This window comes from Streptomyces olivochromogenes (genome assembly GCF_001514115.1).
GTDB lineage: Bacteria > Actinomycetota > Actinomycetes > Streptomycetales > Streptomycetaceae > Streptomyces > Streptomyces olivochromogenes.
Map to the genome: position 1 here is coordinate 1 of NZ_KQ948489.1, position 55,855 is coordinate 55,855.

The 55,855-nt window shown below is 70.9% G+C and carries 52 protein-coding genes and 2 pseudogenes (1 of these 54 cut by a window edge); 42 read left to right on the forward strand and 12 right to left on the reverse strand.

Going from position 1 to position 55,855, the window contains the following annotated elements; genetic code table 11:
- From AQJ27_RS48285 to AQJ27_RS54115, 14 genes are all read left to right on the forward strand, one after another.
- Positions 1-938: biotin/lipoyl-containing protein (locus AQJ27_RS48285; RefSeq protein ID WP_079065874.1), on the forward strand; the 938-nt coding region annotated here is incomplete at its 5' end.
- 174 nt (positions 939-1,112) lie between these two features.
- Complete coding sequence (locus tag AQJ27_RS48290) at positions 1,113-1,442, forward strand: TcmI family type II polyketide cyclase (protein ID WP_054237209.1); 330 nt, start codon at positions 1,113-1,115, stop codon at positions 1,440-1,442.
- Positions 1,439-2,710, forward strand: a complete 1,272-nt coding sequence (locus AQJ27_RS48295; protein WP_067384735.1) for a beta-ketoacyl-[acyl-carrier-protein] synthase family protein — start codon at positions 1,439-1,441, stop codon at positions 2,708-2,710. Before AQJ27_RS48290 ends, AQJ27_RS48295 begins: the two co-directional genes overlap by 4 nt.
- Positions 2,707-3,921, forward strand: coding sequence for a ketosynthase chain-length factor (locus tag AQJ27_RS48300; RefSeq protein WP_067384739.1), 1,215 nt, complete (start codon positions 2,707-2,709; stop codon positions 3,919-3,921). The genes AQJ27_RS48295 and AQJ27_RS48300 overlap by 4 nt, the downstream gene beginning before the upstream one ends.
- Positions 3,922-4,002: 81 nt before the next feature.
- The gene (locus AQJ27_RS48305) at positions 4,003-4,278 is read left to right on the forward strand and encodes an acyl carrier protein (protein ID WP_054237212.1); all 276 of its coding nucleotides are present in this window, start codon (positions 4,003-4,005) and stop codon (positions 4,276-4,278) included.
- A gap of 188 nt (positions 4,279-4,466) precedes the next feature.
- A complete protein-coding gene (gene fabG / locus AQJ27_RS48310; RefSeq protein WP_067384741.1) occupies positions 4,467-5,252 on the forward strand; it encodes a 3-oxoacyl-ACP reductase FabG in 786 nt (261 codons plus the stop codon).
- Positions 5,253-5,302: 50 nt separating this feature from the next.
- The gene (locus tag AQJ27_RS48315) at positions 5,303-6,238 is read left to right on the forward strand and encodes an aromatase/cyclase (RefSeq protein WP_067384743.1); all 936 of its coding nucleotides are present in this window, start codon (positions 5,303-5,305) and stop codon (positions 6,236-6,238) included.
- A 2-nt stretch (positions 6,239-6,240) separates the two neighbouring features.
- Positions 6,241-7,761: an FAD-dependent monooxygenase gene (locus AQJ27_RS55300; RefSeq protein WP_067384744.1), complete on the forward strand. Its 1,521-nt coding sequence runs from the start codon at positions 6,241-6,243 to the stop codon at positions 7,759-7,761.
- Positions 7,762-7,954: 193 nt separating this feature from the next.
- Positions 7,955-9,418, forward strand: a complete 1,464-nt coding sequence (locus AQJ27_RS55305; RefSeq protein ID WP_067384826.1) for an FAD-dependent monooxygenase — start codon at positions 7,955-7,957, stop codon at positions 9,416-9,418.
- 123 nt (positions 9,419-9,541) lie between these two features.
- Complete coding sequence (locus AQJ27_RS48330; protein ID WP_201264512.1) at positions 9,542-10,465, forward strand: alpha/beta hydrolase; 924 nt, start codon at positions 9,542-9,544, stop codon at positions 10,463-10,465.
- A 4-nt stretch (positions 10,466-10,469) separates the two neighbouring features.
- Positions 10,470-11,834: an MFS transporter gene (locus AQJ27_RS48335; RefSeq protein ID WP_079065876.1), complete on the forward strand. Its 1,365-nt coding sequence runs from the start codon at positions 10,470-10,472 to the stop codon at positions 11,832-11,834.
- Positions 11,818-12,132, forward strand: a complete 315-nt coding sequence (locus tag AQJ27_RS48340; protein ID WP_067384746.1) for an acyl carrier protein — start codon at positions 11,818-11,820, stop codon at positions 12,130-12,132. The genes AQJ27_RS48335 and AQJ27_RS48340 overlap by 17 nt, the downstream gene beginning before the upstream one ends.
- Before the next feature lie 45 nt (positions 12,133-12,177).
- Entirely contained in the window at positions 12,178-13,746 is a 1,569-nt protein-coding gene (locus AQJ27_RS48345; protein WP_067384835.1) for an acyl-CoA carboxylase subunit beta, read from the forward strand.
- A 14-nt stretch (positions 13,747-13,760) separates the two neighbouring features.
- Positions 13,761-14,069: an acyl-CoA carboxylase subunit epsilon gene (locus tag AQJ27_RS54115; RefSeq protein ID WP_079065877.1), complete on the forward strand. Its 309-nt coding sequence runs from the start codon at positions 13,761-13,763 to the stop codon at positions 14,067-14,069.
- 155 nt (positions 14,070-14,224) lie between these two features.
- Here the strand turns inward: AQJ27_RS54115 and AQJ27_RS48355 are convergent, their stop codons facing one another.
- The 3 genes from AQJ27_RS48355 to AQJ27_RS48365 form a co-directional block, all read right to left on the reverse strand.
- Positions 14,225-15,031 carry a 4'-phosphopantetheinyl transferase family protein gene (locus tag AQJ27_RS48355; protein WP_079065878.1) on the reverse strand — a complete coding sequence of 269 codons (807 nt, stop codon included), beginning with the start codon at positions 15,029-15,031 and terminating at the stop codon, positions 14,225-14,227.
- A complete protein-coding gene (locus AQJ27_RS48360; RefSeq protein ID WP_067384751.1) occupies positions 15,028-15,981 on the reverse strand; it encodes an aromatase/cyclase in 954 nt (317 codons plus the stop codon). The genes AQJ27_RS48355 and AQJ27_RS48360 overlap by 4 nt, the downstream gene beginning before the upstream one ends.
- A gap of 319 nt (positions 15,982-16,300) precedes the next feature.
- Positions 16,301-16,996, reverse strand: a complete 696-nt coding sequence (locus tag AQJ27_RS48365) for an antibiotic biosynthesis monooxygenase family protein (RefSeq protein ID WP_067384753.1) — start codon at positions 16,994-16,996, stop codon at positions 16,301-16,303.
- A gap of 248 nt (positions 16,997-17,244) precedes the next feature.
- Here AQJ27_RS48365 and AQJ27_RS48370 point away from each other — a divergent pair, with 248 nt between their 5' ends.
- From AQJ27_RS48370 to AQJ27_RS48380, 3 genes are all read left to right on the forward strand, one after another.
- Positions 17,245-17,691, forward strand: a complete 447-nt coding sequence (locus AQJ27_RS48370; protein WP_067384755.1) for a nuclear transport factor 2 family protein — start codon at positions 17,245-17,247, stop codon at positions 17,689-17,691.
- Positions 17,688-18,998 (forward strand): cation:proton antiporter, encoded by a 1,311-nt coding sequence (locus tag AQJ27_RS48375; protein WP_067384758.1) that lies wholly within the window; start codon positions 17,688-17,690, stop codon positions 18,996-18,998. Before AQJ27_RS48370 ends, AQJ27_RS48375 begins: the two co-directional genes overlap by 4 nt.
- 147 nt (positions 18,999-19,145) lie before the next feature.
- Positions 19,146-19,670 (forward strand): flavin reductase family protein, encoded by a 525-nt coding sequence (locus AQJ27_RS48380; protein ID WP_235613982.1) that lies wholly within the window; start codon positions 19,146-19,148, stop codon positions 19,668-19,670.
- 14 nt (positions 19,671-19,684) lie between these two features.
- Here the strand turns inward: AQJ27_RS48380 and AQJ27_RS48385 are convergent, their stop codons facing one another.
- Positions 19,685-20,098: a winged helix-turn-helix transcriptional regulator gene (locus AQJ27_RS48385; protein ID WP_067384845.1), complete on the reverse strand. Its 414-nt coding sequence runs from the start codon at positions 20,096-20,098 to the stop codon at positions 19,685-19,687.
- Between the two features lie 197 nt (positions 20,099-20,295).
- Here AQJ27_RS48385 and AQJ27_RS48390 point away from each other — a divergent pair, with 197 nt between their 5' ends.
- The 5 genes from AQJ27_RS48390 (at position 20,296) to AQJ27_RS48410 (ending at position 27,511) form a co-directional block, all read left to right on the forward strand.
- Positions 20,296-21,789: an MFS transporter gene (locus tag AQJ27_RS48390; protein ID WP_067384759.1), complete on the forward strand. Its 1,494-nt coding sequence runs from the start codon at positions 20,296-20,298 to the stop codon at positions 21,787-21,789.
- Between the two features lie 47 nt (positions 21,790-21,836).
- A complete protein-coding gene (locus tag AQJ27_RS48395) occupies positions 21,837-22,232 on the forward strand; it encodes a pyridoxamine 5'-phosphate oxidase family protein (protein ID WP_054237224.1) in 396 nt (131 codons plus the stop codon).
- Positions 22,233-22,468: 236 nt separating this feature from the next.
- Positions 22,469-23,944, forward strand: coding sequence for an FAD-dependent monooxygenase (locus AQJ27_RS48400; RefSeq protein WP_067384760.1), 1,476 nt, complete (start codon positions 22,469-22,471; stop codon positions 23,942-23,944).
- 110 nt (positions 23,945-24,054) lie between these two features.
- Positions 24,055-25,755, forward strand: coding sequence for an NAD(P)/FAD-dependent oxidoreductase (locus AQJ27_RS48405; protein WP_060900219.1), 1,701 nt, complete (start codon positions 24,055-24,057; stop codon positions 25,753-25,755).
- A 244-nt stretch (positions 25,756-25,999) separates the two neighbouring features.
- Entirely contained in the window at positions 26,000-27,511 is a 1,512-nt protein-coding gene (locus AQJ27_RS48410) for an FAD-binding oxidoreductase (RefSeq protein ID WP_067384762.1), read from the forward strand.
- A gap of 118 nt (positions 27,512-27,629) precedes the next feature.
- Here the strand turns inward: AQJ27_RS48410 and AQJ27_RS48415 are convergent, their stop codons facing one another.
- Positions 27,630-28,244 carry a TIGR03086 family metal-binding protein gene (locus AQJ27_RS48415; RefSeq protein WP_244313889.1) on the reverse strand — a complete coding sequence of 205 codons (615 nt, stop codon included), beginning with the start codon at positions 28,242-28,244 and terminating at the stop codon, positions 27,630-27,632.
- Positions 28,245-28,365: 121 nt separating this feature from the next.
- Between AQJ27_RS48415 and AQJ27_RS48420 the strand changes: the two genes are divergently transcribed.
- On the forward strand, positions 28,366-29,400 hold the full coding sequence (locus AQJ27_RS48420; protein WP_079065879.1) for a helix-turn-helix transcriptional regulator: 1,035 nt from the start codon (positions 28,366-28,368) through the stop codon (positions 29,398-29,400).
- 146 nt (positions 29,401-29,546) lie between these two features.
- Positions 29,547-30,389 carry an SDR family oxidoreductase gene (locus AQJ27_RS48425; RefSeq protein WP_067384763.1) on the forward strand — a complete coding sequence of 281 codons (843 nt, stop codon included), beginning with the start codon at positions 29,547-29,549 and terminating at the stop codon, positions 30,387-30,389.
- Positions 30,390-30,578: 189 nt separating this feature from the next.
- Here AQJ27_RS48425 and AQJ27_RS48430 read toward each other — a convergent pair whose 3' ends face one another.
- A complete protein-coding gene (locus AQJ27_RS48430) occupies positions 30,579-31,232 on the reverse strand; it encodes an FMN-dependent NADH-azoreductase (RefSeq protein ID WP_067384765.1) in 654 nt (217 codons plus the stop codon).
- Between the two features lie 104 nt (positions 31,233-31,336).
- On the opposite strand from AQJ27_RS48430, the gene AQJ27_RS48435 reads away from it, so the two are divergent.
- From AQJ27_RS48435 to AQJ27_RS48450, 4 genes are all read left to right on the forward strand, one after another.
- Positions 31,337-31,708 (forward strand): winged helix-turn-helix transcriptional regulator, encoded by a 372-nt coding sequence (locus AQJ27_RS48435; RefSeq protein WP_067384768.1) that lies wholly within the window; start codon positions 31,337-31,339, stop codon positions 31,706-31,708.
- Positions 31,709-31,855: 147 nt separating this feature from the next.
- A complete protein-coding gene (locus AQJ27_RS48440) occupies positions 31,856-33,403 on the forward strand; it encodes a DUF2252 domain-containing protein (RefSeq protein WP_079065880.1) in 1,548 nt (515 codons plus the stop codon).
- A gap of 112 nt (positions 33,404-33,515) precedes the next feature.
- Complete coding sequence (locus AQJ27_RS48445; protein WP_067384773.1) at positions 33,516-34,415, forward strand: J domain-containing protein; 900 nt, start codon at positions 33,516-33,518, stop codon at positions 34,413-34,415.
- A 72-nt stretch (positions 34,416-34,487) separates the two neighbouring features.
- Entirely contained in the window at positions 34,488-34,817 is a 330-nt protein-coding gene (locus tag AQJ27_RS48450) for a rhodanese-like domain-containing protein (protein WP_054237233.1), read from the forward strand.
- A 183-nt stretch (positions 34,818-35,000) separates the two neighbouring features.
- On the opposite strand, the gene AQJ27_RS48455 is transcribed toward AQJ27_RS48450, so the two are convergent.
- Positions 35,001-36,134, reverse strand: coding sequence for an acyl-CoA dehydrogenase family protein (locus tag AQJ27_RS48455; RefSeq protein WP_067384776.1), 1,134 nt, complete (start codon positions 36,132-36,134; stop codon positions 35,001-35,003).
- 333 nt (positions 36,135-36,467) lie between these two features.
- Between AQJ27_RS48455 and AQJ27_RS48460 the strand changes: the two genes are divergently transcribed.
- Genes AQJ27_RS48460 through AQJ27_RS48470 form a run of 3 tightly spaced genes read left to right on the forward strand, consistent with a single transcriptional unit; the run spans position 36,468 to position 39,384 of the window.
- Positions 36,468-37,355 (forward strand): DUF5819 family protein, encoded by an 888-nt coding sequence (locus tag AQJ27_RS48460; RefSeq protein ID WP_067384779.1) that lies wholly within the window; start codon positions 36,468-36,470, stop codon positions 37,353-37,355.
- A complete protein-coding gene (locus AQJ27_RS48465) occupies positions 37,352-38,581 on the forward strand; it encodes an HTTM domain-containing protein (RefSeq protein WP_067384782.1) in 1,230 nt (409 codons plus the stop codon). Before AQJ27_RS48460 ends, AQJ27_RS48465 begins: the two co-directional genes overlap by 4 nt.
- Positions 38,578-39,384, forward strand: coding sequence for a TrmH family RNA methyltransferase (locus AQJ27_RS48470; RefSeq protein WP_079065881.1), 807 nt, complete (start codon positions 38,578-38,580; stop codon positions 39,382-39,384). Before AQJ27_RS48465 ends, AQJ27_RS48470 begins: the two co-directional genes overlap by 4 nt.
- Before the next feature lie 60 nt (positions 39,385-39,444).
- Here AQJ27_RS48470 and paaN read toward each other — a convergent pair whose 3' ends face one another.
- Positions 39,445-41,145: a phenylacetic acid degradation protein PaaN gene (gene paaN / locus AQJ27_RS48475; protein ID WP_067384785.1), complete on the reverse strand. Its 1,701-nt coding sequence runs from the start codon at positions 41,143-41,145 to the stop codon at positions 39,445-39,447.
- Between the two features lie 148 nt (positions 41,146-41,293).
- On the opposite strand from paaN, the gene AQJ27_RS48480 reads away from it, so the two are divergent.
- Positions 41,294-42,808, forward strand: a complete 1,515-nt coding sequence (locus AQJ27_RS48480; RefSeq protein WP_067384788.1) for a 3-hydroxyacyl-CoA dehydrogenase — start codon at positions 41,294-41,296, stop codon at positions 42,806-42,808.
- Positions 42,805-43,395, forward strand: a complete 591-nt coding sequence (locus tag AQJ27_RS48485; RefSeq protein ID WP_067384791.1) for a TetR/AcrR family transcriptional regulator — start codon at positions 42,805-42,807, stop codon at positions 43,393-43,395. Before AQJ27_RS48480 ends, AQJ27_RS48485 begins: the two co-directional genes overlap by 4 nt.
- A gap of 43 nt (positions 43,396-43,438) precedes the next feature.
- Here AQJ27_RS48485 and AQJ27_RS48490 read toward each other — a convergent pair whose 3' ends face one another.
- A complete protein-coding gene (locus tag AQJ27_RS48490; protein WP_373558965.1) occupies positions 43,439-43,939 on the reverse strand; it encodes an Lrp/AsnC family transcriptional regulator in 501 nt (166 codons plus the stop codon).
- Between the two features lie 173 nt (positions 43,940-44,112).
- Here AQJ27_RS48490 and pdhA point away from each other — a divergent pair, with 173 nt between their 5' ends.
- The 6 genes and pseudogenes from pdhA to AQJ27_RS54120 form a co-directional block, all read left to right on the forward strand.
- Entirely contained in the window at positions 44,113-45,255 is a 1,143-nt protein-coding gene (pdhA, locus tag AQJ27_RS48495) for a pyruvate dehydrogenase (acetyl-transferring) E1 component subunit alpha (RefSeq protein WP_067384794.1), read from the forward strand.
- Positions 45,252-46,256 carry an alpha-ketoacid dehydrogenase subunit beta gene (locus AQJ27_RS48500; protein WP_054234200.1) on the forward strand — a complete coding sequence of 335 codons (1,005 nt, stop codon included), beginning with the start codon at positions 45,252-45,254 and terminating at the stop codon, positions 46,254-46,256. The genes pdhA and AQJ27_RS48500 overlap by 4 nt, the downstream gene beginning before the upstream one ends.
- Positions 46,256-47,641 (forward strand): dihydrolipoamide acetyltransferase family protein, encoded by a 1,386-nt coding sequence (locus AQJ27_RS48505; RefSeq protein ID WP_067384854.1) that lies wholly within the window; start codon positions 46,256-46,258, stop codon positions 47,639-47,641. Before AQJ27_RS48500 ends, AQJ27_RS48505 begins: the two co-directional genes overlap by 1 nt.
- Positions 47,642-47,666: 25 nt before the next feature.
- On the forward strand, positions 47,667-48,620 hold the full coding sequence (locus AQJ27_RS48510; protein WP_067384797.1) for an NTP transferase domain-containing protein: 954 nt from the start codon (positions 47,667-47,669) through the stop codon (positions 48,618-48,620).
- Positions 48,617-50,008 carry a molybdopterin molybdotransferase MoeA gene (locus tag AQJ27_RS48515; protein ID WP_067384800.1) on the forward strand — a complete coding sequence of 464 codons (1,392 nt, stop codon included), beginning with the start codon at positions 48,617-48,619 and terminating at the stop codon, positions 50,006-50,008. The genes AQJ27_RS48510 and AQJ27_RS48515 overlap by 4 nt, the downstream gene beginning before the upstream one ends.
- Positions 50,009-50,070: 62 nt before the next feature.
- Positions 50,071-50,244 (forward strand): annotated as a pseudogene (locus tag AQJ27_RS54120) (ion channel); the annotation flags it as partial.
- Between the two features lie 621 nt (positions 50,245-50,865).
- Here the strand turns inward: AQJ27_RS54120 and AQJ27_RS48520 are convergent.
- Positions 50,866-51,975: a potassium channel family protein gene (locus AQJ27_RS48520; RefSeq protein ID WP_067384803.1), complete on the reverse strand. Its 1,110-nt coding sequence runs from the start codon at positions 51,973-51,975 to the stop codon at positions 50,866-50,868.
- 139 nt (positions 51,976-52,114) lie between these two features.
- Positions 52,115-52,603: a GNAT family N-acetyltransferase gene (locus tag AQJ27_RS48525; RefSeq protein WP_067384857.1), complete on the reverse strand. Its 489-nt coding sequence runs from the start codon at positions 52,601-52,603 to the stop codon at positions 52,115-52,117.
- Between the two features lie 262 nt (positions 52,604-52,865).
- Between AQJ27_RS48525 and AQJ27_RS48530 the strand changes: the two are divergent.
- Together AQJ27_RS48530 and AQJ27_RS48535 are read left to right on the forward strand one after the other, a co-directional pair.
- A pseudogene (locus AQJ27_RS48530) lies at positions 52,866-53,558 on the forward strand (potassium channel family protein); the annotation flags it as partial.
- Positions 53,559-53,671: 113 nt separating this feature from the next.
- Complete coding sequence (locus AQJ27_RS48535) at positions 53,672-54,661, forward strand: NAD(P)H-quinone oxidoreductase (protein WP_067384806.1); 990 nt, start codon at positions 53,672-53,674, stop codon at positions 54,659-54,661.
- A 34-nt stretch (positions 54,662-54,695) separates the two neighbouring features.
- On the opposite strand, the gene AQJ27_RS48540 is transcribed toward AQJ27_RS48535, so the two are convergent.
- Entirely contained in the window at positions 54,696-55,169 is a 474-nt protein-coding gene (locus AQJ27_RS48540; protein WP_067384809.1) for a hypothetical protein, read from the reverse strand.
- A gap of 156 nt (positions 55,170-55,325) precedes the next feature.
- Here AQJ27_RS48540 and AQJ27_RS48545 point away from each other — a divergent pair, with 156 nt between their 5' ends.
- On the forward strand, positions 55,326-55,855 hold the 5' portion of the coding sequence (locus AQJ27_RS48545; protein ID WP_054234194.1) for a bacterial proteasome activator family protein. It continues 13 nt past the right edge of the window; 530 of the gene's 543 nt are visible here — the first part of the coding sequence; its start codon is at positions 55,326-55,328; the stop codon falls past the right edge of the window.

Genomic DNA, 55,855 nt, shown 5'->3' on the forward strand with positions numbered 1-55,855 from the left:
TGGACGGCACGATCTCCTTCCTGGAGGTCAACACCCGCCTCCAGGTCGAACACCCGGTCACCGAGGAGGTCGCCGGCATCGACCTCGTCCGCGAGATGTTCCGCATCGCCGACGGCGAGGAACTCGGCTACGGCGACCCCGCCCTGCGCGGCCACTCCTTCGAGTTCCGCATCAACGGCGAAGACCCGGGACGCAACTTCCTGCCCGCCCCCGGCACGGTGACGCTGTTCGCCCCGCCCTCCGGTCCGGGCGTCCGCCTGGACGCGGGTGTGCAGTGCGGCAGCGTGATCGGGCCGGCCTGGGACTCCCTGCTCGCCAAGCTGATCGTCACCGGCGCCACCCGCGAGCAGGCGCTCCAGCGCGCCGCCCGCGCCCTGGAGGAGTTCGAGATCGGCGGGATGGCCACCGCGCTGCCCTTCCACCGCGCGGTCGTCAAGGACCCGGCCTTCGCCCCCGAACTGACCGGCTCCGCCGACCCGTTCACGGTCCACACCCGCTGGATCGAGACCGAGTTCGCCAATGACATCCCGGCCTTCACCAACCCCGCCGAGGCGGCGGCGGAGGACGAGCCGGGCCGCGAGTCCGTTGTCGTCGAGGTCGGCGGCAAGCGGCTGGAGGTCTCGCTGCCGTCCTCGCTGGGCATGTCCCTGGCCCGCACCGGCCTCGCCGCCGGCGCCAAGCCGAAGCGCCGCGCGGCCAGAAGGTCGGGCCCGGTGGCCTCCGGGGACACGCTCGCCTCGCCGATGCAGGGCACGATCGTCAAGGTCGCGGTCGAGGAGGGCCAGGAGGTCAAGGAGGGCGACCTCGTCGTCGTCCTGGAGGCCATGAAGATGGAACAGCCCCTCAACGCCCACCGCTCGGGGATCGTCAAGAGCCTCACCGCCGAAGTGGGCGCGTCCGTCGCCTCGGGCGCCGCCATGTGCGAAATCACCAGCTGAATTCCCCGGCAGTCCCAGTACTCTCCGGCATTCTCCGGCATTCTCCAGCGCAATTCTGAACCGGTCTGACAATTCCCTGACACGGGGAATATTGAAACCGCTCGTACCGCCCAAGATACTGAATATGAGCTTTCGTCAACTGTTGTGTGGTGGGCCCCGAGGAGAGGGAAACGTATGTACAGCACGCTGATTGTGGCTCGGATGGACCCCGGGTCGAGCGTCGACGTCGCGAAGATCTTCGGTGATTTCGACGACACGGAAATGCCGCACCGCATGGGCACGCGCCGGCGCCAGCTCTTCCAGTACCGGGGTCTGTACTTCCACCTCCAGGACTTCGACGCGGACAACGGCGGCGAGCTGATCCAGCACGCCCGGCACGACCCCCGCTTCATACAGATCAGCGAGGACCTGAAGCCGTTCATCGAGGCGTACGACCCGGCCACCTGGCGCTCCCCGGCCGACGCGATGGCCACACGCTTCTACAACTGGGAGGCGTCCGCGTGACCGGCCGACGAGTTGTCATCACCGGCATAGAGGTGCTCGCCCCCGGTGGTGTCGGGGCGAAGAACTTCTGGAACCTGCTGAGCGAGGGCCGTACGGCCACCCGCCGCATCACGTTCTTCGACCCCAGCCCGTTCCGTTCCCGGGTCGCCGCCGAGATCGACTTCGATCCCGCGGAGCACGGACTGCGCCCGCAGGAGATACGCAGGATGGACCGCGCCGCGCAGTTCGCGGTGGTCGCGGCCCGTGGCGCGGTCGCCGACAGCGGTATCGACATCGAGGCCTACGACCCGTACCGCGTCGGCGTCACCATCGGCAGCGCGGTCGGCGCGACCATGGGTCTGGACGAGGAGTACAACGTCGTCAGCGACGGCGGCCGGCTCCACCTGGTCGACCACGCCTACACGGTCCCGCACCTGTACAACTACCTGGTCCCCAGCTCCTTCGCGGCCGAGGTCGCGTGGGCCGTGGGCGCGCAGGGCCCCAACACGGTGGTCTCCACGGGTTGTACGTCCGGCATCGACTCGGTCGGGCACGCCGTGGAGCTGCTCCGCGAGGGCTCGGCGGACGTCATGATCACGGGTTCGTCCGACGCCCCGATCTCGCCGATCACGATGGCGTGCTTCGACGCGATCAAGGCGACGACACCCCGGGACGACGTGCCCGAGCGCGCCTCGCGCCCCTTCGACGGGACCCGCAACGGGTTCGTCCTCGGGGAGGGTGCCGCCGTGTTCGTCCTGGAGGAGCTGGAGAGCGCCAAGCGGCGCGGCGCGCACATCTACGCCGAGATCGCGGGCTATGCGACGCGCTCGAACGCGTACCACATGACGGGTCTGCGGCCGGACGGCGCGGAGATGGCCGAGGCCATCACGGTCGCACTCGACGAGGCCAGGATGAACGCGACCGAGATCGACTACATCAACGCGCACGGCTCGGGCACCAAGCAGAACGACCGCCACGAGACCGAGGCGTTCAAGCGGAGCCTGGGCGACCACGCCTACCGGACCCCGGTCAGCTCGATCAAGTCGATGGTCGGGCACTCGCTCGGCGCGATCGGCTCCATCGAGATCGCCGCGTCCGCGCTGGCGATGGAGAACCACGTGGTGCCGCCCACGGCCAACCTCACCACCCCCGACCCCAAGTGCGACCTCGACTACGTGCCGCTGGTCGCCCGTGAGCAGCTCACCGACGCGGTGCTCACGGTCGGCAGCGGCTTCGGGGGATTCCAGAGCGCCATGGTGCTGGCGCGTCCCGAGAGGAGCGTGGCATGACCACCACGGTGGTAGTGACCGGTCTGGGCATCGCCGCCCCCAACGGACTGGGCACACAGGACTACTGGGCCGCCACCCGGACCGGCAAGAACGGCATCGGGCGGGTCACCCGCTTCGACCCGTCCTCCTACCCGTCGACCCTGGCGGGCGAGGTGCCCGGTTTCGTCGCCGCGGACGTGCTGCCGAGCCGGTTGCTGCCGCAGACCGACCACATGACCCGGATGGCGCTGGTCGCCGCCGAGTGGGCGCTCGCGGACGCGGGCATCGACCCCGAGGAACTGCCCGAGTACGACATGGGCGTCGTCACGGCCAGTTCCTCGGGCGGCTTCGAGTTCGGACAGGGCGAGCTGGAGAAGCTGTGGAGCCAGGGCAGCCAGTACGTGTCCGCGTACCAGTCCTTCGCCTGGTTCTACGCCGTCAACAGCGGCCAGATATCCATCCGCAACGGGCTCAAGGGCCCCAGTGGCGTCATCGTCAGTGACGAGGCCGGCGGTCTCGACGCGGTGGCGCACGGCCGGCGGCTCATCCGCAAGGGCACCCCGATGATCGTCTCCGGGGGCGTCGACGCGTCGATCTGCCCCTGGGGCTGGGTGGCGCAGATGGCCGGCGACCGGCTGAGCACCAGCGACGAGCCGACCCGTGCCTATCTGCCCTTCGACGCCGACGCGGCCGGTTACGTACCGGGCGAGGGCGGCGCCATTCTGATCATGGAGTCGGCCGAGTCGGCGTGCGAGCGCGGCGCCAAGATCTACGGCGAGATCGCGGGCTACGGCTCGACGTTCGACCCGCGGCCCGGCAGCGACCGCGAGCCCGCCCTGCGCAAGGCGATCGAACTCGCCCTCGCCGACGCGGGCACCGCCCCCGAGGACGTCGACGTGGTCTTCGCGGACGCGGCGGGCGTGCCGGAGCTGGACCGGGTCGAGGCCGACGCGATCTCGGCGGTCTTCGGGGTCCGGGGTGTCCCGGTCACCGCGCCCAAGACGATGACGGGCCGGTTGTACTCCGGCGCGGCCCCGCTCGACGTCGCCACCGCGCTGCTGGCCATCGAGGAGGGCCTCATCCCTCCGACGGTCCACATCAACCCCGACGAGGAGTACGGCCTCGACCTGGTCCTCAACCAGTCGCGCACCGCCCAGGTGCGCACCGCCCTGGTCCTGGCCCGCGGGTACGGCGGCTTCAACTCGGCCGTCGTGGTCCGCGCCGTCGACTGACCGGCACCCCCTGCCCCAACGCCCCCAACGCCCCCAAGACCCCCGACTGAACGATCCATTTCGACCTGGGAAGGAACCCACGTGTCCACTTCGGAATTCACCCTGGACGACCTGCGCCGCATCCTCCAGGAGGGCGCCGGTGTCGACGAGGGCGTCGACCTCGACGGCGACATCCTCGACGAGCCGTTCGAAGTCCTCGGCTACGAGTCGCTGGCGCTCCTGGAGACCGGCAGCCGTATCGAGCGCGAGTACGGGATCGTCCTCGACGAGGACCTGCTGACCGACGCCGACACCCCGCGCGCCCTCATCGAGGCCGTGAACCAGCAGTTCGGCGCCGACGAGCCCGCCGCCGCCTGACGCCCGACGGCGTTCCCGGACCGGGCGAAACCTTTCACCTGACCTCGTGACCTCGTGACCTCGTGACCTCGTGACCTCGTGACCTCGTGACCTCGTCCGGTCCGGCTCCGCCGCAGCCCCGCAGAAGCAAGCGCCATCCCGCAGAACAAGCAAGCGCCATCCCGCAGAACAAGAGGGAGAGGAAGCACATGTCAACGCTGGAAAAGCGGGTCGCTCTCATATCGGGGGCCACCAGCGGCATCGGCCTCGCGTCCGCGCGGGCGCTCGCCGCGGGCGGCCACCGCGTGTTCATCGGCGCCCGCAGCGCGGACAACGTCGCCGAGACCGTCAAGATCCTCCAGGAGGAGGGCATCGATGCCGACGGCACGGTCCTCGACGTCCGCGACCCCGCCTCGGTCGGCGCCTTCGTGCAGGCCGCGGTCGACCGCTTCGGCACCGTCGACGTCCTGGTCAACAACGCCGGCCGGTCCGGTGGCGGCGTCACCGCCGACATCGAGGACGAGCTGTGGACCGATGTCATCGACACCAACCTCAACAGCGTGTTCCGGCTGACGCGGGAGGTGCTCAACACCGGCGGCATGCGCCACAAGAGCCGTGGCCGCATCATCAACATCGCCTCCACGGCCGGCAAGCAGGGCGTGGTCCTGGGAGCCCCCTACTCCGCCTCGAAGCACGGCGTGGTCGGTTTCACCAAGGCCCTCGGCAATGAGCTGGCCCCCACCGGCATCACCGTGAACGCCGTCTGCCCGGGCTATGTCGAGACGCCGATGGCCCAGCGCGTGCGCGCCGGATACGCGGCCGCCTACGACACCTCCGAGGACGCCATCCTCGAGAAGTTCCAGGCCAAGATCCCGCTCGGCCGCTACTCCACCCCCGAGGAGGTCGCCGGCATGGTCGCCTACCTCGCCTCCGACACGGCCGCCTCGGTCACCGCGCAGGCCATCAACGTCTGCGGCGGACTCGGCAACTTCTGAGCACCCCCACCGACCGGCAGCCCGTACCCAGCCATGGAGAAGAAAGCGTCATGACGACCCGTGAGGTAGAGCACGAGATCACGATCGCCGCGCCCGCACCGGCCGTGTACCGGCTGCTGGCGGAGGTCACCCACTGGCCCCGGATCTTCCCGCCCACCATCCACGTGGACCGCGTGGAGCACGACGGCTCCCAGGAGCGGATACGGATCTGGGCCACCGCCAACGGCGAGGCCAAGAACTGGACCTCGCGCCGCGAACTGGACCCCGAGGCCCTGCGCATCACCTTCCGCCAGGAGGTGACCGCCCCGCCGGTCGCCGCGATGGGCGGCACCTGGATCATCGAGCCGCTCGGCGAGAACGAGTCCCGGGTACGGCTGCTGCACGACTACCGCGCCGTCGACGACGACCCGCACGACCTCCTGTGGATCGACGAGGCCGTCGACAAGAACAGCCGCTCCGAGCTGGCCGCGCTGAAGAAGAACGTCGAGTTCGCGCACGCGGCGGAGGAGGTGACGTTCTCCTTCGAGGACACCGTCTACGTCGACGGGTCCGCCAAGGACGTGTACGCCTTCATCAACGAGGCGAACCTGTGGTCGGAGCGGCTGCCGCACGTGGCGACGGTCCGTCTGGAAGAGGACACCGTGGGACTCCAGACCCTGGAGATGGACACCCGGGCCAAGGACGGTTCCGTCCACACCACCAAGTCCTACCGCGTGACCTTCCCGCACCAGCGCATCGCGTACAAGCAGGTCACGCTCCCCGCGCTGATGACCCTGCACACCGGCCACTGGACCTTCCAGGACACCGACCAGGGCGTCGCGGCGACCTCCCAGCACACAGTCACCCTCAACACGGACAACATCGAGAGCATCCTCGGCTGCGGGGCCACCGTCGCCGACGCCCGCGAGTACGTCCACACCGCCCTGTCCACCAACAGCCGGGCCACCCTCACCCACGCCAAGGCCTTCGCAGAGAACAGGCGTTGACGATGACGACGGACCATCAGGACACCGACACGACCATCCTGGACACCGACGTCCTCGTGGTCGGAGCGGGCCCCGCCGGGCTGATGCTCGCCACCGAGCTGAGGCTGGGCGGCGCCGAGGTGGTCGTCGTCGACCAGCGCCCCGGCCCGACCACCGAATCCCGGGCCTCCACCCTGCACGCCCGCACGATGGAGATCCTCGACTCCCGCGGGCTGCTGGACGAGCTCGGTACGCCGCCGTGCGAGCCGCGCGGTCACTTCGGCGGCGTACCGCTGGACCTGACGCTGCCCAGCCCGCACCCCGGGCAGTGGAAGGTCGCGCAGACCCGCACCGAGGAGCTGTTGCAGCGGCGGGCCGCCGTGCTGGGCGCCGATCTCCGGCGCCGGCACCAACTGCTGTCCCTCACGGCGGAGGACGGGGTGGAGGCCGAGGCCATCGGACCCTACGGTCCCGTCCGCATCCGGGCCCGCTACCTGGTCGGCTGCGACGGCGAGGACAGCACCGTACGGCGCCTGGTCCGGGCCCCCTTCCCGGGCAAGGACGCCGCGCGCGAACTGCTGCGCGCCGACGTCTCCGGCGTCGAGGTCGCCGACCGGCGCTTCCAGCGCCTGGAGCACGGGCTCGCCATCGCCGCCACCCGCGAGGGGGTGACCCGGGTGATGGTCCACGAGTTCGGGCGCCCCGCGGCCGAACGCGGCGGCGCCGAACCGGACTTCGCGGAGGTCACCGACGTCTGGAAGCGCGTCACCGGCGAGGACATCAGCCAGGGCACCCCTCTGTGGGTCAACGCGTTCGGCGACGCCAACCGGCAGCTCGCCCACTACCGGCACGGTCGTGTCCTGTTCGCCGGGGACGCGGCGCACCGGCAGATGCCGAGCGGCGGACAGGCCCTCAACCTGGGCGTCCAGGACGCCTTCAACCTCGGCTGGAAGCTCGCCGCCGTCGTCCGCGGCAGTGCGGGCGAGGACCTCCTCGACTCCTACCACTCCGAGCGCCACACCGTGGGCCGCCAGGTCCTCGCCAACATCCGGGCCCAGGTCGAGCTGCTGCTCGGCGGCCCGGAGGTCGAACCCGCCCGCGCCCTGCTCACCGAACTCGTCGCCCTGGACGGCGTACGGCAGCACCTCGCCGGGATGATCAGCGGCCTCGGCATCCGGTACGACGTCGAGGGCCCCGAGATCGACTCCGGCGCACACCCGCTGCTCGGGCGGCGGTTGCCGGACGCGTGGCTGGAGCCCGCGGAGCGTGGCGCGCGGCGCCGTACGACCGAGCTGTTGCGCACCGGTCGCGGGTTGCTGCTGTCCCTGGACGGGGACGGCGCCCCGGCGCTGCGCGCGACGGCGGCCCCCTGGTCGGACCGGGTCGCCTTCGTCGCCGACCGCCCCGCGGCCGGCGGCCCGCTGCCGACCGGGCAGGCCCTGCTGGTCCGCCCCGACGGCTACGTGGCCTGGGCCGGTTCCGGTCCGGCCGGTCTGGCGCGGGCGCTGACCCGCTGGTTCGGCACCCTGGCCGCCGACGACTGAGTACGACCGCCCGGTCCGTCAGGGACAAGTTCACGCACGCGCACGGACAAGCACACGGACAAGCTCACGCGCACGCACGGACAAGCACACGGACACGCACGGACAAGCCACGGACAGCTGAGGCACCGCACGTCACCCACCGATGCGACGCGCGCCAGGGGCGCGCGAGGAGAGGACACCCATGGACGCGCAGATGGACGCGGACGTCATCGTCGTCGGCGCCGGCCCGGCCGGGCTGATGCTGGCCGGGGAACTGCGGCTGGGCGGGGTGAGCGTCATCGTCGCCGAGCGGCTGGCGCGGCCCACCGGACAGTCGCGCGGGCTCGGGTTCACCGCCCGCGCCATGGAGTCCTTCGACCAGCGCGGTCTCGTCCCGCGCTTCGGCGGGCTGGAGAAGAGCCCGATGGGCCACTTCGGCGGGGTGCAGTTCGACTACACCGTGCTGGAGGACGCCCACTTCGGGGCCCGCGGCGTCCCCCAGTCCCAGACGGAGGCGGTTCTGGAGGAGTGGGCGGGCGAGCTCGGCGCCGACATCCGGCGGGGCTGGGAGTTCCTGGCGCTGGAGCAGGACGGGACCGGGGTCACCGTCACCGTGGCCACGCCCGACGGCGAGCGCACGCTGCGCGCCGCGTACCTGGTGGGCGCCGACGGCGGGCACAGCCCGGTGCGCAAGGCCGCGGGCTTCGACTTCCCCGGTACGCCCGCCACCCGTGGCATGTACCTCGCGGATGTCGTCGGCTGCGAGATCCCGCCGCGCTTCCTGGGCGAGCGGCTGCCCGGCGGCATGGTGATGGCCGCGCCGCTGAAGGAGGGCGTGGACCGGATCATCGTGTGCGAGCACGGCACTCCGCCGGCCGACCGCAGTGAGACCCCGGAGTTCGCCGAAGTGGCGGCGGCCTGGGAACGGTTGACGGGTGAGGACATCTCCGGCGGCGGCGCGGACTGGGTCAGCTCCTTCACGGATGCCACCCGCCAGGTCACCGAGTACCGGCGCGGGCGGGTGCTGCTCGTCGGCGACGCCGCGCACATCCACCTGCCGGCCGGCGGCCAGGGACTGAGCACCGGTGTCCAGGACGCGGTCAACCTCGGCTGGAAGCTCGCGGCGACCGTCCAGGGCCGGGCACCCGAGGGACTGCTCGACACCTACCACGACGAGCGTCACGCGGTCGGCGCGCGGCTGCTGATGAACACCAAGGCGCAGGGCACGGTCTTCCTCGGCGGCCCCGAGTCCCAGCCGCTGCGCGATCTGTTCGCCGAGCTCATCGGCCTCGATTCGGTCAAGCGGCACCTCGCCGGGGTGGTCAGCCACCTCGACGTCCGCTACGACCTCGGGGGCGCCGGGGACTCGCTGGTCGGGCGCCGGCTGCCACCGCGGGCGCTGAACACTGCCGCCGGCGAGGTGCGTACGCCCGAACTCCTCCACGCCGCCCAGGGCGTGCTGCTCGACCTCGCCGACGACTCCGTACTGCGTGAGGCGGCTGCCCGCTGGAAGGACCGCGTCACCGTCGTCACCGGCACCCCGCAGGACCCGGCCGCGTTCGGCGGCGCCGCCGCGGTGCTGGTCCGCCCCGACGGCTATGTGGCCTGGGCGGACACCGGTTCGGCTGAGCTGTGCGCGACGCTGCACCGCTGGTTCGGCGCACCCGAAGCCCGCTGAGAACCACCACCGGCGACCGATCCGCACGCGAGCACCAGGACGAGAGCACCCACACGAAAGCACGAACACGAAAGCACGACCACGAGAGGAAGTACCCCAGTGAGCGTTCCCACGGTCGAGACCATGCCCTCGTCCGTACCCGGTTCGGCCATGCCCTCGATGTCCCCGGGTGTGCGCCCCGTCGCCCTGGCGGCCGGTGACGTCACGCTCTCCGCGCTGATCGCCCAGCCGTCCGGGCCACCGCGGGCCACGGTCGTCGCGGTGCACGGGGGAGGAATGAGCGCCGGGTACTTCGACGGGCAGGCCCACCCCGATGTCTCCCTGCTCGCCCTCGGCGCCCGGCTCGGCTACACCATGGTCGCCGTCGACCGGCCCGGCTACGGGCTGTCCGCCGCGGACGCCCCGAGCGGTCAGACCCTGGCCGAGCAGTCCGCGGCGCTGCACGCGGCGCTGCGGCACCTGGCCGGCCGCGCCGAGACGGGCGCCGGGGTGTTCCTGCTCGCGCACTCCTTCGGCGGCAAGCTCGCCCTGACGTACGCCGCCTGCCAGGCCGGCGATCCGGATCCGGCCGTACCGCCGCTGCTCGGGCTCGACATCTCCGGGCTCGGCCGGGACTACGCGATCGACCCGGAAAACGGCCCCGACCCGCACCAGCACCGGCACTGGAAGCGGAACTGGGGCGCCCTGCGCTTCTACCCGCCGAACACCTTCCGCGAGGCCGAGGGCCTGGTCGCCCCCATGCCCCCGCGTGAGCAGGCCGAGGCACTCCAGTGGCCGCGGCGGTTCCCGGTCGCGGCGGCGGCCGTGCAGGTCCCGGTGCGGCTGACGTTCGCCGAGCAGGAACTGTGGTGGCACCACGACGAGGACACCGTCGCCGACCTCGCCGCGCACTTCGCCTCGGCGCCGTCCGCCGCCGTAGACCGTCAGCCCGGTGCCGGGCACAACATCAGCCTCGGCTGGGCCGCCCGCACCTACCACCTGCGCGCGTTCGCGTTCTTCGAGGAATGCCTCGCGCGCCGGTCCGCGGGCGCGTCCGTGACGCCCTGATGCCATGACGACCACACGGCCCGACGCCAGGGACACGACGAAGAGGACGAGGCGGGGAAGGAGGGGCAGGTGGGCCGCGGGCGTCGGCAGCCGTCGTACGCCCTTCCGGTCCCTGACCGTGCGCAACTTCCGGCTCTTCGCGGCCGGCCAGGTCGTCTCGGTCGCGGGCACCTGGATGATGGTCACCGCTCAGGACTGGCTGGTGCTCTCCCTGACGGGGGACTCCGGCACGGCCCTGGGCACCGTGACCGCGCTCCAGTTCACCCCACTGCTGCTGTTCACGCTGTACGGCGGCAGGCTCGCCGACCGCCACGACAAGCGGCTGCTGCTCACCGTCGCCAACCTCGTCTCCGGCGCCCTCGCGCTGGCACTCGCCGTACTCGTCCTGGCGGGCTCCGCCCAGCTGTGGCAGCTGTATCTGTTCGCGCTGGGCCTCGGCACCGTCAACGCGGTCGAGGTGCCCACCCGGATGGCGTTCGTCAGCGAGATGGTCGGCCCCGAGCTGCTGCCCAACGCCTCGGCGCTCAGCGCCGCCTACTTCAACACCGCCCGCGTGGTGGGTCCCGCCCTCGCCGGACTGCTGATCAGTGCGGTCGGCGTGGGGACGGCCATGCTGATCAACGCGGCCAGCTATCTCGCCACCGTGACCGGGCTGCGCCTGATGCGGCCGGGGGAACTCCTGCGCACGGCCCCGCCGGAGCGCGCGGTCAAGGTGGTCGACGGGCTGCGGCACGTGCGCGGGCACCCCGACCTGTTCGTGCCGCTGGGGCTGGTCGCCGTGCTCGGCCTGTTCGGCTTCAACTTCCAGCTCACCCTGCCGCTGCTCGCCAAGACCGTCTTCCACTCGGGCGCGACCGCGTTCGGGCTGCTGACCACGGCGTTCGCCGCCGGTTCGCTGCTCGCCGCGCTCGCCACCACCGTGCGCAACGCCCGCCCGGCCGCCCTGACCGTCACCGCCTCCGCACTCGCCTTCGGGCTCCTCGAGACGGCGGCAGGCTGGTCGCCCACCTACGCGTGGGCGGCCGTGCTGCTGTTTCTGACCGGCTTCGCCACCCTCTACTTCGCCCAGGCCGCCAACCACCGCATCCAGTTGGGCTGCGACGCCGCCTACCGCGGCCGGGTGATGGCGCTCTACACGCTCATCCTGCAAGGACTCACCCCACTCGGCGCCCTCCTCGTGGGCTGGCTCACCGTCCGTCACGGTGCGCGCTCCGGCCTGTACGTCGGAGGGCTCGCCTCGTCGGCGGCGGCGCTCGCGGTGCTGCTCGCGGGGCGGACACGTCGATTCCTCCCCAGTCACCGGCCGGAACCGGCACTTCTCGGGCCCGGCCCTCTTCCTGAAAGGCAGCCCCATGAGTTCCCTGAGTGACGACACCCCGTGCAGTTGGCTCGACCGGCTCCCGGACCCGGTCCAGCTGCGCGCCATGCCCCCCGACGCACGTGCCCGCACCATCGGCCACTGCCTGCGCCTCGAACTGCATGACCTGCTCGCCGTCCCGCCGGGGCACCGGCTCTCGCCCGGTCTGCCGTTGCGCGGCCAGGGCCTGGACACCCTCGACGCCCTGCACCTGGGGCGCCGGATCCGGCGCGCCCTCGACGCCGAGGTGCCCGCCGAGGTGCTGCGGGAGAGCACCGTCGGCGAGCTGACCGCGTTGCTCGCCCGCTGACCGAACCGTCTTTCCTCTTGATCCACTTGAATGGGAGATCCGTACATGGAGCCCGCGATACCCATCGAACTGGGCGGCCGGCTGATGGAGCTGGCCGAACGCAAGGACATCGCCCGCGCCGGGCAGGACCCGAAGGCGACCGAACGACAGCACGCCAAGGGCAAGCTGACCGCTCACGAGCGCATCGAACTACTGCTGGACAAGGGCAGCTTCCAGGAGGTCGAACCGCTGCGCAGGCACCGGGCGACCGGCTTCGGCCTGGAAGCGAAGAAGCCCTACGGCGACGGTGTGATCACCGGCTGGGGCACGGTCGAGGGCCGTACGGTCTTCGTCTACGCCCATGACTTCCGTGTCTTCGGCGGTGCCCTGGGCGAGGCCCACGCCTGCAAGATCCACAAAATCATGGACATGGCCATCGCCGCCGGGGCGCCGCTGGTGTCGCTCAACGACGGTGCGGGCGCCCGCATTCAGGAGGGTGTCTCCGCGCTCGCCGGGTACGGCGGCATCTTCCAGCGCAACACCCGGGCCTCCGGTGTCATCCCGCAGATCAGCGTGATGCTCGGCCCGTGCGCGGGCGGCGCGGCGTACTCGCCCGCCCTGACCGACTTCATCTTCGCCGTCCGGGACATCTCGCAGATGTTCATCACCGGGCCCGACGTGGTCCGCGCGGTCACCGGCGAGGAGATCAGCCAGAACGGGCTCGGCGGCGCCGATGTGCACGGCGCCGTCTCCGGAGTGGCGCACTTCGTCCACGACGACGAGGAGAGCTGCCTCGCCGAGGTGCGCTATCTGCTGTCGCTGCTGCCGTCCAACAACCGCGAGCTGCCGCCCCGGCACGTCAGCGGCGACCCGGGCGACCGGTCCGGGGACGTGCTGCTCGACCTGGTGCCGCACGACGGCAACCGCTCGTACGACATGCGCGGGGTCGTCGAGGAACTCGTCGACGACGGCGACTACGTGGAGGTGCACGCGGGCTGGGCGCCGAACATCGTCTGCGCGCTGGCCCGGATCGACGGTCACACCGTCGGCATCGTCGCCAACCAGCCGGCCGCCATGGCGGGTGTCCTGGACATCAAGGCGAGCGAGAAGGCCGCGCGGTTCGTGCAGTTCTGCGACTCCTTCAACATCCCGCTGGTCACGCTGGTCGACGTGCCCGGCTTCCTGCCGGGCGTGGACCAGGAGCACGAGGGCATCATCCGGCGGGGCGCCAAGCTGCTCTACGCGTACTGCAACGCGACCGTGCCGCGGGTCTCGGTGGTGCTGCGCAAGGCGTACGGCGGCGCGTACATCGTGATGGACTCCCGCTCCATCGGCGCCGACATCGCGCTGGCCTGGCCGACCAACGAGATCGCGGTCATGGGTGCCGAGGGGGCCGCCAACGTGGTCTTCCGGCGGGAGATCGCGGCCGCGGACGACCCCGACGCGATGCGTCAAGAGAAAATCGACCAGTACAAGGAGGAGCTGGTCCACCCTTACTACGCCGCCGAACGCGGGCTGGTCGACGACGTCATCGACCCGCGCGAGACCCGGGCGGTCCTGGCCCGTTCGCTCGCCATGCTCGCGGCCAAGCACGCCGAGCTGCCGCGCCGCAAGCACGGCAACCCGCCCCAGTGAGCAGGGAGGAAACCATGAGCATCCAGCGCCCCGCCCTTGTCCCCGTTCCCGATCCCGCCCCCGGTCCTGATCCCGATCCCGCCCCCGAACCCGCGGCTGGTCCGGTCTGCGAACCCGCGGCCGGTCCGCTCTTCCGGATCGAGCGCGGCTGCCCCTCCCCGGAGGAGCTGGCCGCGCTGACCGCGGTACTGATGGCCGTCACCGCGGGCCCCGGCGTCGCACCCGACGACACGGCCCGCAAGCACCAGGTCATCGCCCTGTGGCGCCGCCCCGAACGCGTCACGGGCTTCGACGGCCCCCGCACCTGGCGAGCGGCGGCCTGAGCCGGGCCCTCCGGGGGAGAAACAGGACGAAGGGGCCGGAGAGTTCACAGGAACTCTCCGGCCCCTTCGTGGTGCCCCCTCAGGGGCGCGGGGAACTGCGCGACCGGCCCAGGACAACCCGCACCCTGAGGCCGGCCCGCAGTCCCCCCATCTCCTCAGCGCTCCAGATCCCCGTGCTGAGCGGGATCCCGGAGCATCGACCGCAACCCCGGTTCCATCTCCACAAGACGCTCCACCGCGTCCGGGGCGTACAGATAGGCGGTGGGCACGGCGCGAAGGGCGACGGGCCGATCCCCCGCCCCGGCCAGTGCCACCGCCGCGATGTGGGTGGAACACAGGGGCAGGTTGCCCACCACCCAACCCGTCGGCCGCTCGGCCAGCCCCGCCTCACCGAGGTAGTCGAGGTCGGCCCCCCGGGTCAGCCCGGTGCCCAGCCCCTTCAGATACGCCTCCTTCCGTGTCCACAGGCGGCCGAAGGCCATGGTCCGTTCGTGCTCGGGAATCTTCCCGAGCTCCTCACGCTCGGCCGGATGCAGCGCAGGCAGACACGCCTCGGCGGTCTGGGGCGACGGCAGCCGCTGGACGTCGGCGCCCACCCGCGACTCCGCCACCACCACGATCGCCAGGCCGTGGCTGTGCGAGAGCGAGAACTGGGGGGCGCCGCCGGGCACGCCGAGCACCACGGGCCGGCCGTGGCGTTCACCGTTGCCGTTGTACCGCTCGCCGGCGAGGTTGAGCCGGCTCGGTTCGATGCCGGTGTAACCGGCGAGGACCCGGCGCAGTCCCACGTGCGCCGCGGCGTACATCTGGCGGTCGTCGGGGCGACGGTAGGAGTCGGCCCGACCTCTCTCGTACGCGTCGAGCTCGTCGTACGGGACGTCACGCGGCGAGTCGGGCGGTGGCAGCAGCCACACGTCCAACTCCCCTCGCGCTACGGCGAGCCGGCGCACCGTCGGGGTCAACGGCGGCCCTCCGCGTGAGCCTTGGCATGGTTCAGGGTGGCCAGGCTGTTGGTGGACAGGGCGGTGTGGACGTACTCGCGGGCGTCGGCGACGGTGGCGGTGTCACCGAGGATGCGGGCGATGTTGTCCGTGTTGAGACTGACGGTGTGCTGGGAGGTGGCCGCGACGCCCTGGTCGGTGTCCTGGAAGGTCCAGTGGCCGGTGTGCAGGGTCATCAGCGCGGGCAGGGTGACCTGCTTGTACGCGATGCGCTGGTGCGGGAAGGTCACGCGGTAGGACTTGGTGGTGTGGACGGAACCGTCCTTGGCCCGGGTGTCCATCTCCAGGGTCTGGAGCCCCACGGTGTCCTCTTCCAGACGGACCGTCGCCACGTGCGGCAGCCGCTCCGACCACAGGTTCGCCTCGTTGATGAAGGCGTACACGTCCTTCGCCGACCCGTCGACGTAGACGGTGTCCTCGAACGAGAACGTCAACTCGGCGTCGGCGTATTCGCGTTCCGCGTTCTTCTTCAGCGCCGCGAGTTCCGCGACGGCACTGCGGTCGATCTCGGCGCCGATCCGGTCCAGGGCCCCGGGGGCGTCGTCGGCGGCCCGGAACTCGTGCAGCAGCCGTACTCGGGACTCGTTCTGGCCGAGCGGTTCGACGAGCCAGGCGCCGCCGAGGCCGGCGACGGGGGACGCGGTGACCAGGTGCTGGAAGTTGATCCGCAGCTTGGCGGGTTCGACGATCCGGCGCAGCGGGCGGCAGCGCGGTTCGCCCGCCGCGGTCGGTGCGGTCTCCCAGATCGTCAGCCGCTCCTCGCCCTCGGGAGCCTCCTCGTGCTCGACGTGGATGACCGAGGGGAAGATCCGTGGCCAGTTCCCCACCTCGGCGATCAGCCGGTGGACGGTGTCCGCCGGGACCGCGATGTTGATCTCGTGCGCGACTTGGCGCATGCCCGGGTGTTCCATGCGTGCTGTCTCCTCGTCCTGGTGTGGCGCGCGGGGGCGGGACGGGAACGGGAACGTGACGGACAGAAAAGCCGCTGCCGGGTGGGGGATTCCCGGCAGCGGCCAGCCAGTGGGGATGGGAACGCGCCCGTGCGTCCGCGTCCGTGCGCGATCTGTCATACGTGTTGGTGTGGTGCGTGCTTCCGCTGCGGGTGGGTCTGCCGTGCGGGCGGGGCTGCCATGTCTTCAGAGCCGCCGTGCGGGTGTTTCACGTGAAACAACGTGCAGACCCGGTGACGGGCCGGCCGCCGCCCGACCGGTCGGCCCGCCACCGGGTGGCTCACTCGCCCGCGGCGCGGGTGTGGACGACCTGGTAGGTGTTCTCGTCCTGCCAGGTCTGGAGCGCGGCGACGCGGGCGTCGACCTTCTGGCGCTCCGGGGAGCGCTCACCCTGCGGCACGGAGCGGAAGGCGTCGTACGCCTCCTTGCTGTCCCACTGGGAGTAGACGACGACGAACTTGCCCTCGATGCCGCGGGCACGCAGGCCGCGCAGCACCGTGTGGGTGCGGTAGCCGGGGACGTCGACCAGCCACGTCTGGGACTCGCCCAGGGCGTCGATCAGGTCCTCCTGGTTCTCCGGCAGTACGCCGAACAGCTCGATGGCCGTGTAGTCGTCGCGGGACGGGGAGATCTCGGTGACGCCGCCCAGCTCCGGCTTCTGCTGCGTGAAGGCGATCTCGTTCTGGAGCAGACGGATCGAGGTGGTGATCTCACCGAAGAGCGGGAGCGTGCGGTGCTTGAACTCCTCACCGGCGTAACGGCTCTCCAGGTCCTCGGTGCTGCGCCACTGGATGAAGTTGGCCGTTCCCGGCTTGTCCTGCCCGGCGTGGACCGTGCTGGATATCCAGCCCTCGTAGGCCGCCGTGTCGACGATCTGGCGCATCGCGGCGAGCAGCTTGACCTGCTTCTCGGCGGCGTCGGTCGAGAACAGGTTGAGAACGGTCAGGTGCTGACCATCGGCTGCGATCTTCGGCATTCTCTCGTCTCTTCCGTTCGAGGAAATGGGAGTGCGAATGGAGGTGCGAATGAAGGTGCGGGTGGAGCCACGAATGCAGCTACGAATGCAGCATGGCAAGAAGATCTGCCCATGTGAAAGGGTCGGCACTTCAGGATTGGCGGCGCTTTTGTCAATTGTTCGAGGGCGGTGTCAGATCTTTCTCAACTTCTTCAGGGCTGTGAAAAGCGGCCTTGGTTGCCGATTGGCGTGGGCGCCATGCTCGGGTAATGCAGTCAGGCCCGGAAGCATTAGAGATATCCACTCTCCTTGACCGGTACCTCATCGGTCTCGACGACGACGAACTCGACGACGCGTGGGCGCGGGGGCTCTTCACGAAGGACGCCCTGGTCGAGTTCCCGATGAGCCGGCACGAGGGCCTCGACGGACTCGCCGGCTACCACCGTGACGCGCTGGCGGCCTTCGCCGCCACCCAGCACCTCGGCTCGCCCGCGGCCGTCGACCTCGACGACGCCGGTGAGCGGGCCGTGCTGCGCGCCAACCTCGTCTCGACGCATGTGCACCACCCCGACGCGGCGGACGAACCCCTGTTCCAGGTCGGCACCCTCGCGACCGGCGAAGCCCGCCGCGCCGCGGAGGGCTGGCGGCTCTCCTCCCTGACCTTCCGCGTGCTGTGGACCCGCGGCACTCCGCCCCGACCCCGGGAGCCCCAATGACGACGCTGGCGGCGGCCAGTCCCCAGGACATGAAACTCGCGATCATGCTTGCCGACATCGGTGTGGTGCTCGTGGCCGGCGCCGCACTCGGCCGGTTCGCGCAGAAGCTGCGTCAGCCGATGGTGGTCGGCGAGATCACCGCGGGCATCCTGCTCGGCCCGAGCGTCCTCGGCCTGCTGCCGGGGAACCTCACCGAGCGCCTCTTCCCCGCCGACGTGCGGCCGTTGCTGTCCGCGGTCTCCCAGGTCGGTCTGATCCTGTTCATGTTCGTGGTCGGCTGGGAGTTCGAGAAGCGCCTGATCAGGCCGCACGCCCGGCTCGCCGCGGGCGTCTCGCTCTCGTCGATCGCGATGGCCTTCGGCCTGGGTGTGGCGCTGGCCCCGTTCCTGTACGACGAGCACTCCACGGTGGCCGGACACCACATCTCCTTCGTCGCGTTCGCCACCTTCATCGGCACCGCGATGTCGGTGACGGCCTTCCCCGTGCTCGCGCGGATCCTCACCGAGAACAAGCTCCTGGACACCCGGGCCGGTTCGCTCTCGCTGGCCAGCGCCGCCATCGACGACCTGCTCGCCTGGTGCCTGCTGGCCTATGTCTCGGCCCTGGTCACGGCGAACGGGAACTATTCCGACCTCGCCCGCATCGGCCTCTACAGCGTGCTCTACGTGGCCGGGATGCTACTGGTCGTGCGCCCGCTGGTGGCCCGGCTGGTGTGGCGCTGGGCGGCCACCGAGCGCTGGTCGGCGCTGCTCGCGGTGCTGTGCGCGGGCGCCCTGACCTCGGCCTGGCTGACCACCTGGATCGGCATCCACGCCATCTTCGGAGCCTTCCTGTTCGGGTTCGTGATGCCCCGTGAGCCCGCCATGGTCCTCGCGGAACATCTGCGCAAGCCCATGGACCACGTCAGCGTCGTGCTGCTTCCGGTCTTCTTCATCGTCACCGGGCTCGGCGTGGACCTCGGTGCGCTCACCGCCGGCGACTTCGTCGCGCTCGTCGCGATCATCGTCGTGGCCTGCACCGGCAAGCTGGTCGGTGCCATCCTTCCGGCGCGGCTGGCCGGGTTCTCCTGGCGTGAGTCGAAGGACCTGGGGCTGTTGATGAACACCCGGGGTCTGACCGAACTCATCATCCTCAACGCGGCCGTCAGCCTGGGCGTGCTCGACACCCGCATGTTCACGATGCTCGTGATCATGGCGCTGGTCACGACGGCGATGGCGGGTCCGCTGCTGTCCAGGCGTCGTCCGGTGCCGGCTGTCGTGCCCGAGCCGTCCGAGCCGTCCGAGGCCCCGGCTTCACGCGCGGCCTGACCCCCCACTCCGAAACCCCGGACTCCGTAACCCCCGAACCCGGTAACCCCCGAACCCGGTAACCCCCGAACCCGGTAACCCCCGAACCCGGTAACCCCCGTAACCGCGTAACTCCGTAACCCCGTATCCGAGAACGAGAGGGCTGTCGTGATCCCCGTTTCGCAAGCCATCCCCGAGCAGCTCGGTCCGGTCGACGGCCGCGCGCTGCGCACCGTGTGCGGACACTTCGCCACCGGTGTCACGGTCATCACCTCGGGCAGCGGCGACAACGCCACGGGCGCCACGGTGAACTCCTTCACCTCGGTCTCCCTGGACCCGGCGCTGGTGCTCATCTGCCTGCACGACGACTCCCGGCTGCTGCCCGTGGTCCAGGAGTCCGGCGGCTTCGTCGTGAACTTCCTGACGCAGCGACAGGAGCCCGTGGCCTGGGCGTTCGCCGGTCGGCGGACCGCCCGGATCGAGGAGGTGCCGCACCACAGGTCCGTCCTCGACCTGCCGGTGCTCAGCGAGGCGCTCGCGCATCTGGAGTGCCGGCTGGTCACCGAGTACGACGGCGGCGACCACACCATCCTGCTGGGCGAGGTCGTCGGTCTGCGCGCGCCCTCCGAAGCCGAACAGGAGGACCCGCTGATCTTCTTCCAGGGCTCCATGCGGACACCGGCATGGAGCTGAGGGACTTACCAGGTTCAGTGGCGGGCCGCGGCCTGCTCCTCCGCCTCGTCGAACGCCTGCCGCGCCTGCTCCACCAGCGGCAGGTGGCCGGTCGACCAGTCGAAGAGCGAGGCGAACAGGGGGGCCAGGGTCCGTCCCAGATCGCTGATCTCGTACTCCACCCGGGGCGGCACCTCCGGGTAGTACGTGCGGATCACCAGCCCGTCCCGCTCCAGCTGACGCAGCCGCTGCGTCAGCACCTTCGGCGTGATGGTGCCGATGTTGCGGTGCAGTTCCACGAAGCGCTGGGTGCCGAAGGCGTTCAGCGTCCACAGGATCGGCGTGGTCCAGCGGCTGAACACGATGTCGAGGACCGGGGCGATCGGGCACCTCTGCGGGGTGCCGGCGGCGGCCGCGTGCGCGGCTTCGGGGCTGGTCACGACCGGCATGCCGGTCGCGTCGGCGGCGCCGCTCGCGGCCGTGGGGCCCTGAGGGGCTGTGCTCTTCATTCCGACCATCGCCTTTCGGGAAGTCACTTTCCTCTAGGTACCTACTATACCCAGGATGCTAGCTTCCAAGAAGCCAGCAAAGCCAGTACCTCCCTGTACGTCCCCGTCCGAGAATCCTCATGCTCCTAGGGAGTGACATGTCCATCCAAGAGTCCACCCACAGCCCCGCCAAGGCGGCGGGCGACTCCGGGCCGGTCCGCCGCCCCGGCCTCATCCTGGCCTTCCTCTGCCTGGCCGGCTTCATGACCTTCCTCGACGTGTCGATCGTGAACGTCGCCCTGCCGACCATCGAGGACGAGCTCAACATCTCCACCACCGCTCTCCAGTACGTGGTCACCACCTACGGCATGCTCCTCGGCGGCTTCCTGCTGCTGACCGGCCGGCTCGCCGACACCCTCGGCCGCCGCCGGATGCTGCAGACCGGTCTGCTCCTGTTCGCCGGTTCCTCGCTGCTCGCCGGTGTCTCGCAGAACGCCGCCATGCTGATCGGCGCCCGCGGTGCCCAAGGCCTGGGGGCCGCGTTCATCGCCACCGCCGCGCTGAGCCTGCTGACCAACAACTTCGAAGAGGGCGCGGCCCGCAACAAGGCGCTCGGTGCCTGGGGCGCGCTCAGCGGTCTCGCCGCCGTCGCCGGTGTCACCCTCGGCGGTCTGCTCACCGATGGGCCCGGCTGGCGCTGGATCTTCTTCATCAACGTCCCGATCGGCGTCATCGGCGCCCTGGTCGCCCCGATGGTCGTCGGCGAGAGCCGCTCCGCCCAGCGCACCAAGTCCTTCGACGTCGCCGGTGCGGTCACCCTCACCGCCGGCCTGGTCCTGCTGATCTTCACCCTCGGCCAGACCGTCTCCGACTCCAATGTCCCGACCGGCCGGGTCGTCGGCGGGTTCATCCTCTCCGCGATCCTGCTCGCCTCCTTCATCGTCATCGAGCGCCGCGCCAAGGAGCCGCTGATGCCGCTCGGCATCTTCCGCCGCCCCTCGCTGCGCGCCGCCAACGGCATCGCCATCCTGCTGCTCGGCACCTGCGTCACCCTGTTCTTCTTCGCCAGCCTCTTCATGCAGCAGGTCCTGGACTACTCCGCCGTCAAGACCGGCTTCGCGTACGTGCCGCTCGCGGTGCTCACCGCCGTCGGCGCCGGCGTCGCCTCCCAGATCGTCACCAAGGTCGCCGCCAAGCCCGTCCTGCTGGTCGGCCTCGCGCTCGCCGCGACCGGCATGATGCTGCTGTGGCGTGCCCCGTCCGACGCCTCCTACCTGACGGACGTGCTGCCCGCCTTCGTCCTGATGGGCCTCGGCCTCGGAATGTCCTTCGTCCCGCTGCAGGTCTCCGCGTTCGCGGGGATCGAGGAGCGCGAGTCGGGTCTGGCCGCCGGTCTCATCAACACCGCCCAGGAAGTCGGCGGCGCGCTCGGCCTCGCGGTCGCGGCGACCTACGCCTTCCGCCGGGTCGACGAGCTGACGGCCAAGGCCCACGGTGTTCCCGCCCTGGTCCAGGAGGCCCGTACGACCGTCTTCCACGACGCGTTCCTCGTGGGCGCCTGCTTCGCCGCGGCCGCCTTCGTGGTGACCCTGGTGCTGCTGCCCTTCACCAAGTCCTCCGAGCAGTCCGCGGCCGTCCCCGCGCACGCCTGACGGCAGACCAGAGACCGAAGTCGGACGACGGAAGAACGGACCCGGCCATGTCCAAACCCCTGCCCCTGTCCGCCGCGGCGGAGGAGTTCCTCGCCGAGAACGCCCTGTGCACCCTCACCACCCTTCGCCCGGACGGCACGCCGCACGTCGCGCCCGTACGGTTCACCTGGGACGGTGAGGCGGGCCTGGCCCGGGTGATGACCACGGTGCACCGCCGCAAGTCCCGCAACCTGTTAGCCAGGGCCGGTGGCCGGGCCGCCGTGTGCCAGCTGGTCGGCCCCCGCTGGATCACCCTGGAGGGCCCGGCCACCGTCTCCACCGACCCGCCCCGGGTGGTGGAGGGGATGCGCCGCTACGCCAAGCGGTACTGGTCCCAGCCGCCGCAGCCCCCGGGCCTCGCGGTCATCGAGATCGCGGTCGACCGCGTGATGGGCCTGTACTGAACGGCCCGTACCGAACTCCCGGAGCACATACGGGGCGAGAGGGTGCCGGAAGACTCTTCCGGCACCCTCTCGCATGCTCCGCCTGTACCTGCCCAGTACTCGCCACCCGGTAACCGCCCAGTAGCTGCAAGGCCTCTGACGAACTTGTCAGAACTTGTCAGAGTTCTGTATCGGCGGCCATTCAGCTTCCCGGGAGCCCTCGGAATACTGGAGAAAACGCCAGCGGGAGAGGGAATATGGACGCCTTCAATGCCGATGTGATCGTTGCCGGAGCGGGGCCCTCGGGTCTCATGCTCGCGGGAGAACTGCGCCTCTCGGGTCTCTCGGTCATCGTGCTCGACCGGCTGGAACAGCCGATGCAGCAGTCCCGTGCGCTGGGATTCTCGGCCCGTACGATCGAGGAATTCGGCCAGCGCGGCCTTCTCGAGGATTTCGGTCCGCTGGAGACCATACCCGGCGGCCATTTCGGTGGACTCCCCATCGACTACCGCATTGTCGAGGGCGGCAATTTCGGTGTCCGCGGTGTTCCGCAGTCGCGCACCGAGGCCATCATCAACAAGTGGGCCGTGGGTCTGGGAGCCGACGTCCGCCGGGGCCACGAGGTCATCGGCCTGACGCAGGACGAGAACGGGGTCCAGGTCGAGGTCGCGGGCCCGGAGGGCGTCGAGACGCTGCGCGCCGCCTACGTCGTCGGCTGTGACGGCGCCCGCTCCACCGTCCGCCACCTGGCCGGGATCGACTTCCCCGGCGTCAGCGCCACCATCGAGATGAAGATGGCGGACGTCGCCGGAGTCCAGCTGCGGCTGCGCCCCACCGGTGAGGTCGGCGAGGCCGGCATGGTCGTGGTCCTGCCGCTCGGCCCGGGCGCCACCCGCGTGGTGGTCTTCGAGCGCGGCGCCGGTGTCCGCCCCACCCAGGAGCCGCCCACCTTCGAGGAGGTGGCCGCCGCCTTCCAGCGGGTGACCGGCGAGGACATCAGCGGTGCCAAGCAGCTGTGGACCAGCTACTTCACCGACGCCAGCCGGCACGCCGCCGAGTACCGCAAGGGCCGGGTCTTCCTCGCGGGCGACGCCGCCCACATCCACCTGCCGATCGGCGCCCAGGGCATCAGCGCGGGCGTCGGCGACGTGGTCAACCTCGGCTGGAAGCTCGCCGCCGCGGTCAAGGGGCACGCCCCGGAGGGCCTGCTCGACACCTACCACTCCGAGCGCCACCCGGTCGGCGCCCGCATCGTCTACAACACCCTGGTCCAGCGCACCCTCTACCTCGGCGGCCCCGAGGCCCAGCCGCTGCGCGACCTGTTCGCCGAACTGGTCCAGATCGAGGACGTACGACGTCACCTCGTCGGCCTGGTCACCGGCCTGGACATCACCTACGGCGCCGTCGAGGGCGGTCACCCCCTGCTCGGCCGCCGGCTGCCCGACCAGGAACTGCTGGTCGGCGACGAGAAGACCACCACGTACGAGCTGCTGCACCAGGGCCGCCCGGTCCTCCTCGACCTGCACGACAACGCGGCGCTGCGCGAGGCCGTGGCCGCCTGGTCCGACCGCGTCGACGTCGTCACCGCCACCCGGCCCGACGCCGCCGCCCCGGCCGCCGACCTCCTCGTACGCCCCGACGGCTACATCGCCTGGGTCGGCGCCGACGGTTCCACGGACGGCCTGACCGACGCGCTCGCCCAGTGGTTCGGCGAGCCCGGCACCGCCGCCTGAATCCCCCGGTCGACCCGACCCGTCGATCCGACCCGTCGATCCGAATCCCTCCAGTAGGACGCGCGCCACCCATCCGACCCGTCCGTGAAACGAGAAAGAGGAGTGCGGTCTTGCCCACCAAGGCTGAGGAAGCGAAGAAGGCCGACAAGGCCGCCGAGTGGACCGAATGCGACGTAGCCATCCTGGGGTCGGGCCTCGCGGGCTCGATCATGGGAGCGATCCTGGCCCGTCAGGGCGCGAACGTGGTGCTCATCGACGCAGGTCAGCACCCCAGGTTCGCCGTCGGCGAGTCCCAGAACCCGCAGCTCGTCGAGTGGCTGCACATTCTGGCCGTGCGCTACGACGTGCCCGAGATCAAGCACATGCTGGACGTGAAGGCGGTCACCGAGCACATCGGTCCGACGCACGGCCGCAAGCAGAGCTTCGGCTTCGTCACGCACCGGCCGAACCGCGAGCCGGACCCGCACGAGGCGACGATGTTCGTCATCCCGAAGATGCTCACCGAGGCGGTGCACCTCTTCCGGCAGGACACGGACTCGCACTACCTGAACGTCGCCGCCAAGTACGGCTGCACGCTCCGCCAGAACTGGTTCGCCACCGACCTCGACGTCGACGACGACGGTGTCACCATCACCGGCAGGAACGGCGAGGTCTTCCGGGCCAAGTACCTGATCGACGCGAGCGGTTTCCGCTCCCCGCTCGCGCAGAAGTTCGACCTGCGCGAGAACCCGCCCCGGCACAAGCACCACGCGCGCTCGCTGTTCACGCACTACGTCGGCATCAAGCCGTACGACGACGTGTGCAACTACCCGGAGGCGCTGCGCCCGCCCGCCGAGTCGCCCTTCCACGGCGGCACCCTGCACCACCTCATCGAGCGGGGCTGGTTCTGGATCATCCCGTTCGACAACTACAAGGACTCCAAGAACCCGGCCTGCAGTGTCGGCCTGACCTTCGACGAGCGGCTGTACCCCAAGCCGAAGGACATGACGCCGGACCAGGAGTTCAACCACTACCTCGACATGTACCCGGCGGTGAAGCGGCAGTTCGAGGGCGCCAAGCGGATCCGCGAGTGGGTCTCCACCGACCGCCTCCAGTACTCCTCCAAGCGCACCATCGGCGCCCGCTGGTGCCTGATGTCGCACGCGGCCGGTTTCATCGACCCGCTGTACTCGCGCGGTCTGTCCAACACCTTCGAGGTCGTCGACGCCCTCGCCTACCGGATCCTGGACGCCCTGCGCGAGAACGACTTCACCGAGGAGCGCTTCGAGTACGTGGAGCGCCTGGAGCAGGGGCTCCTGGAGTACAACGACAAGATCGTCAACAGCTCCTACATCGCCTTCAGCCACTTCCGGCTGTGGAACGCGGTGTTCCGGGTGTGGGCGTGCTTCACCACGCCGGCCACCATGCGCCAGATCATGGCGCGCCAGAACTTCCAGCTCGACGGTGACGACCGGCACTTCAAGGAGATGGAGAAGGCGCCCTACACGGGCCTGTGGTGGCCGGACAGCCACGCCTTCAAGGTCCTCTTCGACACCACCGCCGAGACCTGCGAACGGTACGAGGCGGGCGAGATCGACGGTGACAAGGCCGCGGACATCGTCTTCGAGGCGATCCGCGACTGCGAGTCCGTCAACACGCCCTTCGGCTGGAAGGGCCCCGAGGACCTCCGGTTCTTCCGGGCCACCACCCCCACGATGATGAAGTTCATGTGGTGGGCCAGCACCTCCGGACCCAAGGAGATGCGCGACCTCGGCCGCTCGATGCTGGCCGGCGTCGTCAAGCAGGGGGTGCGCGGCCGCAAGGTGTCCTGACCTCGGCCCCGTCCTGAAGGCCCCGACTCGAAGCCCCGTCTTTTGGGCCCGCCTTCACAGAGCCACTTTCCCCCCGGTTCCGGCGCCGGGCCCACCTTCCCCCCGTGGGCCCGGCGCCGGCCCCCTTGCTCCTCTCTTTGTTCCTCCTGTTCCCCCTGTTCCCCCTTGTTCCTCCGCCGCCCCTCCGGCCTCCCCCCACTGACTTCCACCTACATCGACCGCTTCCTAGAACCTTGGGACATCCGTGATCACTCGTAGAGCACTGATCGGTGCGGGAACCGCCGCCGTCGGCCTGGCCGTCCTGCCCAACAGCCCTGTCTCCGCGGGCTCCTCCGCCCCCTGGAGCACCCTCGCCGGCAAGCTCCAGGGACAGCTGGTGCTGCCCACCGACGCCGGCTACGGCGTGGCCAAGCAGCTGGAACTCGGCCAGTTCGACTCGGTCAACCCGCGGGCCGTCGCGTACTGCGTCAGCTCCTCCGACGTCTCCGTCGCGCTGCGCTTCGCCCAGGACAACGGACTCCCGTCCGCGGTCCGCAGCGGCGGCCACAGCTTCGGCGGCTACTCGACGACGCCCGGCCTGATCATCGACGTGTCGCGGCTCAACGCGATCACCGTCGGCAACGGGACCGTCGACATCGGCCCCGGCGCCAAGAACGTCGAGATACTCAACGCGCTCGCCCCGCACGCCCTGGTGGTCAGCGAGGGCGGCTGCCCCACCGTGTCGGCCGGCGGCTTCCTCCAGGGCGGCGGATTCGGCTTCCTGACCCGCCCGACCGGCATGGCCTGCGACGCGATCACCTCGGCCGAGGTGGTCCTCGCCGACGGCTGCGTGGTGACCGCCTCGCCGACCAGCCACCCCGACCTCTTCTGGGCGATCCGCGGCGGCGGTGGCGGCAACTTCGGTGTCGTCACCCGCTTCACGGTCACCCCGCACGAGGGCGACCAGATGGCCATCAGCAACCTGATCTTCCCGTACGACCGCGCGGCCGACGTGCTGCACGGCGTCGGCCAGTGGCTGGTGGACGCCCCCCGCACCATCGGCGGCGGCGCCTACCTCGTCCAGGCCGAAGCGGCGCCCGGCACCGTACCGGCGCTCAACGTCTTCCTCGCCTCCCGCGGCACCCCGGCCGAACTGGCCTCGGAGGCGGCGCGGCTGCTGTCGCTGACCGGCGCGGTGACGGCCCGCCAGGACGCGGTCATGACGTACCGGCAGGTCATGATGATGATCTTTGGTTGCAGCACCCTGACCCAGGACCAGTGCCAGCGTGCCGGGAAGTCGCCGAGCGGGGTGCTGACCCGGCCGGCCTTCGGTCTGGAGCGGACCCGGCTGGGCAGCGCGCCCTACGCGCAGAGCGACTGGGCGAACGTGGTGACGGCCTTCGACGCCGACCGCAGGGCTGGGCAGGCCCGGTACCTCGACTTCCACTTCTTCGGGGGCGCGGCCAACGACCCGGCCCGCACCGACACGGCGTACGTGCACCGTGACTCGCTCTTCTCCGTCAACTACCGGGTCCTGATCAACGACCCGGCCCAGGTCACCGCCGAGGCCACGGCTGTCGCCACGAGCTGGGTGGACCACGGGTTCGACACCGTCGACCCGCTGTCCAACGGCGAGACGTACCAGAACTGGATGGACGCGGAGCTGCCGAACTGGCGGCAGTCGTACTACGCCGAGAACTACGCACGGCTGAAGGTCGTGAAGGCGAAGTACGACCCGTACCGCTACTTCAAGTTCGCCCAGGGCATCGGAGCCTGACGCTTCGTGAACCCGGACATTTCATGAAGACGGACATTTCATGAACACGGACATGGGGAAGGGCCGCCGGATCGATGTCCGGCGGCCCGCCCGCTCGATCGTCTGCCGCGTCGCCCCGTCAGGGACGACGTCCGTACCAGCCCACCAGCTTGTCGATGTCGGGAGCGTCCTCGTGCACCTCCACCACCGGGCCGAACGGCACCTGGCCGCCGCGGGGTTCCGCGGGCACGGCCCGGTGCATGTTGGCCAGCGGCGCGGCGAGCATCTCCGGGTCCCACTCGGGGCTCTGACCGGTCGCCTTCGCCAGGTCCCAGGCGTGCAGCACGAACTCGTTGGTGTAGATCACCGAGGCGACCGCCCCGGGAACCGGGCCCCAGGGCAGACCGATCTGGCGGCCCAGTACGGCCGGGTCCGACCACACCGCGTCGAACTCCTTCGTCGCCTCCGCCCAGGCCTTGGCCCAGTCGCCGTCGGGGACGTCCTGCGCGAAGTGCGGAACGCTCATGAAGGAGCCGCCCGCGCCCATGACGGCGACCCGGCGCAGCACGGACACCACGTGGTTGGCCATGTCGCGGACCGAGTAGTCGGGACACGGGGTGACGGTGTCGTACTGCTCGGGGCGCAGCGCGGCGAGCGTACGTCCGGTGAGCTCGACGGCCTTGAACAGGCCGCCACGGGGGTCGGTGGGCGGGTTGGCGGGGGGATTGGTGCTGTCAGCCATGTCGTGAGTCATGTCTTCATCGTCGAGGTCAAACAGGTCATCTTGTGGCCTATTTCTGAAGCCGCATCAGATCTTGCTGGAAATAGATGTATTGGCTCAAAGCATCTTAAATTTGCGGAGAGGGGCGGTTGTTGTGAAGGCTGACCGTCTGGTGGCGACCCTGCTGCTGCTCCAGGCGCGCGGGCGGGTGACCGTGCGCGAGGTGGCCCAGGAGCTGGAGGTGTCGGAGCGCACCGCGCGCCGCGACCTGGAGGCCCTCACCACCGCCGGTGTTCCCGTCTACTCGCAGCGCGGCCGGGGCGGCGGCTGGAGCCTGGTCGGCGGCGCCCGCACCGATCTGACCGGTTTCACCTCGCGGGAGATCGGGGCGCTGTTCCTGGCCGCGGGTCCCTTGTCGGCCTCGCCCGAACTGCGCGCCGCGTTACGGAAGTTGATGCGGGCGGTGCCCGCGCCCATGCGGCCGCACGCCGAGGCGGCCGCCAAGGCCATCCTCATCGACGGGGTCGACTGGTCGCGCACGGCGGGTGGCGGCGGTCCCCACCAGCACACTCTGGAGCGGGCGGTGCTCGACGGCGAACAGGTCCGGCTCGGCTACGCCCATCCCGACCGGGCTCCCGGCGAGCGCACGGTGCACCCGCTCGGCCTGGTCTCGAAGGCCGGCCGCTGGTACCTCGTCGCCGGTACCGAGGAGGGGCTGCGCACCTTCCGGCTCGGCCGGGTCACCTCCGCGACCAGGACCGGTGAGCCGGTGCGGCGCCCGGAGGGTTTCGACCTCGCCGCCGCCTGGCGGGAGTTGGCCGCCGAGGTGGAGCAGCGGCTGACCGCGGCGACCGTACGGGCGCGGGCCGACCGCGACGCCCTGCCGGTGCTGCGGCAACTGCTCGGCGGTCGGCTGCGGACGGGTGAGGTCCAGATCGACGGCCGGGTCGAGTTCACGGCCGACGGTCCTTCGGTGGAGGTGCTCGCCGCGCAACTGGCCGGTCTCGGCAGCCGCGTCGAGGTGCTCGATCCTCCGGAGGCGCGGGAGTCGCTCGTACGGCTGGGCCGCTCGCTCACCGCGGTGTACGGCGAGCGCGAGGAAGAGGCTCACTTGGATAGCCACTTTCCTCTAGGTACCTACTATACGGAGGATGCTAGCGTCCCTGTCATGGCCGCCAACCACGGATGACCGGCGGATTTCCCCACTCTGACCCCCATACCGATCCCCACACCGACCCCCACCCCCCACCCCCCTCTCCACTCCAATCCCCACACCGATGCAACCGATGACTGCTGATTACTGGTTCGGATTAACGCACTAGGGAGTTTTTTCTGATGATTGTCGTCACCGGAGCCACCGGAAATGTCGGACGTCCGCTGATCGAGGCGCTCGCCGAGGCGGGGGAGCAGGTCGTGGCGGTCTCGCGCCGCCCGCTGCCCTCCCCGACGGACGGGGTCCGCCACGCGCAGGCCGACCTCGGCAGCGCCGAGAGCATGCGGCCGGTACTCGAAGGCGCCGACGCCTTCTTCATCCTGCTCGCCGGCGAACTGCTCGGTTACGGCGAGGCCGCGACCGACCTGCTGGCCGCCGCCAGGGACGCCGGTGTCAAGCGGGTCGTCCTGCTCTCCTCGCAGATCAACGCCACCCGCCCCGACTCGGCCTCGCACGGCAGGCTGCGCGAGTTCGAGGAGGCCGTACGCGGCTCGGGCCTCGACTTCACGATCCTGCGCGCGGGCGGATTCGCCTCCAACGCCTTCGCCTGGGCCGAGTCGGTCCGCGCGGACCGCACGGTCTTCGCCCCGTTCGGTGACGTGGCCCTGCCGGTCGTCGACCCCGCGGACATCGCCGCGGTCGCCGCGGTCGTCCTGCGCGAGGACGGCCATGCCGGTCGTACGTACGAGGTGACCGGCCCCGAAGCGGTCAGCCCGCGTGCGCAGGCCGAGGCGATCGCCGAGGCCATCGGTGCGGAAGTGACCTTCGTGGAACTGACCCGCGAGGCCGCCCACACCCACATGGCCCAGTTCATGCCGGAGGACGTCATCCCCGGCACCCTGGACATCCTCGGCGCCCCGCTTCCCGCCGAACAGCGGGTCAGCCCCGATGTGGAGAAGGTCCTGGGCCGCCCGGCCACCCCCTTCTCCGGCTGGGTGAGCCGCAGCCTCCCGGCGTTCAAGTAGCCCACTCGGCCCACTCGGCCCGCTCGTCCCCCGGTACCGCCGCCGGATGCCCGCTGTGATCCATCCCCCGCGGCAGTGGGCATTCGGCGGCCCATACGGACGGCCCCGCAGGTCACGAACCTGCGGGGCCGTCTCGTCGTGGGGGCGCGTACCGGGGCAGGGACTCATTGGGCCCTCCGCCCGGAGGGGCTACGCGGCGAAGCGCTCGGCGAACTCCTTGGCCTTCGTGACGGCCTCGTCGACGGCCTTGGCGCGGGAGGCCTCGTACAGCGGGATCAGGTCGGCCATCGCCGGGTTGTGCGGCGCCATCGTGAGCTCCGGGACGATGACGTGGACGTCCAGGGCGAGGGTGTCGCGCAGGATCGCCTCCAGGTAGTTCTGGACGTACTCGTAACCCTCGCGCGGGGTGCCCGGCGCGTAGGAGCCGCCGCGGCTGGCGACGACCGTGACCGGGGTGCCCTTGACCTTCGAGTCCTCGCTCATGGCGGTACGGCCGATGAGGATCACCTGGTCCAGCCACGCCTTGAGGGTCGAGGGGATCGTGAAGTTGTACATGGGCGCGCCGATCAGGATCGCGTCCGCCTGCTCCAGCTCCTCTATGAACGTCAGGCGCTCGGCGAAGGCGGCGGCCTGCTCGGGGGTGTGCGCGTCCGCGGGGGCGAAACCGGCGGTGTGGGCGTCGGCCGTGATGTGCGGGACCGGGTTCGCGGCGAGGTCGCGGTAGATCACGGTGCCCTGCGGGTGCTGCTCCTCCCAGGCCTTGCGGAACGCGTCCGTGACCGTGCGGGAGGCGGAGGCTGCGCCCGGGAAAACGGACGAGTCGACGTGCAGGAGGGTGGCCATGGGGAATCTCCAGGAGAAGGGGGCGAACTTTTCGTACTGGACTAGAGATAACACAGCTACTTACTTTTTTTCATCCCCCTACGGGAACGCAGTACTCTGGACCCATGCCAGAGCCGGGGACTCACGACGCAGGGCCGTGCCAGAGGGTCGACGACGGCATGGCCCGTGTCTTCCAACTGCTCGGGAAGCGCTGGACCGGCCTGGTCGTGGCCGTGTTGCTGCCGCACCCCGCGCACTTCGCCGACCTGCGCAGGGCGATCCCCGGCATCAGCGAACGGATGCTCTCCGACCGCCTCACGGAACTCGGCGCGGCGGGGCTGGTCGTCCGCGAGGTCGACGAGGGCCCTCCGCTGCGGGTCGTGTACGGCCTGACGGAGGCGGGCGCCGCACTGCAGCCGGCGCTCCTGGAACTGGGAACCTGGGCGGAGGAGCACCTGCCGGGGAGTCCGCCGTGCCCGGGCGAACTCCGCAAGTGACCCTGGACCGCGGCTGATTGTGAGCTGATTGCGGGGGGCCGGGTTTTCCACAGGCTGGGAGTTGTCCACAGGGTCTGACGCGTTTCAGCCACCGGCGGTACGGTCATCACGAGTTGATGTTCGTGCGTGACGGGGGAGGCAGTCGGTATGACGGATCTTGGTGCAGCGGATCGGGCGCAGCAGGACCAGCGGAGCCGGCCGGGCGGGCAGGACCATCAGGATCATCAGGGCGAACGGGACCATCAGGGCGAAAAGGGCCGGCAGGGCGAAGAAAGCCGCCGTAGCGAACAGGGTCGGCAGGCGTCCAGGGTCTCCGGAGTCTTCGGCGTGCGGGGATTCGCGGGCCGGCCCGTGCAGGCCGCGCCCAAGGAAGAGGGCAAGGCGCTGCGCCGACGGGTGCCGCGCGGCGTGCACGCGGAGCTGAGCTTCGACGCCGGCCGACCGGACGCGGTGACCGCCGTCGAGGAGTCCAACCTCGGCCGGATCCCGGAGCTCACTCCGATACGGGTCGGCAGGATGGCCGCCACCCCCTTCGCCTTCCTGCGCGGTTCGGCCGGCCTCATGGCCTACGACCTCGCGCGCACCCCCGCGACCGGCATCGCCGCCCAGATCTGCGGCGACGCCCACGCGGCCAACTTCGGCCTGTACGGAGACGCGCGCGGCGGCCTGGTCATCGATCTGAACGACTTCGACGAGACGGCACACGGCCCCTGGGAGTGGGACCTCAAGCGCCTCGCCACCTCGCTCGTGCTCGCGGGCAGGGAAGCGGGCGCGGACGAGGACACCTGTCGCAAGGCCGCCCACGACGCGGTCGGTGCCTACCGACGCACGCAACGGCTGCTCGCGAAGCTCCCGGTGCTGGACGCGTGGAACGCCATCGCGGACGAGGAACTCGTCTCCCACGCCGACGCCCATGACCTGCTCGGCACCCTGGAGCGGGTCATGGAGAAGGCGCGGGCCAACACCAGCGGACGGTTCGCGGCCAAGTCGACCCAGCCGGCCGAGGACGGCAGCCACCGCTTCGTGGACGCGCCTCCGGTGCTGCGCCGGGTACCCGACGCGGAGGCGGCGGCGGTCGCGGCCTCGCTGGAGCACTACCTGACCACCGTCTCCGAGGACCGCCTCCCCCTCCTCGCCCGGTACGCGGTGCACGACGTCGCCTTCCGCGTCGTCGGCACCGGCAGCGTCGGCACCCGCTCCTACGTCGTGCTGCTCCTCGACCACCGCGGCGAACCCCTGGTCCTCCAGGTGAAGGAAGCCCGCGCCTCGGCGCTGCTCCCGCACCTGGCGACGGCCGGCCACGCCATACCGGAGGTGCCGCACGAGGGCCGCCGGGTCGTCCTCGGCCAGAAGCGGATGCAGGTCGTCAGCGACATCCTGCTCGGCTGGACCACGGTCGAGGGCCGCCCCTTCCAGGTGCGCCAGTTCCGCAACCGCAAGGGCAGCGTCGACCCCGCCGCCCTCGCCGCCGACCAGGTCGACGACTACGCCCGTATGACCGGCGCCCTTCTCGCGCGCGCCCACACCCACACCGCCGACCCCCGCCTCATCGCCGGGTACTGCGGGAAGAGCGAGGAGTTGGACGAGTCCATCGCCTCGTTCGCCGTGGCCTACGCCGACCGTACGGAGGCGGACCACGCGGAGCTGGTCGCGGCGGTCAGGGCGGGGCGGCTGGCGGCGGAGCTCGGGGTGTGAGCCACACCTGAGAGCCACGAGGGCGGGCTACAGCGGCGGGGCCGGGGCGTGCGCACCGCCCCGGCCGGGGGAAGGCCGCGAGTCGTACGGGGCCGTGGCCTAGTCTGGTCGGGTGACGACCCCGGAAGCCGAGCCCAGCGAGTCCGACCGTACCCAGGCCGAGGATGCCCGGCCCCAGGGCGCCCGGGATGCGGACGCCCACGACGAGTCCGCCCCGGAGGCGGCGCCCGAGGCGCAGTCGCGGCCCGAGGAGCGGCTGGAGCGGGCCGTGCGGGCGGCCGAGCAGGCCTTGATCGAGTTCGAGATCGCCGTGGAGACCTTCCGCGTCGAGGTCGAGAACTTCTCGCGCCTGCACCACCAGAAGCTCGGCCCGATGTACTCGCGGCTCGACGAGCTGGACGCGCAGATCGCCGAGGCGGTCGCCGCGCGCACCGGGGACCTGGAGGACATACGCAAGGCGGACGAGGCGCGGGCGCGGGTCATGCCCATGCCCGGGGTCGAGGAGCTCTTCCACGGCTGGATGGACTCCGAGGGACTGTTCCCCGAGGCGGTGGCGATGCTGACGGACCAGCCCGTACGCCCCCCGCAGCGCGTACGCCCCAGCGACGAGGCCCGTCAGCTCTACCGTGAGCTGGTCCGCAAGGCCCACCCCGACCTGGCGCAGGACGACGCCGAGCGCAGGCGGCGCGACGAGTTCATCGCCCGGGTCAACGCCGCGTACAGCCGCGGCGACGAGGCCCTGTTGCGGGAGCTGTCCGAGGAGTGGGCGGCGGGCCCGGTGCCCGAGGAGTGGAAGCCGAGCCGCAGCGAGGAGCTCTACGCCCGCCTCGAGTGGCTCGCCCAGCGCAAGGAACTGCTGACCCTGGTCGCCCGCGAGCTGGAGGAGAGCGCCATCGGCGCCATGCTCAAAATGGCCCCGGAGGACCCGGACCAGCTCCTGGAAGAGATCGCCGAGCAGTTGCTGGCCCAGGTCGACGAGCGCGAGAAGGAGCTGGCCCGGCTGGCAGGCTAGGGCCTGTCCGGCGGGGGCTTCGGGTCGCCTGCCCGGTCGGGTAGCGTCGGGGGCATGAGTTTTGGATCTGGTGTGCCCACGGTCGAGGTCGGGGATCTCGCGGACGGAGACTTCCTGCTGGACGTCCGGGAGGACGACGAGTGGCAGGCGGGCCATGCCGCGGGGGCGCTGCACATCCCCATCAGTGAGTTCGTCGCTCGCTACGGCGAGCTGACCGAGGCGGCGCCGCAGGACGGCAGGGTCCATGTGATCTGCCGCTCCGGGGGCCGTTCGGCGCAGGTCACGATGTACCTGGTCCAGCAGGGCATCGACGCCGTGAACGTCGACGGTGGCATGCAGGTCTGGGCCGCCGCCGGCCGCCCGGTCGTGGACGACAAGGGCACCCCCGGCTTCGTGCTGTAGCCAACGGCGGGGGTTCGCCCCTGCTGCAGCCGCCGGCGGGGGTTCACGCCCGCTCCAGCCGCCGGCAGGGGTTCGCGCCCGCATCCGCCGAGCGGCGTCCACCACCGCTGCCCGTGGCGTGCCCACGCCTGGAGAGGCGAGGGCACGCCTGGAGAGGCGAGGACGCGCCGCGGGCGTGGGCGTTCAGCCCAGGGGATGGGCCGCGAGCAGATCCCCCAGTGCCTCCTCGTGCGCCGCCGCCGGTCCGAGCGACAGTTCAAGCTGCTTGGCCCAGGCGTGGTACCGGTGCAGCGGGTAGTCGACGTCGGCGCCGAACCCCCCGTGCAGATGCTGCGCGGTCTGCACGACCCGCCGTACCCCTTCCGACGCCCAGATCTTGGCGACGGCCACGTCCCCGGACGCCGGAAGCGCACCCCCCGCCCCCGTACTGATCCGCCACGCGGCCTGCCACAGCGTCGCCTCCATCGCCCGCAGGTCGATATAGCGGTCGGCGGCCTGCACGGCGACGGCCTGGAACGTGGCGACCGGGAATCCGAACTGCTCCCGCTTGCCCGTGTACGCGCTCGTCATCGCGAGCACCCGCTCACCGAGCCCGAGCGCCAGCGCGCACGTCCCGGTGGCCAACAGCTCCCGCAGCCACTCCCACGCCCCGTCGGCGTCGATGACATCCCGGGCGGTGATCCGCGCGGACTCCAGACGCAGCTCGCCGAGCCGTTCCCCGGTCGTGGAGATCTGCTCACCGAGGACGACCCCCTCATGAACCCGGGGTATCAGCGCGAGGACGGTCCGGCCGTCGCGCGTGTGCGCGGGCACGACGGTGAAGTCGGCGTTCTCCGCCCACGGAACCGCCGTCTGCACCCCGTCCAGCACCCACACGTCACCGTCCCGCCGTGCGGTCACGGCGAGTTCGGCCGGGTCGTGCCCGGTCCGCCCGTTCGCCGCGACGGTCAGCACGACCTCGCCCCGGCCCGCCCGCGCGAGCAGCTCCGCCTTCAACTCCTCACCGCCGTACGCCTGTACTGCCACCGCCGCCGCACTGCTCTCCAGCAACGGAACCCGCGCCAGCACCTTCGCCGCCTCGCGCAGCACCAGGCACAGCGCGATCGCGTCCAGGCCGGCCCCGCCGTACTCCGCGGCGAGCAACAGACTCAACAGATCCGCGTCGGCGAGCCTCGTCCACAGCGCCCGGTCGAAGTCGTCAGCGACGGCGCCCGCGGTGATCGCGGGGCTGGGCACTCCGTCCGGCGCGACCCCGCCGAACACCGCCTTCGCCGCCTCGACCGCCGCCTGCTGCTCTTCGGTGAAGGTGAAGTCCACGTCCCTGTCCTCCCACGCACCGACCCACCGACCCGGCGGACACCGGATCTGACGGAGCGTCAAGATAGAACAGGTTCTACAAGAAGGGAACGGTCCGGCCGTGGACGGTCTGCCGCTCCGACAGACCGACCGTTCGGTTGTTCGAATTCGGTGGTGGGGCGGGCGGCCGTAGGGTGTCCACCGCTGTGGATAACCACGGGGTCGCTGTTGTGTCGCTGTTGTGCCCGCTGTGCCGAATGGGGCTGTGCCGGGCGGTCCGGCCTGAGTACCGTTCCCGTGCGCACGCCGCGGCCCGGCGGCGGGAATCGGACCGGGATCGGGAATCGGGGCTGAATGGACGCGTACGACGAGGGCTCGAGGGCCCGGCACCTGCCGGACGGCCCTGACGGCTCCCTGCCCGAGGGCCCCGCCTCCACCGGTTCCACCCCCGACAGCGCTCCCTCCGCGTACCAGGAATCCATCGGCCAGGAATCCACTGGCCAGGAGTCCTCCGGCCAGGAATCCGTTCCCCAGCAACCCGCTTCCCAGGCGCCCACCGCCGATCCCCCCGTCCCCGCCCTCACCGGCATAGCCTCCCTCCCCCTCCGCTCCCAGGTTGTCGCCGCGCTCGCCCTCGCGGTCGTCGCGGTTGTCGCCTGTGTGCACCTCGGCATGGTGTTCCTGCACGTCGCGCCCTCGAACACGGTCACCAAGCAGCACGGCCGGGCGATAGACGACTGGATCTATCCGGAGTTCGAGCAGAACTGGAAACTCTTCGCCCCCAATCCGCTGCAGCAGAACATCGACGTCCAGGTCCGTGCCCAGGTCCGCGGCGCGGATGGTGGCATCACCGAGACCGGCTGGTACGACCTGTCCGCGCTGGACGGCGCGGCGATCGACGGCAATCTGCTGCCGAGCCACACCCAGCAGAACGAACTGCGCCGGGCCTGGGACTTCTACACCGGCACGCACGACAACGAGAACCGCCCGGTGGGCCTGCGCGGCGACCTCTCCCAGCGCTATCTGCGCCGGATCGTCGTGCTGCGTCTCGACCGTGAGGGGGCCGGCGGCAAGGGCGCCGTCGTCGAAAGCGTCCAGGTCCGTTCCCGTACCACCAACGTGCCGCCCCCGAAATGGAGCGAGGAGCAGGTGTCCGACACGCCCGTCCTGCGCGAGCTGCCCTGGTGGACCGTTCCCGAGGAGGACGTGACGGACGCGCGGACGGAGGCGAGCGCCGGATGAACCGCATCGCAGTGTCGATCTCGCGCGGTATCGCCCGGGTCACCGACGTCGCCCTCGGCCCGTACCAGACGGCCGTGATCCGCATCGGCTTCGCCGCCACCTGGCTGCTGTTCCTGCTGCGCGAGTTCCCGCACCGCCAGGAGATGTACGGCCCTGACGGACCGTGGAAGTGGGACCTCGCCCAGCGGCTCGTCGCGGACAACCACGCCTTCACGATCCTGATGTGGTCCGACAGCCAGGTGTGGTTCGAGACCGTCTACGTCCTGGCCGTCCTCTCCGCTCTCCTGCTGCTGGCGGGCTGGCGGACCCGCACGATGTCCGTGCTCTTCATGGTCGGCGTGCTCTCGCTGCAGAACCGCAGCATCTTCATGGGGGACGGCGGCGACAACGTCATCCACCTCATGGCGATCTATCTGGTGTTCACGCGCTGTGGACAGGTGTGGTCGCTGGACGCCCGGCGGGCCCGGCTCGCGCGGGAGGCACGCGCGCGCGGGGACCTCCCACGGGCCGGGACCCAGGACCGGGTCGGTCTCGTGCTGTGGGCGGCGCTCGGCCTGCTGCTGGCCGCGGCGACGGGCGCGGGACGGCTCAGCCCCGGCTGGTTGATGATCTTCTGGGGGCTGTGGGCGGTCCAGGCGCTGTGGTGGGCCGTCGGCCGTCTGGCGCGCGCCGCGGAGCCTCGGATCCTGCTCGACGTCATCGGCAACGCCGTGCACAACGCGGCCCTGCTCGTGATCATGGCCGAGGCGTGTCTGATCTACGCGACCGCCGGCTGGTACAAGATCCAGGGCTCGCGCTGGCAGGACGGTACGGCCGTCTATTACCCGCTCCACCTGGACTACTTCTCCCCCTGGCCCGCCCTGTCCGATCTGCTGGCCTCACACGGCACGATCGTGATGCTGGTGACCTACGGGACGGTCGCCGTGCAGGTCGCCTTCCCCTTCACCCTGATCAACCGGCGCGTCAAGAACGTCCTGCTGGCCGCCATGATCACCGAGCACGCCGTGATCGCCGTGGTCCTCGGGCTGCCGTTCTTCTCGCTCGCGATGATCGCCGCCGACGCGGTGTTCCTGCCGACGTCGTTCCTGCGGCGCCTCGGCGGATGGGCGGCACGCGCGCGTGGACGACTGTTTCCGCCCGGCGCCCGTAAGCTGCCGGGCCAGCGCGCTCAGGGGCCGCGCACCCCGGAGCCGGCCGAGGACCCGCACGTAGGCTTCACCGCATGAAGGACCCCGCAAGCGACCCCACGGACCGTGTGCAGGACCCGGTGGGCGACCGCCGGCAGGACCACGACCCCGTGAGCGCCTGGCACCGCCTCGCCGACACCTCCGTCCTGCTCGACGGCTTCCACGCCCTCAAGCACGCCGTGCGCTTCCGGGCCGAGGTCTTGGTGGCGGTCACCAGCGACCGGCAGGCGGCGCTCGCCCTTACCGACGAGCTGGCCCCGGACGTACGCGACGCCCTGGACGCCCTCCTGGTGGAGGTCCCGGAGGCCACGTACCGCTCCCTCGTCCCGCGTCCGCACCCGACCGCGGTGGCCGCGTTGGCGGTACGCCCCTCCCGCGAGGCCAATCTGCGGGCGCTGGCCCACACGCCCCGCACCGCCCCCGTGGTCGTCCTCGACCATCCGCGCAATCTCGGGAACGCGGGCGCCGTGATCCGCCTCGCGGCCGGTTTCGGCGCGACCGGCGTCGTCACCACGGGCACCCTCGACCCCTGGCACCCCACGGTGGTGCGGGGCGGGGCGGGCCTGCACTTCGCGACCGCCGTGGAGCGGCTGACGGTGGCCGAGCTGCCGTCCGGGCCGGTGTTCGCCCTCGACCCGGACGGCGAGGACATCCGGGGACTGAAGCTCCCGGACGACGCCGTGCTCGCCTTCGGCTCCGAGCGCAGCGGCCTTTCCGTCGACCTTCGCGCGCGTGCCGACCACTTGGTGTCGCTTCCGATGCGCCCCCAGGTCTCCAGCTACAACCTGGCGACGAGCGTGGCCATGACCCTGTTCCACTGGAGCGCCCCGCAAGGCGGCTAGACCCTGCCCGGCCGATCTTGCCGGAGAGGCGGGGCAGGTCCCAGGCCGGCGGATCAGGTCCTAGCGGCGGACCTCCACCACCCGGAACCGGTTGGCCACGAAGCCGCCGTCGCACAGCGCGGCGTTCGCCGCCGGGTTGCCGCCCGACCCGTGGAAGTCCGAGAACGCGGCCGTCTGGTTGACGTACACGCCGCCCGTCAGATTCAGGGACAGCTGGGCACACTCCTCCAGACAGGCCTCCCGTACGGCCTCCTCGACGACCTCGTCGGTGGTGTACGCCCCGACGGTCATCGCGCCCTTCTCCCGGACGGTCCGGCGCAGCAGCTCCACCGCGTCCCCCGCCGAGTCGACCGCGACCGCGAAGGACACCGGTCCGAAGCACTCGTTCATGTAGGCGGCCTCGTCGTCGGCACCCTCCCAGTACTTCCGGGCGCCGTCGAGCTTGACGATCACCGGGGTGCGGACGACCGCGTCCGGGAACTCCGGGTTGCCGACCTCACGCGACGCGAGGGCGACCTCGCCGAGCCCTGCCGCGGCCTCCAGACGCGCCTTGACGTCCGGGTTCACGATCGCGCCCAGCAGCCCGTTGGCACGCGCGTCGTCCCCGAGGAGTCCGTCGACCGACCGGGCGAGGTCGGCGACCACCTCGTCGTACGACTTGGAGCCCTCCTCCGTACGGATGCCGTCGCGGGGGATGAGGAGGTTCTGCGGGGTCGTGCACATCTGGCCGCTGTACAGGGACAAGGAGAAGGCCAGGTTGGACAGCATCCCCTTGTAGTCGTCGGTCGACTCCACGATCACCGTGTTGACGCCGGCCTTCTCGGTGTAGACCTGCGCCTGGCGGGCGTGGGTCTCCAGCCAGTCGCCGAACGCCGTCGACCCGGTGTAGTCGATGATCCGGATCTCGGGGCGCACGGCCAGGGTCTTGGCGATGCCCTCCCCGGGCCGCTCGGCGGCCAGCGCCACCAGGTTCGGGTCGAAGCCCGCCTCGGCGAGCACCTCGCGCGCGACCTGCACGGTGAGCGCGAGCGGCAGCACCGCGCGCGGGTGCGGCTTGACGAGCACGGCGTTACCGGTGGCCAGCGAGGCGAACAGGCCCGGATAGCCGTTCCACGTCGGGAAGGTGTTGCAGCCGATCACCAGCGCGATACCGCGCGGCACCGGCGTGAACTGCTTGGTCATCGCGAGCGGGTCGCGCTTGCCCTGGGGCTTGGTCCACTCCGCGGTGTCGGGCGTGCGGACCTGCTCCGCATACGCGTACGCCACCGCCTCCAGGCCGCGGTCCTGCGCGTGCGGGCCGCCCGCCTGGAACGCCATCATGAAGGCCTGGCCGCTGGTGTGCATGACCGCGTGCGCGAACTCGTGCGTGCGGTCGGCGATCCGCTTGAGGATCTCCAGACAGACCATCGCGCGCGTCTCCGCGCCCGCGTCGCGCCAGGCCCGCTGTCCGGCCCGCATGGCGGGCAGCAGCACGTCGACGTCCGCGTGCGGGTAGGTGACGCCCAGCTCGATGCCGTACGGGGAGGTCTCGCCGCCCACCCAGTCGTCGGTGCCGGGCTGGCCGAGGTCGAGGCGGCTGCCGAGGAGGGCGTCGAAGGCGGCCTTGCCCTCGGCCATGCTCAGGCTGCCGTTCTCCCCGTAGGCCTTCGGGTGCTCGGGGTGCGGGGACCAGTACGCGCGCGTGCGGATCGCTTCCAGCGCCTGGTCGAGCGTGGGCCGGTGCTGGGCGGTCAGCTCGTGCGCGGTCAGTTCGGCGGCCATGCGGGACCATCTCCTCGTCTCAAGAACTCTTCGCTGAGCTCATGACCTGGGCAGAAATAGCCGGACAGAGTTAGAGTAACCGAACGATCGGTCGGGACAAGGGGGTCCGCCGCATCTGTGGAAAACCCCGTGCGGGAGGATCGCGCACATGACAGCACTCGACCTCAACAGCCCCGTGGCCGTCGTCGGCACCGGCACCATGGGCCAGGGCATCGCCCAGGTCGCGCTCGTCGCGGGCCACCCCGTGCGGCTCTACGACACGGTTCCCGGGCGTGCCGACGCGGCGGCCGAAGCGATCGGCGCGCGCCTCGACCGGCTCGTCGAGAAGGACCGGCTCGCCGCCGCCGACCGGGACGCGGCACGCGCCGGGCTGCACCCCGCGCACAGCCTCGCCGAGCTGGCGGACTGCGCGCTCGTCGTCGAGGCGGTGCTCGAACAACTCGAGGCGAAACAGCAGCTGTTCCGCGAGCTCGAGGACATCGTCGAGCACGACTGTCTGCTCGCCACCAACACCTCGTCGCTGTCCGTCACGGCCATCGGCGGCGCCCTGCGCAACCCCGGCCGGCTGGTCGGACTGCACTTCTTCAACCCGGCGCCGCTGCTGCCACTGGTGGAGGTCGTCTCCGGGTACGCGAGCGACTTCTCGTCGGCCACGCGCGCGTACGAGACGGCGCGCGCCTGGGGCAAGACGCCGGTCGCCTGCGCCGACACCCCCGGCTTCATCGTCAACCGCATCGCCAGGCCCTTCTACGCCGAGGCCTTCGCGGTGTACGAGGCGCAGGCCGCCGACCCCGCGACGATCGACGCCGTCCTGCGCGAGTCCGGCGGCTTCCGCATGGGGGCCTTCGAGCTGACCGACCTGATCGGCCAGGACGTCAACGAGTCCGTGACGCACTCCGTGTGGCAGTCCTTCTTCCAGGACGTGCGCTTCACGCCCTCGCTCGCCCAGCGGCGGCTCGTCGAGTCCGGCCGGCTCGGCCGCAAGACGGGGCACGGCTGGTACGACCACGGGGCCGACGCCGAACGCCCGGAGCCGCACACCGCGGAGAAGGCGCAGGCACCCGCGTACGTCGTCGCCGAGGGTGATCTGGGTCCGGCCTCCGAACTGCTCACGCTGATCCGCGAGGCGGGCATCCAGGTCCGCGAGGACGAGGAGGACCACGGGACCCGCCTGGTGCTGCCCAGCGGCGGCCAGCTGGTCCTCGCCGACGGCCAGACGTCGGTCGAGTTCCGCGACGTCGTCTACTTCGACCTGGCGCTCGACTACCGCCGGGCCACCAGGCTCGCCCTCTCCGCCTCCCAGGACACCGCCCCGCAGACCCTCTCCGAGGCCGTCGGCCTCTTCCAGGCACTGGGCAAGACCGTCAGCGTCATCGGGGACGCACCCGGCATGATCGTCGCCCGGACCGTGGCGAGGATCGTCGACCTGGCGCACGACGCCGTCGCCAAGGGCGTCGCCACCGAGGAGGACATCGACACCGCGATGCGGCTCGGGGTCAACTACCCCCTGGGTCCCTTCGAATGGAGCCGCAGGCTCGGCCGGAGCTGGGCCTGCTCCCTCCTGGACGACCTGCACCAGCGCGATCCCTCCGGGCGCTACGCGCCCTCTCTCGCGCTCTACCGCCACGCGTACGCCACCGAGAAGCGCGAGGGAACCTCATGACCACCGCCAAGCGCGACACGTACACCCCCGAGAGCCTGCTCTCCGTCGCCGTCCAGGTCTTCAACGAGCGCGGCTACGACGGCACCTCCATGGAGCACCTCTCCAAGGCGGCGGGCATCTCCAAATCGTCGATATACCACCACGTCACGGGCAAGGAGGAGCTGCTGCGCCGCGCCGTCAGCCGGGCTCTGGACGGCCTCTTCGGCATCCTCGACGAGGAGCACGCGCGCGTGGGGCGTGCGGTGGAGCGCCTGGAGTACGTCGTACGGCGCATGGTCGAGGTACTCACCGCGGAGCTCCCGTACGTGACCCTGCTGCTGCGCGTGCGCGGCAACACGGGCACCGAGCGCTGGGCCCTGGAGCGGCGCCGCGAGTTCGACCACCAGGTGGCCGAACTCCTGAAGGCGGCGGCCGCCGACGGGGACGTTCGCGGCGACATCGAGGTCCGCCTCGCGACCCGCCTGGTCTTCGGAATGATCAACTCGCTCGTCGAGTGGTACCGCCCCGACAGCCGGGGCATGGGCGAACGCGAGGTCGCCGACGCGGTGGCGCAGCTGGTCTTCGGAGGGCTCCGGAACGAGGCGTGACGCTTCGGCCGCCTCCGGCACGGAGGTCACCCCTCGGGCTCGGTCACCCCTCCGGCTCCAGGTCCTCCTCCTCGAAGACCAGGAGTGTGCGGGTGCTGAGGACCTCGGGGATGGCCTGGAGGCGGGTGAGGACCAGTTCGCGGAGGGCTCGGTTGTCGGGGGTGTGCACCAGGAGCAGGACATCGAAGTCGCCGCCCACCAGGGCGATGTGGGAGGCGCCGGGCAGCACCCTGAGCTGCTCACGGACCGTGCGCCAGGAGTTCTGCACGATCTTGAGCGTGATGTACGCGGACGTGCCCTGCCCGGCGCGTTCGTGGTCGACGCGCGCCCCGAAGCCGCGGATCACGCCGTCCTCGATGAGCCGGTTGATCCGCGCGTAGGCGTTGGCGCGGGACACATGGACCCGTTCGGCCACGGAGCGTATCGAGGCGCGGCCGTCCGCCTGGAGCATTTGCAGGATGTCCTGATCGATGGCGTCGAGCGGACGGGCGGGCGGCGGGACGGGGCCGGCCTCCGGCGGCTCGGCCATTTGTTCAGGTGCCATGTCCCCCCGCCTCCCTACCATGGACGTACTGCGTCCATCTCAGGCTGTGCAGAACCGTTTGTCCACAGCCTGGCGGTGCCTGTAGCCAAAATGTGCCGACGACCGAACAATCGGTAGGTGAGGCGCCTCACAGCCGTGCAGCGCCCAAGCCGCTCCCACGAGGAGGTGCCGTCATGACGGTCATGGAGCAGCGAGGCGCTTACCGGCCCACGCCGCCGCCCGCCTGGCAGCCCCGCACCGACCCCGCGCCGCTGCTGCCCGACGCGCTGCCCCACCGCGTCCTCGGCACCGAAGCAGCCGCGCAGGTCGATCCGGGTCTGCTGCGCCGTCTGTACGCGGAGCTGGTGCGCGGTCGTCGCTACAACGCGCAGGCCACCGCCCTCACCAAACAGGGCCGCCTCGCCGTCTACCCGTCCAGCACCGGGCAGGAGGCCTGCGAGGTCGCCGCCGCACTCGTCCTCGAGGACCGCGACTGGCTCTTCCCGAGCTACCGCGACACCCTCGCCGCCGTCGCCCGCGGCCTCGACCCCGTCCAGGCCCTCACCCTCCTGCGCGGCGACTGGCACACGGGCTACGACCCCCACGAGCACCGCATCGCACCCCTGTGCACCCCCCTCGCCACCCAGCTCCCGCACGCCGTGGGCCTCGCGCACGCCGCCCGCCTCAAGGGCGACGACGTGGTCGCGCTCGCCCTGGTCGGCGACGGCGGCACCAGCGAGGGCGACTTCCACGAGGCGCTGAACTTCGCGGCGGTCTGGCAGGCCCCGGTCGTCTTCCTCGTCCAGAACAACGGCTTCGCCATCTCCGTCCCGCTCGCCAAGCAGACCGCCGCCCCCTCCCTGGCCCACAAGGCCGTGGGCTACGGAATGCCCGGCCGGCTGGTCGACGGCAACGACGCGGCGGCCGTGCACGAGGTCCTGAGCGACGCCGTGCGCCACGCACGCGCGGGGGGCGGTCCGACGCTGGTCGAGGCCGTGACGTACCGCATGGAAGCCCACACGAACGCCGACGACGCCACCCGCTACCGCGGCGACTCCGAGGTCGAGACCTGGCGGGCGCACGACCCGATCGCCCTCCTGGAGCACGAGTTGACCGAGCGCGGCCTGCTCGACGACGACGGCATACAGGAGGCCCGCGAGGCCGCCGAGATCATGGCCGCCGACCTGCGCGCCCGCATGAACCAGGACCCGGTGCTCGACCCCATGGACCTCTTCGCCCACGTGTACGCCGAACCCACACCACAACTGCGCGAGCAGGAGGCGCTGTTGCGCGCCGAGCTCGCGGCCGAGGCCGAGTCGGAGGGTACGGCCCGATGACGACCGTCGCGCTCAAACCCGCCACCATGGCGCAGGCCCTGACCCGCGCGCTCCGCGACGCCATGGCCGCAGACCCGACCGTCCACGTCATGGGCGAGGACGTCGGCACCCTGGGCGGCGTCTTCCGTGTCACCGACGGGCTCGCCAAGGAGTTCGGGGAGGACCGCTGCACGGACACCCCGCTCGCCGAGGCGGGCATCCTGGGGACGGCCGTCGGCATGGCCATGTACGGGCTCAGGCCGGTCGTGGAGATGCAGTTCGACGCGTTCGCCTACCCGGCGTTCGAGCAGCTGATCTCGCACGTGGCACGGATGCGCAACCGCACCCGCGGCGCCATGCCGCTCCCGATCACCATCCGGGTCCCCTACGGCGGCGGCATCGGCGGCGTAGAGCACCACAGCGACTCCTCCGAGGCGTACTACATGGCGACTCCGGGACTCCATGTCGTCACGCCCGCGACCGTCGCCGACGCCTACGGACTGCTGCGCGCCGCCATCGCCTCCGACGACCCGGTCGTCTTCCTGGAGCCCAAGCGCCTGTACTGGTCGAAGGACTCCTGGAACCCCGACGAGCCGACAGCCGTCGACCCGATAGGCCGCGCGGTGGTGCGGCGCCCGGGCCGCAGCGCCACGCTCATCACGTACGGGCCGTCCGTGCCCGTCTGCCTGGAGGCGGCCGAGGCGGCGCGGGCCGAGGGCTGGGACCTCGAAGTCGTCGACCTGCGCTCGCTCGTGCCCTTCGACGACGAGACCGTGGCGGCATCGGTGCGGCGGACCGGACGCGCGGTCGTCGTGCACGAGGCCGGTGGTTACGGCGGCCCGGGCGGTGAGATCGCGGCCCGTGTCACCGAGCGCTGCTTCCACCACCTGGAGGCGCCGGTGCTGCGCGTCGCCGGATTCGACATCCCGTACCCGCCGCCGATGCTGGAGCGGCACCACCTGCCCGGCGTCGACCGGATCCTGGACGCCGTGGGGCGCCTGCAATGGGAGGCGGACAGCTGATGGCTCAGGTGCTCGAGTTCAAGCTCCCCGACCTCGGTGAGGGTCTCACCGAGGCGGAGATCGTCCGCTGGCTGGTGGAGGTCGGCGACGTCGTCGCCGTCGACCAGCCCGTCGTCGAGGTCGAGACGGCCAAGGCGATGGTCGAGGTCCCCTGCCCCTACGGAGGCGTGGTCACCGCACGCTTCGGCGAGGAGGGCACGGAACTGCCCGTGGGCTCCCCCCTGCTGACCGTCGCGGTCGGCGCGCCGTCCTCCGGCGAAGAGACCGAGGGCTCCGGGAACGTGCTGGTGGGGTACGGCACCGGAGCGCCGCCGGCGCGACGCAGAAGGGTACGGCCGACCGCCGGGGCGACCACACCGCCCGGGGCGCACACGCGGACCCGGCCCGCGCACCACCCCGCCGCCGACGACCACCCGGGCGCCCCGGCGCGCGAACCCGGGCCGGCCCGCGACCACAGCGCGGCGGCCGTACGCGCCGACGGCCCCGTACCGGTGATCTCCCCGCTCGTCCGCAGGCTCGCCCGGGAGAACGGCCTGGACCTGCGGACCCTGGTGGGATCCGGTCCCGACGGGCTGATCCTGCGGTCGGACGTGGAGCACGTGTTGCGTTCGGCCGGCACCCCGGTCCGGGAGCCGGAAAGCCCGCTCGCCCCGCACACCCCCGAGGCCACCCCCGTGGCCCCCGCACCTGTCACGGCCGGCACCCGTATCCCCCTCCGCGGCATCCGCGGCACGGTCGCCGACAAACTCTCCCGCAGCCGTCGCGAGATCCCCGACGCGACCTGCTGGGTGGACGCCGACGCGACGGAACTCCTGCGCGTGCGCAGGGTGATGAACGCCACCGGCGGTCCCAAGATCTCCCTGCTGGCGCTGCTCGCCCGCATCTGCACCGCCGCACTGGCCCGCTATCCGGAGCTCAACTCCACGGTCGACACGGAAGCCCGCGAGATCGTCCGCCTCGACCACATCCACCTGGGCTTCGCGGCACAGACCGAGCGCGGTCTCGTCGTCCCCGTCGTCCGGGACTCCCATACGCGCGACGCGGAATCGCTGAGCGCGGAGTTCGCCCGGCTGACCGAGGCCGCACGCACCGGCACGCTGACACCCGCGGACCTCACGGGCGGAACCTTCACCTTGAACAACTACGGAGTGTTCGGCGTCGACGGCTCCACGCCGATCATCAACCACCCCGAGGCCGCCATGCTCGGCGTCGGCCGGATCGTCCCCAAGCCCTGGGTGTACGAGGGAGAGCTGGCCGTGCGTCAGGTCGTCCAGCTCTCGCTCACCTTCGACCACCGGGTGTGCGACGGCGGCACGGCGGGCGGCTTCCTGCGCCATGTGGCGGACTGCGTCGAACAGCCGGCGGTGCTCCTGCGTTCCCTGTGATCGCGGCGGCACGCATACTCGGGGGATGACCGCGTACGAGCCACCGGGCACCCCCGACCCCGCCGCCCCGTACGACGCCGTCGTCCTCGCGGGCGGCGCCGCCCGCCGGCTCGGCGGAGCGGACAAGCCCGGTCTGCGCGTGGGCGGGCGCCCGCTGCTCGACCGGGTGCTCGCCGCCTGCGCCACCGCCACCACCACGGTGGTCGTCGCCGAGCCCAGGCAGACCGCGCGCCCCGTGGAGTGGGCGCGCGAGGAGCCGTCCGGCGGGGGGCCGCTCGCCGCGCTCGACGCCGGTCTGCGGCACATTTCGGCGGAACACGTCGTGGTGCTCTCCGCCGACCTGCCGTTCCTGGACCAGGCGACGGTAGGGCGCCTGCTGGAAGCCCTGCGGACGGGCGACGCCCCCCAGGGTCCGGCGCGTGCCGACGGCGTGCTGCTCACCGACCCCGACGGCCGCGACCAGCCGCTCGTGGCCGCCTACCGCGCGGACGTCCTGCGCCGGGAACTGGCCGCGCTCGCCGTCGCCCACGGCGGAGTCACCGGGCTGCCGCTGCGGCGGCTCACCGCCGTGCTCGACCTCACCCGCATCTCCGACCCCGTCGCGTCCTTCGACTGCGACACCTGGGAGGACATCGCCGCCGCCCGGGCCCGCATCAGGGAGCATGGGAACGTGTTGGATGAATGGATTTCCGCAGTCAAGGACGAGCTGGGCATCGACCTGGACGTCGACACCGGCGCCCTGCTCGACGTGGCCCGCGACGCCGCGCACGGGGTGGCCCGGCCCGCGGCACCGCTGACCACGTTCCTCGTGGGGTACGCCGCCGCACAGGCCGGGGGAGGCCCCGAGGCCGTCGCGGAGGCATCCCGCAAGGCCGCGGCGCTCGCGCTCCGCTGGGCGGCCGAGGACACCCCCGACGCCAAGCCGACCTCGGACGCCAAGCCGACCTCCGAAGCCAAGCCGACCCCCGACGCCGGATGAACGCGCCCCGCGCCCGGCCCGGTCAGGACGCCGACGACCTCGACGTGGAGGAGGCCCTGGCCTTGGTCAAGGACCCCCGAGGCACGTCCGACCCCCGGCACGGCCACGGCACCCCCGCGGTCCCCGCGCCCACATCGGAGAGCGAGAGCCGCACCCACGCCCCCGACAGCGCCAAGCGCAAGGGCGACGGGCACAGGGCCACCCCCTGGCCCCAGGCCCGTACGACCGCCGAGCGAGCCGCCCGTTCCGTCCCGCGGCGCGCCCCCGTCTCCGTGTCCCTGGACGCGGCCCTCGGTCTGGTCCTCGCCGCCCCCCTCGCCGCGCTCACCGACCTCCCCTCCTTCGACACCTCCGCGATGGACGGCTACGCGGTCGCCGGACCCGGCCCCTGGGACCTCCGCGAGGAGCGGGTACTCGCGGGCCACGCGAAGCCGGAGCCGCTCATCGACGGCGAGGCGGTGCGGATCGCCACCGGCGCGCGCATCCCGCAGGACGCCACCGCCGTGCTGCGCAGCGAGCACGGGCGCCTCGACGACAAGGGGCGGCTGCACGCCACCCGGGAGGCCGTGCACGGCCAGGACATCCGGCCCCGTGGCCAGGAGTGCCGCAGCGGTGACCAGCTCCTGCCGGCCGGCGCCCTGGTCACCCCCGCCGTGCTGGGCCTCGCCGCGGCCGCCGGATACGACACCCTCACCGCGATCCCCCGCCCCCGCGTCGAAGTCCTCGTCCTAGGCGATGAATTGCTCACCGAGGGGCTCCCCCAGGAGGGCCTGATCCGGGACGCGCTCGGCCCGATGCTGCCGCCCTGGCTGCGCTCGCTCGGTGCCGAGGTCCTCGCGGTACGCAGGCTGGGCGACGACGCCAAGGCCCTGCACAAGGCGATCACCCGCTCCGACGCCGACCTGATCGTCACGACCGGGGGCACCGCCTCGGGCCCCGTCGACCACGTCCACCCCACCCTGAGCCGCATCGGGGCCCAACTCCTCGTGGACGGCGTCAAGGTCCGCCCGGGCCACCCCATGGTCCTGGCGCGCACCAAGGAGAACCAGCACCTCGTCGGCCTGCCCGGCAACCCCTTGGCGGCCGTCTCCGGCCTGCTGACGCTCGCCGAGCCTCTCCTGCGCATCCTGGCAGGTCGGGCGGCCCCGGAGCCGTACACGCTGCCCCTCGGGGACGCGGTCCACGGGCACCCGTACGACACCAGGCTCATCCCCGTCGTGGTGCGTGCCGACCGGGCCGTGCCGCTGCACTACAACGGTCCGGCCATGCTGCGGGGCATCGCGGCGTCCGACGCCCTCGCGGTCGTACCACCCGGCGGCGCCCGTCCGGGGCAGGAGCTGGAACTCCTCGATCTGCCCTGGGTGTTGGCCGGTATGGGGAATGCCTGAGATGAGTGGGGGCGGGAACCGGGCGGTGAGCCGGATCGGGGAGTGTTTCACGTGAAACTGCCCTCTCGACCACCGGATACGGCGACATCACCCCGGTCAGCGACGCCGCCCGTCTCACCAACATCTTCGTCATCACGCCGCTGCGCGTGCTGTTCCTGATCATCCTGGTCGGCACCACGCTCGAGGTCCTCACGGAACGCACCCGCGAGGTGGAACTGCGAGCCCGATGGTTGAGCTGGTCTGGGCCGCTCATCGTGAGGATTCCCCCGGCTCTGCGTCATTGAGGGATGTCTCCCTTTCGCCAGGATCACGCATGGCCCGGCGCGCACGATGCCATGAGGCGAAGAAGCCAGGGAGGGCATCGAGGAAGTCCTGTAGCTGTTGTACGAAGCCCTTCAATGGCCAAATGAAAATGGCGAGCACGCCGAAAACGGCGAGTACTGCCAAAATGAGGAATCCATCCACCAGCTGAGACCTTTCCAAACATGGTGGCCTAGCTGGGGGCATGGCAGACCTCAGCCTTGGCCACCACGTGGACGCTTACGCGCACACGTGCGACTAAGAGCTGAGGCTCTGCCGACGCAGAACTTCAGTAATAGACGACTGAAAAGCAGTCATCTACCTTTTTGAACATCGAATCTAGGATGTCGCCCCGGTTGCTTGTGACTTCCGAGACGAAGTCCTGCGACGTTTCCTGTTGCGTCGGCTTCAGGAATTCGCCGCCAGTAATTAATCGGCTCTCGCCGTACTCGGTACGGTAGTGGTATCGGGAGCTTCTACGACGGCCAGGAGCGAAGATTCACCCGTTGGGGTCACGGACTGGGTGGGACAACGCTTGGCAGATCTACCACGGAGCTTCAGCTCAGGTGAGTTGCCCGGCTGATCGTGACGAGGCGGTCCCCAAGCTTGAGGTTCCCGAGCTGGGGATCGGTGTAGTCCAGCACCTTCTTGTTGCGTACGACCGCCACGACAGGATCCACACACCCTCGGGGTGACCGCCCGACCTCGTCTTGTGACACGGGGCGTTCTGTGAGGTCCAACCCGCTGCCCCGGGCCATGAGGTCCTCAAGTGTCTGGGCCGCAGCGGGGCTGACCACCGAGACCCCGAGCAATCGGCCGGCTGAGCTGGAGCTCGTGATCACGGCGTCCGCGCCGCTCTGCCTCAGCAGCGGGACGTTCTCGTCTTCCCGCACTGCGGCGACGATGGTTGCTCGCTTGTTGAGCTGGCGCGCCGTAAGGGTGACCAATGCTGCGGTGTCGTCGCGCTGAGGGGCAACGATCACATGGGCGGCACTCTGCAACTCGGCCTTTCGAAGGGTGTCTGAGCGGGTGGCGTCTCCGAGGACCGACACCAGCCCGTCGCTGCTGGCAGCCTCCACTGTCTTCCGCTGAGGGTCGACAACAACAAGCTTGTCTTTGCGGATGCCTTGCCCTAGAAGCGTCTCGATGGCCTGCCGGCCCTTGGTCCCGTAGCCGACGACGACCACGTGATCCCGCATGCGGGAGCGCCAGCGATGGACACGCACCTGTTGGCGGGTGCGCTCGGTGAGCACTTCGAGCGTGGTGCCGACCAGGATGATCAGGAAGAGGACACGCAGCGGGGTGATGACCAGGATGTTGGTGAGACGGGCGGCGTCGCTGACCGGGGTGATGTCGCCGTATCCGGTGGTCGAGAGGGTGACGGTCGCGTAGTACGCGGCATCGAGGAAGTCGACGCTGCCGTCGGAGTTGTCGTTGTAACCGCCACGGTCGAACCAGACGAGAAACGTAGTGACGGCCAGTACCAACAGGGCCATGGCCAAGCGCCGTAGAACCTGCTGGAGAGGCGGCACGCTGCTCTCGATGGGCATGGTGATGGAACGTCCGGCTTCGGCATCATCCAGAGCCTCGGCCCGCGACCGGTACCAGAGAGACCGGAGAATCGAGAACCTCTCGATCCTGGAGGGTGGTTGCTTCTCGTCGTTCATCGCTTGCCCCCTGCGACGGTGATCCAGTCAGCCAGCATGGTGACCATGGTCTCGGACGATGCTGCAACGATGCGGAACCCGAGGAAGAAGCCTCCACCATGGCTGACGAACGTGGAGGGTGGCGCCCGTGGCGCTGAGCCTACGAGAGCTCCTTCCGCATCAACGTGCACATCGTTTCGTAGCGGCGCAACGATCCATCAGGGGCTTGTTCGTCCCACGAGTCCGGCCGACGGTCGTAGGCGACATAGCCCAGTCGTTCGTACAGCGCACGTGCCCGGGGGTTGCCTTCCTCCACAGCCAGCTCGGCCTGCCGCAGACCGCGGTTCCTGATCCGCAGTTCTGCGGCTTCGACAAGGAACGTGCCGATCCCACACGACTGCAATGCGGGGTGGACCGCCAACTGCCACAAAGTGCCGACGCCCTCCCTGACCTGGTAGTCGACGCCGCCCTTCGCCACTGGGATGTCCGTTGCAGGGCAGACCGCCAGGTAGTCGACCTCACCGGTCCGGGCGCGTTCCAACTGCTTGCCGACGCCGGCCAAGTGGTGGTCAGACCCTGCCCACCCGCACGACGCCAGGTCCGCATGCACCAAATCACGGGCTGACAGCTTCAGCACAACATCGATCATCTTCAGTACCTCCGGCCAGTCAGCATCCACGCCGATCACACGGGGTGCAAAGCGTCTCGGCTCCTGATGTCCCGTCCGGTCATCGGCCGGAACGCGGGCTTGGCGTCCGTGCTGCCAGTAGCGTCGTCACCAGCGGTAGCGGGACCCTCGGCGACCTCGAAGGACAGTCGGCCAGACCGGCCCAGTTCTGTCCCGCCAAGTCGCCCCAACGGGCCCGCCGCGCAAGGTCGTTGTCCCTGCTCCAAAGGTACTTTCAAGAAAACGCTGGAGGATGGCTTTGCGCGACCACACCGTCGTTGTCGGGTTCGGGACCAAGGGGCGGTCGGCGGTGCAGACCGTCTGTACGACCGGGCTGAAGAAGGAGCAGGTCGTGGTCGTCGACCCCAGTGCCAAGGCGGTCGACGCGGCGACGGCCGAGGGGTACGCCGGGGTCGTGGGGGACGCGACCCGCAGCGATGTGCTGATGCGGGCCGAGGTCCACAAGGCGCGGCAGATCATCATCGCGACCCAGCGCGACGACACGGCCGTGCTGGTCACGCTGACCGCACGCCAGCTCAACCGAGGGGCGAAGATCGTCGCCGCGGTACGTGAGGAGGAGAACGCGCCGCTGCTCAAGCAGTCCGGTGCCGACGCCGTCATCACCAGTGCCAGCGCGGCCGGACGGCTCCTCGGGCTCTCCGTGCTCAGCCCCAGCGCCGGCATGGTCATGGAAGACCTCATCCAGCAGGGCAGCGGGCTCGACATCGTGGAACGGCCGGTCGCGAAGGCCGAGGTGGGCAAGGGCGTACGCGAGGCGGACGACCTGGTGGTCAGCGTCGTACGGGGGCATCGCGTGCTCGGCTACGACGATCCGGCCATCGGGAAGCTCCAGTTGACCGACCGGCTGATCACCATCGTGCGGGTCACCCCCGGCACCCGGATGGCGCCGCACAGCCGACCGCTGCCCCAGGACTGATTCCTCGGGATCGAGTCCTCGGACTCCCGCAGACACCCACCCAGCCTGCGGGGAGCGCGCCGCGGACGGTGCCCGCGGGCCTCTCACCGTGTGACAGGGGTAGCGTCAGCTTCATGAAGGCAGTGACGATCACCCAGCCCGGCGGCCCCGAAGTGCTCACCTGGACGGATGTGCCGGATCCCGTTCCCGGTGAGGGGGAAGTTCTCGTCGAAGTAGTGGCCAGCGCCGTCAACCGCGCCGATCTGATGCAACGGCAGGGCTTCTACAACCCGCCGCCCGGCGCCTCCCCGTACCCCGGACTCGAATGCTCGGGCCGGATCGTCGAGATCGGCCCCGGAGTCTCCGGATGGGCCGTCGGCGACGAGGTCTGCGCGCTGCTCGCGGGCGGCGGATACGGCGAGAAGGTCGCCGTCCCGGCCGGACAGCTGCTGCCCGTCCCCGAGGGCCTGGACCTCAAGCGGGCGGCCGCGCTGCCCGAGGTGACCTGCACCGTCTGGTCCAACGTCTTCATGGTCTCCCACCTGCGTCCGGGCGACACCCTGCTCGTGCACGGCGGCTCCAGCGGCATCGGCACCATGGCGATCCAGCTGGCGAAGGCCGTCGGTGCGAAGGTCGCCGTCACGGCCGGCAACAAGGAGAAGCTCGACTTCTGCGCCGAGCTCGGCGCGGACATCCTCATCAACTACCGCGAGCAGGACTTCGTCGAGGAGATCGAGCGGGCCACGGACGGCTCGGGCGCCGACGTCATCCTCGACAACATGGGCGCCAAGTACCTCGACCGGAACGTGCGGGCCCTCGCGGTCAACGGACGGCTCGCGATCATCGGTCTGCAGGGCGGCGCCAAGGGCGAGCTGAACATCGGCGCGCTCCTCACGAAGCGTGCCGCGATCAGCGCCACCTCGCTGCGCGCCCGCCCGCTCGGCGAGAAGGCCGCGATCGTCTCGGCCGTGCGCGAGCACGTGTGGCCGCTGATCGCCTCCGGCCATGTGCGGCCGGTCGTCGACCGGGAGCTGCCGATGAGCGAGGCGGCGACGGCGCACCAGGTCCTGGAGGAGAGCGGCCACATCGGCAAGGTCCTCCTCGTGGTCCCCGGCAAGGACTAGGACTAGGAAAGGACCAGGTCCTCGGGCGATCCGCTCAGCCGCGGCGCAGGCGCAGGGCGAGGAAGGCGAGGCCCAGGCCGAGGCCGATGAGGATCAGCCCGCCGCCGAGGGGCAGGATCTTGAGGACCGGTTCGGGAGGGGTCGCCGGGCCGACCTCGTTGTGCTGGACGGGGACGGCCGCGGGCCGCGACGGCTCGGGGGCACCGGTCGCCTCCGGGCGGTCCGACGCGGCGTTCTCCTCGTCGGGGTCGCGGTCCGTGTACGTCGGCACGGTGTCCTCGCGGCTTCCGTCCTCGTCCCGTGCCGGGGACTCCTCGCGCCCCGGATGCGTACGGCCCTCGCCCGCGCTGCTCCCCGCGCGGGAGGCGCCCGCGCTCGGAGCCGGATCGGCGGCGTACGACACCGCGTACGGGACGGCGCGCGTGGCGGCGTACGAAGGGGATACCGCGCTGCTCGTCAGGACGAGCAGCAGTCCGGTCACACGGAACGCGGTGAGCCGTGGAGTCACGTGGGTGACCCCCTCCCGGTGAGGAGTCCCATGATCAATGGGGCAAGCCTCACATGACCCCTCTTTCCCGGCATCTCGACGGTCACCTGGATGGTGGATCACGCTGTATGGGGGGCACCACCGTGATGGGGTGGAGGTGTGCGAGAGAATGGCGGCATGGAGATGCCGAGGAACGAAAGGTCGCCGGAGAACCCCCAGATCCTGGTCGTGGGCCAGGACGGGATGGCTCTCGGCGGCACCGGTGACGAGGACTCCCGCGAGGTCCCGGTGACAGAGATGGTCGAACAGCCCGCCAAGGTCATGCGTATCGGGAGCATGATCAAGCAACTTCTCGAAGAAGTGCGCGCCGCGCCTCTGGACGAGGCGAGCCGGGTCCGGCTCAAGGAGATCCACGCCAGTTCCGTGAAGGAGCTGGAGGACGGCCTGGCGCCCGAGCTGGTCGAGGAGCTGGAGCGGCTCTCGCTGCCCTTCACGCACGACGCGACCCCCAGCGACGCCGAGCTGCGCATCGCGCAGGCCCAGCTGGTGGGCTGGCTCGAGGGCCTCTTCCACGGGATCCAGACGACCCTGTTCGCCCAGCAGATGGCGGCCAGGGCCCAGCTGGAGCAGATGCGCCGCGCGCTCCCGCCGGGCGTCGGCGGCCTGGACGGCGACGAGGACCCGCGCGCGGGTGGCCGCTCAGGCGG

What these genes read in the sequence shown, in the direction of transcription:
- AQJ27_RS48290 (WP_054237209.1), top strand. Translation starts at nt 1,113, where the DNA reads ATGTACAGCACGCTGATTGTGGCTCGGATGGACCCCGGGTCGAGCGTC.
- AQJ27_RS48300 (WP_067384739.1), top strand. Translation starts at nt 2,707, where the DNA reads ATGACCACCACGGTGGTAGTGACCGGTCTGGGCATCGCCGCCCCCAAC.
- fabG (WP_067384741.1), top strand. Translation starts at nt 4,467, where the DNA reads ATGTCAACGCTGGAAAAGCGGGTCGCTCTCATATCGGGGGCCACCAGC.
- AQJ27_RS48315 (WP_067384743.1), top strand. Translation starts at nt 5,303, where the DNA reads ATGACGACCCGTGAGGTAGAGCACGAGATCACGATCGCCGCGCCCGCA.
- AQJ27_RS55300 (WP_067384744.1), top strand. Translation starts at nt 6,241, where the DNA reads ATGACGACGGACCATCAGGACACCGACACGACCATCCTGGACACCGAC.
- AQJ27_RS55305 (WP_067384826.1), top strand. Translation starts at nt 7,955, where the DNA reads ATGGACGCGGACGTCATCGTCGTCGGCGCCGGCCCGGCCGGGCTGATG.
- AQJ27_RS48330 (WP_201264512.1), top strand. Translation starts at nt 9,542, where the DNA reads ATGCCCTCGTCCGTACCCGGTTCGGCCATGCCCTCGATGTCCCCGGGT.
- AQJ27_RS48335 (WP_079065876.1), top strand. Translation starts at nt 10,470, where the DNA reads ATGACGACCACACGGCCCGACGCCAGGGACACGACGAAGAGGACGAGG.
- AQJ27_RS48340 (WP_067384746.1), top strand. Translation starts at nt 11,818, where the DNA reads ATGAGTTCCCTGAGTGACGACACCCCGTGCAGTTGGCTCGACCGGCTC.
- AQJ27_RS48345 (WP_067384835.1), top strand. Translation starts at nt 12,178, where the DNA reads ATGGAGCCCGCGATACCCATCGAACTGGGCGGCCGGCTGATGGAGCTG.
- AQJ27_RS54115 (WP_079065877.1), top strand. Translation starts at nt 13,761, where the DNA reads ATGAGCATCCAGCGCCCCGCCCTTGTCCCCGTTCCCGATCCCGCCCCC.
- AQJ27_RS48360 (WP_067384751.1), bottom strand. Translation starts at nt 15,981, where the DNA reads ATGGAACACCCGGGCATGCGCCAAGTCGCGCACGAGATCAACATCGCG.
- AQJ27_RS48365 (WP_067384753.1), bottom strand. Translation starts at nt 16,996, where the DNA reads ATGCCGAAGATCGCAGCCGATGGTCAGCACCTGACCGTTCTCAACCTG.
- AQJ27_RS48370 (WP_067384755.1), top strand. Translation starts at nt 17,245, where the DNA reads ATGCAGTCAGGCCCGGAAGCATTAGAGATATCCACTCTCCTTGACCGG.
- AQJ27_RS48375 (WP_067384758.1), top strand. Translation starts at nt 17,688, where the DNA reads ATGACGACGCTGGCGGCGGCCAGTCCCCAGGACATGAAACTCGCGATC.
- AQJ27_RS48385 (WP_067384845.1), bottom strand. Translation starts at nt 20,098, where the DNA reads ATGCCGGTCGTGACCAGCCCCGAAGCCGCGCACGCGGCCGCCGCCGGC.
- AQJ27_RS48390 (WP_067384759.1), top strand. Translation starts at nt 20,296, where the DNA reads ATGTCCATCCAAGAGTCCACCCACAGCCCCGCCAAGGCGGCGGGCGAC.
- AQJ27_RS48395 (WP_054237224.1), top strand. Translation starts at nt 21,837, where the DNA reads ATGTCCAAACCCCTGCCCCTGTCCGCCGCGGCGGAGGAGTTCCTCGCC.
- AQJ27_RS48400 (WP_067384760.1), top strand. Translation starts at nt 22,469, where the DNA reads ATGGACGCCTTCAATGCCGATGTGATCGTTGCCGGAGCGGGGCCCTCG.
- AQJ27_RS48415 (WP_244313889.1), bottom strand. Translation starts at nt 28,244, where the DNA reads ATGACTCACGACATGGCTGACAGCACCAATCCCCCCGCCAACCCGCCC.
- AQJ27_RS48425 (WP_067384763.1), top strand. Translation starts at nt 29,547, where the DNA reads ATGATTGTCGTCACCGGAGCCACCGGAAATGTCGGACGTCCGCTGATC.
- AQJ27_RS48430 (WP_067384765.1), bottom strand. Translation starts at nt 31,232, where the DNA reads ATGGCCACCCTCCTGCACGTCGACTCGTCCGTTTTCCCGGGCGCAGCC.
- AQJ27_RS48435 (WP_067384768.1), top strand. Translation starts at nt 31,337, where the DNA reads ATGCCAGAGCCGGGGACTCACGACGCAGGGCCGTGCCAGAGGGTCGAC.
- AQJ27_RS48440 (WP_079065880.1), top strand. Translation starts at nt 31,856, where the DNA reads ATGACGGATCTTGGTGCAGCGGATCGGGCGCAGCAGGACCAGCGGAGC.
- AQJ27_RS48460 (WP_067384779.1), top strand. Translation starts at nt 36,468, where the DNA reads ATGGACGCGTACGACGAGGGCTCGAGGGCCCGGCACCTGCCGGACGGC.
- AQJ27_RS48465 (WP_067384782.1), top strand. Translation starts at nt 37,352, where the DNA reads ATGAACCGCATCGCAGTGTCGATCTCGCGCGGTATCGCCCGGGTCACC.
- AQJ27_RS48470 (WP_079065881.1), top strand. Translation starts at nt 38,578, where the DNA reads ATGAAGGACCCCGCAAGCGACCCCACGGACCGTGTGCAGGACCCGGTG.
- paaN (WP_067384785.1), bottom strand. Translation starts at nt 41,145, where the DNA reads ATGGCCGCCGAACTGACCGCGCACGAGCTGACCGCCCAGCACCGGCCC.
- AQJ27_RS48480 (WP_067384788.1), top strand. Translation starts at nt 41,294, where the DNA reads ATGACAGCACTCGACCTCAACAGCCCCGTGGCCGTCGTCGGCACCGGC.
- AQJ27_RS48485 (WP_067384791.1), top strand. Translation starts at nt 42,805, where the DNA reads ATGACCACCGCCAAGCGCGACACGTACACCCCCGAGAGCCTGCTCTCC.
- AQJ27_RS48490 (WP_373558965.1), bottom strand. Translation starts at nt 43,939, where the DNA reads ATGGCACCTGAACAAATGGCCGAGCCGCCGGAGGCCGGCCCCGTCCCG.
- pdhA (WP_067384794.1), top strand. Translation starts at nt 44,113, where the DNA reads ATGACGGTCATGGAGCAGCGAGGCGCTTACCGGCCCACGCCGCCGCCC.
- AQJ27_RS48500 (WP_054234200.1), top strand. Translation starts at nt 45,252, where the DNA reads ATGACGACCGTCGCGCTCAAACCCGCCACCATGGCGCAGGCCCTGACC.
- AQJ27_RS48505 (WP_067384854.1), top strand. Translation starts at nt 46,256, where the DNA reads ATGGCTCAGGTGCTCGAGTTCAAGCTCCCCGACCTCGGTGAGGGTCTC.
- AQJ27_RS48510 (WP_067384797.1), top strand. Translation starts at nt 47,667, where the DNA reads ATGACCGCGTACGAGCCACCGGGCACCCCCGACCCCGCCGCCCCGTAC.
- AQJ27_RS48515 (WP_067384800.1), top strand. Translation starts at nt 48,617, where the DNA reads ATGAACGCGCCCCGCGCCCGGCCCGGTCAGGACGCCGACGACCTCGAC.
- AQJ27_RS48520 (WP_067384803.1), bottom strand. Translation starts at nt 51,975, where the DNA reads ATGAACGACGAGAAGCAACCACCCTCCAGGATCGAGAGGTTCTCGATT.
- AQJ27_RS48525 (WP_067384857.1), bottom strand. Translation starts at nt 52,603, where the DNA reads ATGATCGATGTTGTGCTGAAGCTGTCAGCCCGTGATTTGGTGCATGCG.
- AQJ27_RS48535 (WP_067384806.1), top strand. Translation starts at nt 53,672, where the DNA reads ATGAAGGCAGTGACGATCACCCAGCCCGGCGGCCCCGAAGTGCTCACC.